Source organism: Bacillus sp. 1780r2a1, assembly GCA_024134725.1.
GTDB classification, from domain to species: Bacteria; Bacillota; Bacilli; order Bacillales; family Bacillaceae_H; genus Priestia; species Priestia aryabhattai_A.
This window is the reverse complement of record CP099863.1, coordinates 850,515-908,185: the sequence shown is the minus strand read 5'-3', so window position 1 is coordinate 908,185 and position 57,671 is coordinate 850,515. Positions and strand designations below refer to the sequence as shown.

Sequence of the window (57,671 nt, the reverse complement as noted above, 5' to 3'; positions counted from 1 at the left end):
TAAAGTTGTTGCGTTTTCAGAGAAATTCCTTGGCAGTTCTAGGACGAGGTAATATTTTTCATCCTTTAAGCCTTCTAGCGCTTCTTCTTTATTCGTAAAACGCCAGTCAAACGTATCGTTATCCTTTAAATTTTCAACAAAATCATCACCGACGTGAAGTTCTTTCCCATCTAAAGTAGCGCCTTTGTCTTCATTGACAACCGCTACAGGAATTTGATCTGTTTTTCCATATGGATCCCAATAAGCTGATAAAAAAATCACATTATATAAGAACGGAACAAATAATAAGCCAACAATAATTAAAATATTCATCGGCTTTGAAATAATTGATTTCCATTCTCCCTTCAGCATATTCATCGTTAAATCCCCCAATAGCTTTTCAGTTAAATCGACCGTTTGACCAAAAAACAAATACGGTCATTAAGTTCTGATTAATGTTATCATACTCACAAACAGTAGGTCAATTATAATTTAAAATATTTTTCTTCATATTTAATATAGAAATTGAATTTCTATATACTTTTTGTTATCGACTATCATTTTATTCCCTGTTTAAACATAAAAACGCATCAATCGATGCGTTTTTATGTTTCATTAATTTGTGAGATTTATAAACATATCTTCTGCCTTGGGTTCTTTTTTAATTAAACCGGAATCCTTTAACCACTTCGCCGTTTCTTCCCAAGACTTCGCTGTCTGACTGCCAAACCCTTCAGCTGATTCCATCTTTGGAAGCAAGATATCAAGGCTTTGCTTTTCTACTCCTTCCACTAATGGAAAGTTCGCTTTGTCTTGATTGCTTAATAAAATGTCAAGAGCTTCATCCGGATGTTCATTCATAAACTCATAGCCCTTTGTTGCTGCTTTCCAAAACGCGCGAATAGATTCTTCATCTGTGTCCCATGTACGATCGCTCGTTACTGCTACTAGCTCATAATAATTAGGAACACCATAATCTGTTGGGTTAAAGTAGCGCGTATCATACCCTTTGTCTTTCAAAACAGGAACTTCGTGATTAATATATGCACCGATTACCGCGTCGACTTTTTTCGTTACAACTGAAGATCCTAATTCAAAGCCTACGTCAGCCATTTTAACCTTGTCCGGATTCCCTCCATCTGTTTTAATCATCTTTTTCAGCAGCGCTTCATTTAAAGGAATTCCTGTATATCCCACTGTCTTTCCTTCTAAATCTTTTGGACGCTTAACAGGACTTTCATCCAAAAAGACAACGTGATTTAATGGAGAACGAACAATCGCTCCTACTGACTTTACGGGAACATTTTCGTTAGCCCTTGCCATTACGACATCTGGCTGATAGTAAAATCCTAACGTAATTTTACCTGTCGCTGCTAAGTTTAACGGATCAGTTGGATTGGCTGGATATTGAATGTCTACTTTTACACCTTCCTCTTCAAAATAGCCTTTTTCTTGTGCAACGTATAAAAAGCTATGTACAGCATTTGGATACCAATCCAACATTACCGATATTTCTTTTAATTCTTTCTTATGAGTTGCTGAACTTGTTTCATCTTTACTACAAGCAGTCGTTACTACTAAAAGCAGCAGTGATAAACTAACTAGCCATTTTTTCATTTAGCTTTCCTCCATTTTAGTGATCTACGTTCAATCCATGTAATGCCAATAAAAGAGATGATGCCAATAAGAGATAACACAACGATTGGAGCGAATACACCGGCTCCATCAAACTGTGTCATCATTCGTCGACTGAAATAACCTAAACCTGCTTGTGCACCGAGCCACTCACCGATAGCAGCTCCAATAACGCTTAAGGTTACCGCTACCTTTAAGCCTGAATAAAAATGAGGTAAAGCGGCTGGTACGCTTAGCTTCATAAAAAGGTCTCGCTTGGTCGCTCCCATCGTTTTTAAAAGTTCAACGTGTTCACGTCTCGTTGAGCGAAGACCATCAAACGTGTTCACGGTAATAGGAAAAAATGTAATTAAGACCGTTACCACTACTTTGCTCCAGATGGAATAGCCAAACCAAAGTACAAAAATAGGCGCTAACGCTATGATTGGAATAGTTTGTGAAGCTACTAAAATAGGATAGATAGCCCGCTCGATGGTTTTGTTGTTATTCATCCAAGTTGCAACTAAGACGCCTACAACAATCGAAATAGCTAAACCTATTAAAATAATCAGTAACGTTGAAGGTAAATGTTCAATGAAAAGCACTTCCTTTAGCTCCCATATTCTCACACACACTTCAACTGGAGATGGTAAAATAAAGGGCATTCCCACAATATAAGCGGTAACCTGCCAAATAATTAGTAATACGAACGTTAAAACAATAGGTAAGCTCCACTCTTGTATCCTTTTCATGCATCCACCTTCATCCTGAGCTCTTGCATTAGTTGGTGCTTCAGCTTTACAATCTCTGGTCGATCTATGTCCTGCAGAGCTCTTGGTCTTTCAAGAGGTACCTTCACTTGTTTAAATCCCTTTAAAGGTTGCTTATCAAAGATAAAAATACGGTCTGATAAGAACAACGCTTCCTGCACATCATGCGTGATAAACAAAATGGTTTGATTACGCTTTTGCCACTGCTCAAGGAGCCACTCCTGCATGGATAGACGAGTAATAGCATCCAAAGCACTGAACGGTTCGTCCAGCAAAAGCACGTTCGAGCCACTCAGTACCGTGCGTAGGAATGAAACACGCTGCTTCATTCCTCCTGATAAATCAGATGGAAACCTCTGTTCATATCCTTTTAAACCAAATTCACTGAGCAGTTCTTTTGCTTGTATATACGCTTCGTCTTTTGGTACCCCTTTTAACTCTAAAGGCAAAGCAGCGTTATCTAGAATGGTCCTCCAAGGTAAAAGAAGATCTTCTTGAGGCATGTATCCCACATGCCCAAAGCGATTGTGGTGCTGCTGATTATTAATTAAAATTCGTCCCGCCTGCTCTATCTCTAACCCGGTAATAAGGCGAAATAACGTGCTCTTTCCGGAACCGCTTGCGCCGACAATGCTTACAAATTCTCCTTCTTCAATATCAAAATTAAGAGATTCCAAGATCGCTCCTCTGCTTTCTTCATATGAAAAAGTCACCGTTTCAAACTCCAAAGCCTTTTTATACATGAACAGGCCACATCGCTTTTTCGTAAGCCATATCCCAGAATAAGTATTCAAAGCGCGTCGTATTAATAAAAATTTCTTCTAACTTAGTAAGATCTGCTTCTGATTTTCCTTCTGCTAGTTGATCCATTAAATCAATACACCAAGTCGCCAGTTCACCAAATTCAGCTGAGCTGTACATATCAATCCATTCACTATAAAGTTCATGCTTTGCACCAGGCTTGGTGCGAAGCTCTTTTCCAATCTCCCAATAGCTCCACATGCAAGGCAGGAGTGCCGCAACAAGTTCCGCTAAGGTTCCGTTTTGAGAAACATGAAGCATGTAGTGCGTGTAAGCAAGCGTTGTTGGAGCTGCCTCTGCTGTTTCTAACTCTTCAGGGGTAATTAAAAAACGCTTTGCATATTGTCTATGTAACTCCATCTCTTCATTCATTGTTGAATGTAATAACGCTGCAAATTTCCCCATTGTTTGAACATCTGTTGCTTTTACTGCTCCAAGAGCAAACAGCTTCGCATAGTCAATCAAATACACGTAATCTTGCACCATATAAAAGCGAAACTTATCTTGTTCTAACGTTCCTTCTCCCATTCCTTTTACAAAAGGATGCTCATGCGTTTGCTTCCAAATCGGCTTTACTTTTTCATACAAACGTTCACTAAATTTCATTTTGCATTCTCCTTTTTTGTATGTAGCCATTCATAAATAAATTGAACCATCACTTTCGTGTAATCAAGCAATTGATTAACAGATAGCTTTTCATTAACAGAGTGAGCCTCCGTTAAGTCTCCTGGACCATAAATAGCTGTAGCTATACCTGCATCAGCTAGCCAGCCACCGTCCGTAACCGTTGGCGAAACGTTGATATGCGCTTCTTTCATTGTTACTTCTCTATGAGCACCGACTAACGAGTGAACTGCTGGATGATTTTTATCTACTTCAAATGCAGGGAAAATTTCTCCTCTATCTTCAATCATTGATGTGCCTCCCCACTTAAACGTTGGAGGATTTTCTCTTAGCCACGGATCTGCTTTTGCAACCTGTAACAGATAGTCTTCTACTTCTTTCATTACCTCTTCATATGATTCATTTGGATAATAATGAACGGTCACCCACAGCCTGCATTCGTCTGCGATAAAGGCTGCGTTGCGGCCACCTTCAATAACAGCTGGATTGATTGTATTTGTTCCAACCGGAAAACCGGGATAGCTTTTGACAACAGCCCAGTGGCGCTCAAGCTCCTGCAGTGCACCAATTAATTTCGCCATTTTTTCAATTGCACTGGCTCCTAATAAGCCGCCCCCTGCATGAATCATTTGCCTTCTTGTGGCATCATGATATGTTTGCTTACTTTTCACGGTTATCCACCCCGTAATGACTCCACCTTGACCTTGGATTTGCAGCTCACTTGTATCAACCACAATCGCAAAGTCTGCACTGTATCCTCGCTTGCAGCATTCAAGGGTCCCAGCTTCTCCAACCTCTTCCCCGATAACCGATTGAAAGGTTAAATCCCCCGGAAATTCCATTCCAGCTTCACGTAGAAGCTTAATGGCAAACAGCGCTCCAGCGAGTCCACCTTTCATATCAGCAACGCCTCTCCCCATTATGAATCCTTCTTCAAATTTCGTTTGGAAAGGACTTATATCCCATGCTTCGCCTTCGTTGACTGCCGCAACATCAATATGTCCATTAATAATTAAACTCTGATATTCGCTTTGATTTGTTCCTTTTAACGTTCCTACAACGTTAGGATCATTTGGGTACACGTCCCACATATCAATTTCAAAACCATAGCTTTCCAACAGCTCTGCAATATATATCTGCGCTTCTTTTGTATTACGTGCAGGTGGTGCTGGTGTTTTATACGAGACGAGCTTGGTCAAAAGCTCAATAAGTTCATCTTGTCTAGTATCCACCTGCTCTACCACATCTGTAATGTTCATACTAATCCCCTCCCTCTAAACCACATAAAAAAGCGCTTCTTTTCATAGAAAAGAAGCGCTTGAATATACACATATATCCCTTTTACATCCTGTAAAAGTCCATAGATGTAGCACACAATACCTCTTTCCTACGCTAGTATTACCTAGTTCAGGTTATAAGGGTTAAGACCATGTCTCTCTCAGCTTCAAAAAGCACCCCTAGTGGTTTAATAATGACTATTTATTTGTAAAGCTATCTGATTATTATCTCTATTAGTTGTACCACACTACCTCATATACTTCAATATAATTTACAGAATTCCAATTTGACCTCTACACTAATAAAAGAGCTATGTTTAACCTTTCATAGAAAATTGAGAACCCTGCCGATTATACAAAACTAGGGACAAGCTATTGGAATTAAGATTTCCGGCTTTTGTATGCTTACTTCTTTTGGCAAGTTGGACAGTAATACAACCGCCTCGAAGCAGCAGGAATTTTTTGAATTTCCGTTCCATCTATTCGACACGCTTCTCCCTCTCGGTTAAATACCCAGTGTCGATAAGCAGAGCGTTTTACTCCTTTTTCCTTTAACTTTTCAACTAAAGACAAATCGTTTGTAATCCCCCCCGTTTCATACGACTGCTGCATTAGCAAAATTGTTGCTTCCGCAGCTTTTTTAATCTGCTTTTCTGTACAATCACAAGGTCGCTTATCCGGGTGAATACCTGCTAAAAACAGGATCTCACTGCGCAAATAATTCCCAATGCCCGCTACAAAGCTCTGGTCAAGCAATAGAGACGTCCATTTTCGGCGATAAAATGCTTTGCTTGTAAAACGTTCAATTAAGTCCTCTACGCTCACTTGTTCACTTAAGATGTCTGGTCCGACTCTCGAAACAAACGGATGAGCAGGAACTTCTTCATCAAGCAGCACTTCGATATCCGATGCGCTATACAAAAGAGCTGATTTTTGCTCGTTGTGAATGGCTAAGCGGAGCTGCCGATTTGTTTTTGGATACTGATACGCCTTTCTGATATACCATTTACCGTAGAGCTGATTATGTGAATAAATCGTATATCCATTATCAAAGCGAATAAGCATTGCTTTCCCTTTTGTATCAACTCTCTTAACCGATGCTCCCGTAAGCATGCTTTCGTATTTTTTTAATGCTTCAAACGCAAACCATACTTCTCCTACAGGCCTAGAAGTAATCGCTCTTTGTACTTCATCTGCTGCTCTTCGAATTTCTGGCCCTTCCGGCATATTAACATCTCCTTTACTCTCTTACTTTTTCTATTTTTATTAGGTTTTAAAGAAAATTCAAGAATGAGTAGGCTTGAAAGCACATTTAAAATAGACAGTTATTTTTCCTTTCCCTACACTAATGGAATATCTACATCTAAACGGTCAAAACTAACAACAACACATATATTTATAAAGGAGTATACTATGAGTACATTTTTACCATTATCCGCTTCTGAAATGGCTGCGATTTGGCAACAGTACATGAATGATAAAGCTGTCTCATGCACGTTACTACACTTTCTGCGCCATGTGGATGATCAAGAAATTGAGCAGTCATTAAAAGCTACTCAGCATATTATTGAACGAAATCTAGACGTTTTAAGCGCATTGTTTTTAAAAGAAAACATGCCAATTCCGCTTGGATTTAATGAAGAAGATTTACATGTTGACGCTCCTAGACTCTTTTCGGATTCGTTTTATTTACTATATTTAAAGCATGTTTCCAATTTGCTGTTATTATCCGCTACATATGGAGTAGACATTGCAAAACGTGAAGACATTCGGACTTTTTTCAGAAAACTGCTGCTATTAGCCGAGCAGTTAAACCAACAGGTAACCGACTTACTTTTAGCCAAAAAAGTATATATTCAGCTCCCGCCAATCCCTATTGCAGACTCTTCTGATATGGCTGGAAAAGAAATGTTTTTGGGTCACTTTTTTGATGAAAAAAGACCGCTTACTGTCATTGAGATATCACATCTCATTTCAAATATTGAAACGAATCTAATCGCAAAAGATTTGCTACTTGGCTTTGCACAGACAGCAACTTCTGAAGATATTAAAGCATTTTTACTAAAAGGACGTCATATAATGCAGGCTCATATTGAACAGCTGTCTGAGCCACTGATGGTTGAAAACATTCCCATCATCATGGAATGGGATTATGGAGTTGAAAAATCTGCTGTACCACCTTTTTCAGAAAAGCTCATGATGTTTCACGTATCAGCAATGGTATCGGAAAGCGTTCGAAACTACGGCATGTCTATGGCCACTAATCCAAGGCTTGATTTATCCGCTAAATATACAAAGTTTACAAATGAAATCTTACAATTTGCTGAAGAAACATCCCGCATTAGTATTGAGCAAGGCTGGCTTGAAGAGCCTCCTCACATCCCATTTCCAAAAATACATTTAGAGCCGTAAAAAAGTGGAGCTAATGCTAGCTCCACTTTCTTAATGACTTACCTGTTCAATTACCTCCTGTAGTGACTTCTCTTTCATGGAAGCAATACGTAAATGATACGTTTCAAAAGTCAAATGTGCAGACAGACGATTCGGTACGATTACACATTGTAAACCTGCTGCGATAGCGGCTTTTGCACCGTTTGCAGAATCTTCAAAAGCAATGGCTTCAGAAGGATGTACGCCTAACTTTTCAACTGTTTGCTTATAAAGAGCCGGGTCTGGCTTAACTTTTTCCACGTCATCACGCGTTTGCATCACTTCAAAATGATCAAGGAGATCTAATTCCTTTAAAAACGACGTCACCCACGCACGGTCTGAACTGCTGGCTAAACCAATTTTCAGACCTAATTCTTTCGCTTCTTTTAAATACTCCAGAACACCTTCACGAGCTGCCAGCTGCTTCATTTTTTCTTGATGACGTTTTAACGACTCCTTCGCAATCTCGTCCTTCGTTAATTCACGACCAAACTGCTCATATAAAAAGTCGTAGAGCGCTGTAGTATCTGTTCCTATATAAGACGCAAACTCTTCAATTTTTAAATGTACGCCACGAGGTTCTAACATATCGCAATACACTTCATACCAAACTGATTCTGTATCTACAATTAATCCATCAAAGTCAAATACAATTGCTTTAATCATCTTTCATACCGCCTTTATACCTCAATTCTAGTTAATATCCTATCACGTTCTTCTGAGTAGAGCTACAAGTATACGCTTTACCTAGCACATCCGCATATGGATATGATTCACATCTTCTTATTTCTTTACGCTCAACTTTTTATATTAGACTAAAAGTATAAAAAATGAGAAATCATTTGCTCTTTTTCATCTCTTCAGAAGGAGGAACGAAAATGAAACAAGAAGGAATTCCGGTGACTGAGATACCAAAATTCCAAACGTGTTCAGAAGAATTTTTTCTGATTAATTGATACAAAGAAATGTTTAGCAATCCTTTTACTCTAGACATTCATCGTTCTACAAATAAAAAGCATTGAATATTTGGAAATGGCCCTCACTTTCGCTTAGGTGCTCAGCTGGTACGACTTGAAATGCAAGTGGCGCTAGAAGCTTTTATTCAGAGATTTTCGAGAAACGAAGCCGCTTCAGATTTTATATTAGAAGACAATCTAACCGCTTCGGGAACGGACCAAACGTTCGTCCGCCTACCAATCAAAGTATAAGGCTAACTAAAAAGCCGCGCTCTCACCGGAGCGCGGCTTCTCTTATTTTTTAGCAATAATTAAAACCGATTCTGCTTGAAACGATTGAATACTTGTGCCGTCTGTTTGAATATGAAAGAACGCTTTCAATTCACTTGAAGCACTCAGCATCTTCCCTGTGAGTTCTTGCTTATCGTTTTGAGGTACTTTCATCATTTCACACCAATCATCAAACAGAAATGTTTTTGGAAAGCGCGTCATTAGCTCAATTGTAAAGCCCGCTTCCTCTAACATTTTAAACCACTCTGTTTTTTTATAAGCACGATGATGACTAGGATCTCGCTTCTTTTCCACTTCGTTATAAAAAGCATCATGCGCATCACTTTCTGGCGCCACGTTATCGACAACTATAAACGCTCCATCCTTTTTTAATACCCGAGCCGATTCATTCACAAAGCTTTGCACATCTGTAAAATGATGAGGAGCAATTCGGCATGTTACAAGATTAAACGCTTCGTCTAAGAACGGTAATTTCTCAGCTTCCCCCTGCACAAACGATACGTTCTCATGACCGTTACTTTTAATAAATTCTTCTGCATGAAGAAGCATTTGTGGAGTAAGGTCAAAAGCTACTACCTCATCAAATAAACCGGCAAGCTTATTAGCCACGTGACCTCCACCCGTTGCGATATCCAATGCTTTTTCTCCCGCATAATCAGCCGCTGCTTCTGCTAAGAAAATTAAATCAGCTCCCTTGGAATGGCCTTTGCTTTTCACATAGTTTTTAGCATTACTGCCAAATTGACTCACCACTAGCTCTTTTTCATGATTCATCTCCCACCACTACCTCTCTTTATAATTTAGCTATTACCTTTCTTGAACCTTGGCATGAGTATGAACTCTCTGTTCCCCAACGCGATAGAACCATCTAAAGATGGGTGGTAATAACAGCGAAACAATTAAAATACGAAAGACTTGAACAGCTACCACAAACGGTGCATCTGCTCCTAATACAACAGAAGTAGTCGCCATCTCCGCAACTCCTCCTGGAGCAAAAGCAAGTGCTGTTGTAATAAATGGAATGCCTCCAATCTCAGATACGATATATGCACATATAAACATTGTACCAATTAACACAATTGTGCTAATAAAAGCCACTCCAATCGTTCGTTTCATACCCTGAAACATATCAGCGCGAAAGCGTGAACCGATACTTGTCGCAATGATTACTTGAGCCATAATTAAAACAAGATGTGGCCACCAAGCCGTTAAGTTATAGCCCACAAGCGCTGAGCCTGCCACTTGCGTAATACCTACAGTCAACATCCCTCCAACAAGCCAGGGAGCCGGAAATTTGAAACGCTTGCCAATTAGGTATCCAATAAAAGCTGCAACAACTAATGTAAACGTCCATAATACTGACTCCAAACTAAAAGAAGAAGCTGCCTCAGAGGTTGTTGCTACTATTGCTTTCTCGCCTAACGATGAAACAAGAAGTGGAACCGTAAGCACAACAAGAAACACCCGCATAATCTGAACAACACTTACCGTTGCGGTGTTTGCCCCAACCTCTTCTGCAATCCCTGGCATGGCACTTAATCCACCGGGAGCTGTACTGAACAAGCTTGTTAACAAATCATTTGAGGTGAATTTAAACAGAATAAACCCAGAACCTAATGAAAATAAAATAGAGATTAATAAAATGATAGATACAGGAAGCCAATTGTCTACAAATGTGCTGACAACTGTTAGATTAATTTGTTGCCCTAGCTCAATTGCTAGAATGAGTTGACCAACGTACAGCCAAATCTTTGGCATTCCTTTAGAATTCGAAGGAATCTTCAAAAATTGAGGACGAGTAATTGCTAAAGTTGTTGCGACAATAAGTGTGCCGATCATCCAGCCGATTGACATTCCTAATGAAGATAGTAGCAGTCCGCCTAAAGCACTTAGTGTAATCAATAAAAACGTAGATGAAAAAGATAATGTTGCTTTCATTTCAAATCCTTCTTTCTATTTTTGCTACGATTACTTTGTCAGTCTAAAAACAAAGGGTCTAAACCTTCTTGCCCATACGGATGAGCTTTACGTTTTCTATCTATTTAAACTATAGTATACTTTTAGAGATAATTGAAATATCGGATTTGTATGTAGAAAGATAAAAAAAATTAATACCTAAATAAAGGAGGAAGAAATGGACGATCGAGATTGGCTCATTTTACAGCTTTTATACCAAGAAAAAAATATCACAAAAGCTGCAAAGCTACTTTATATTTCACAACCAGCCCTGACGAACCGCTTGCAGCAGATGGAAAAAGAATTCGGTGTCCAAATTGTTAATCGTGGGCGCAGAGGTATCCATTTTACACCTCAAGGAGAATATTTAGCAAAATCTGCTGATAAAATGATTGCGCATCTCCAACACATAAAAGACCACGTTTTAAATATGGGCGATAAGCTAACGGGTACACTAAGGCTTGGCGTCTCGAATTTCTTTACGGATTACAAATTACCAGGACTTTTGCGCTTATTTAAAGACAAATATCCTGATGTCGAATTTAAAGTTACCACCGGATGGAGCAGTGACGTTGTAAACCTCTTACACCATCAAGATGTTCATATTGCTTTTGTAAAAGGTGATTATAACTGGCGCAATGAAAAGAGACTTCTCTTTGAAGAAACCATTTGCATTGCTTCTAAAAAACCTATTGAGATAGATGATCTCCCACACTTACCTCGAATCGATTATCATCAAGACCGTTTTTTGAAGACCGCTGTTGACCATTGGTGGAGCGAAAATTTCAATCAACCTCCAAGCGTCAGTATTCACGTAGACAAAGCGGATACGTGTAAAAAGATGGTTGAAAATGGGCTTGGATACGCGATGCTCCCTCACATGCTAGTTGAAGATGTTGAAGGACTTCACGTCATTCCGATGCAAAACGAAGATGGAACCGCTCTACTTCGAAAGACGTGGATGTACTTTCATGAAGAGTCACTTGAAATTAAAATTGTTAAGGCCTTTATTGAATTTATTGAAGAGATTAATCTGCACGATATTCATTAAACGGATAAGAAAGCTATATGGAATCATATAGCTTTTTTACTTGCCGTTCATTAATTCTTCATATAGCTTACTTTGTCTTTCCAAAAATACAGACGCACCGCTGCTATTCTTATAAAAAGGGTAAAAATCATTTTCTTTTAAAAGCTGTTTCCACGCCTTCGTATTGACCATTTTGTATATGGTTTGATTCCAGTAATCAATTTCTTCTTGCGTCATATTCGGTGGACCCATCAATCCTCTCCAGTGGCTAAAAACAACGTCAACCCCTTCTTCTTTCCAAGTTGGAACATTGTTAAATTCCGCTAAGCGCTGTGGAGCTGAAACGCCTAAAATCCGAACGTCTCCTCGCTTGTACGCACTTTTTGCTTCTGATAGCGACATAGGAGCTACTTGAACTTCATTTTCTTGGAGCGCATCTAGTACGCCATGGCTGCTTCCATATACATAAAAAGCTAAGCGAGAAGTTTCAACGTTTGCTTTCTGCGCTGCTTGTACAAACGACAAATGATCGTCATTTCCTAATCGAGGAGATAATCCAATCTTTAATAAATGATGGTTTTCTCTTAAAGCATCCATCAAACTCTTCATCGTCGTAATGGAGGAAGAGCTTGGAACAACGATGACTTCCCATTCGGTTGCCAAAATCGCCAGAGGTGTAAAGTCTTTATACGTTAACTGACTTTGTCCTAGTAAATGATTCGTAATTAATAAGCTAGAGTTACCTGAAATGACATTGCCTTTTTCATGTTTCTGTACATACCGCCATGCTTCTTCTCCTTGACTTTGTGTTTTATTCACAACAGAAACAGGTATATCCATTACTTCTTGCTGTAACACATGCTGCATAGTCCTAGCGGTTAAGTCTGCTCCACCTCCAACCGCTCCTGGAGCTACTAATTCTACGTGATCAAATTGAACGTTTTGATCACGGTTGCTGCAGCTCATTAACATAAGAATTACGCTTATTAAACTAACCCACTTCTTCATGTATTCACCCTGACCTATGTTAAATGATACTTTCGCTCCGGCCGACCAACAATCCCATAATCATACTGAACATGACACTCTTGCACCGATACTAAATATTCTAAATAGCGACGGGCCGTTGTTCGAGAGACGCCCATCGTTTTGCCCATTTCTTCAATTGTAATACCTTCTGTGAGGTCTTTTAAGATAGCTTTCACTCGTTTTAACGTAATTCCGTCAATTCCAGATGGTAAGACTTTTTCCACTGTCTGCTGCTTATCATAACCAAAATACGAGTTAACAAATGACTGGTCCACTTCATCTCGAGCTTGCAATAACCTTCTTTTTTTCTGGTACCCTTCGATTGCTTCAATGAATGACTCCATTTTTACAGGCTTAATTAAGTAATTGACCACACCGTTGCGCAAGCATCGCTCTAGAATATCCTTTTCAGTGGCAGCCGTCACCACAATAACATCTACTTTTGGAAACCGTTCACGAATGCGTGGTAATAAATCCGTTCCCATTTCATCAGGCATATAAATATCTAAAATAAGCAAATCGATATTTTCTTGCTCAAGCATTTCTATGGCGTCTTTAGCATTTAAAGCCTTTCCTACTACTTTCACATTCTCTATTTCTTGTAAAAATCGTTCTTGAACCTGAGCGATTCGAAAATCATCCTCTGCAATGGCTACTTTTAACATGATGTCTCTCTCCTTTGTTTGATTTTCTCTCATTCCAATTGCGTTTACTTTCGCTTCGGTAGATAAACGGAGAATGTGGTACCTTCTTCTTCAGGATGAATGTCAATCCAACCCTGAAGCTCATTAATCATTTCTTTTACATTTGAAAGTCCATATCCTCGGTTTTGTCCTTTCGTTGAAAACCCTTTTGAAAACAATTTATCAATTATATCTTCTGAAATTCCACTTCCATTATCACTTACTTCAATAATGATATCTTGACCAATATCTGTAATAAAAAATGAGACTTGCTTATCCTCTTGCGCACTGACTGCATCAAAAGCATTATCAATTAGGTTTCCAATAATGATGATTAAGTGTGAGACATCAATATGCGAAGGTAACTCTTTTAATAAGCTATCTTCCGCAATAGTAAACTCTACTTTCTTTTCAGACGCTTTTCCCATCTTGCCTAATAGCACAGCTTGTACTTTAGCATCCAAGATTTGATGAAATAAAATCCGATTTTGCGTTTGGTGCGCATTGGATTCTTTTTGAATAAATTCAAAGGCTTCATCATACTCCCCCAGCTGAAGCAGTCCAGACAGCACATAAAGCTTGTTTGTAAATTCATGTGTTTGTGCTCGTAAGTCCTCAGAGTATCTTCGTACTTCTCCTAGCGTATGAATTAAATGATTCAGCTCTGTTTTATCGCGGAAACTTGCTACTACACCAACGATTTTGTCATTTTCAATAATGGGCAGTAAATTTAAAATGAAAAGCTTATTATGAAAGCGAATTTCTTGATCATTTTGCGCTTGCCCATCTACCAACACTCGCATCATGTTTGTATAAGGAAATACTTCAATAATAGACTTTGGTATATAGTTATCCTGTAAGCCAAGCATATGCCTCGCTGATGTATTCATCATCGTAATTCGACCTTTCGCATCAATGGCGATAATGCCTTCTTTTATTGACCGCAAAATCGCACTACGCTCTCGATACAGAGAAGCAATTTCGTTTGGCTCTAATCCAAGAGTATCTTTCTTAATGCTTTTGGCGAGCAAGACTCCCCCAACAATTCCAAGAAGAAGCACAAGAAAAGCGTAAAATATAATTTGTTGGATGCGTTTAATTAAATGAGCATGAACGTCTCGCTCTAAAAACTCTACGGTAACGACACCAATAATTTCGCGGTAGTTTCCTTCTTCGCTAATCACCGGAGCTTTCCCCATAATAGATAGACCGGAAGTTCCCATGCCTTCTAGCGTATAGTACCCTCCAAACATAAGCGCACGGTAGTTCGAACTTGCATTAGATTGGCGGTCTGTTATTTTCTCATCGTCAGGTGAATAAATGGCTTTTTTTCGGTTTTCAACGATAACCGCTTCGGCACCAATTTGTTCACGCACTTGCTCTGCTAAAGGCTGAATGACCTTTGAAGGATTCTTATCATTGAAAGCTTGTTTGACCTCTGGCATAAAGGAAATTGATTTGGCAGCCTGCAAAGCTAGTTGTTCCGCTTGCTTTTTTGATTCGACTGCTTGCATATAAGAAAATATACTAGCAAGTAACGTAACCACAAGCAGGACCAAACCCACGGTCAGACCAACTGTTTTTGTTTCTAACGAAATGGAAATTGTTTTTTTCATTCTAGTTTGACATCCTTCTTCTATTTGCACTCCTCTTTTATTCTACCAAAGTTTTTATCTTACGTTTTGATTTGTCTGACTTTTATAAATATGAAATCCCTACTTCAGATAAGGAAGGACCACTACTAATAAAAATTACAATCACGGCTTTTTTATTAAGTTGACTTTTAATGAGAACTTTTCATTCTTTTGGTAGTTTAAAAGAGTCCCTTTACTTTGAAGCTTCAAGATAAGAACTCTATTGCCTTCTTAATTATTTCAAAGCATTCTTATTGAAGTAGACTATCTTTTGTAGCTTGAGTTCATCTATTCATTATATAGAAAAGAACTTACCCGCTTGAAAGCGAATAAGTTCTCATGTTATAAGGTGATGACTCCTGTAATAATAGCAACAAGCAGCATGACCATTGATGTACCAATTGTCCACTTTAACGTGTAGCGTTGGAATTCTCCAAGGTCAACTTTTGCCATACCTACTAATAGATATGTAGAAGCAACAAGTGGACTGAGTAAGTGAACGGGCTGACCAATTAATGACGCACGAGCAATTTCAGCTGCATCAATTCCATATGTTGCTGCTGCCTGTGCGATAATTGGTAGAATCCCATAATAGTAAGCATCATTTGACATAAAGAATGTAAACGGCATGCTTGTAATAGCTGTGATGACTGACATGTAAGGTCCCAATGCATCTGGAATAAGCGACACTAAGCTATTGCCCATCGCATCAACCATTTTTGTACCAGATAAAATTCCTGTAAAGATCCCTGCTGCGAAAACCAGTGATACAACGGCTAGTACGTTACCGGCATGAGCAGTAATTCGCTCTTTTTGTGTTTCTAAGTTTGGATAGTTAATCATAATCGCAATAGCAAACGCTATCATAAATAAGATTTGTAAAGGCATGATTCCACTAATTAACCCAACCATTAATAAAATTGTTAAACCAAGGTTCACATAGAGTAATTTTGGTCGCTTATTGCTTGGCTGTTCCACTGCTGCTGCTTGCTCTGCAAACGCAACTTGTACAGGTGAAATATCCTTCAAATCTATTACCCCTAAGCGTTGACGTTCTTTTTTACCAAACAAGTAAGCAGTGAAAATAACCCAAATTGCTCCTCCAACCATTGCTGGAATTAACGGTGTAAATACTTGAGAAGCATCTAGGTTTAATGCACTCATCGCACGAGCAGTTGGGCCACCCCAAGGCGTTAAGTTCATAACCCCGCTTCCCATAATGGCAATACAGGCTAACATCATCGTACTCATGTTTAGCTTTTTATAAAGTGGTAGCATTGCAGAGAGCGTAATCATATATGTAGTTGTTCCGTCACCGTCTAACGAAATAGTTAGAACAAGGATGGCTGTACCAACCGTAATTTTCAGTGGATCCCCTTTAACAATCTTTAAAATCTTACCTACGACTGGATCAAATAAACCTGCATCAATCATAATACCAAAGTACAAAATAGCAAACATGAGCATTACGCCCGTTGGTGCTAATTCCTTCACACCGGCTAACGCCATTTCACCTATATCTGTTGTAAATCCACCAATGATTGCAAATATAACGGGAATAACCATCAGTGCAATTAATGGTGTTAAGCGATTTGTCATAATTAAAAACATGAAGGTACATACCATTGCAAAACCAAGTATTGCTAACATATAAATCCCCCTACCCCTTTGTTTTGTATACGCTTTCATTAAAGGTGACAAAGCCATGGTTTTATCTGTATTTACATGATGTTAAACATTGAACTGCCAGTTACACTAGCTTCTGTTTTTACAGCACCTTAATTTTCTGTTTTTTCTTAAAATAATCATAATTTAAGATTCGGTTCGCTGTAAATAATTCGTCATATAAATACTTTTAAAACTTTTTATATAATTAAATCCTTTTTGTTCATGACTTTTAAAACATAGATAGGAGTAGGTTTGTTATTCAACACGAAGAGTAAACGGAGAGCGTAGTGGAGAATGCACTTGTTGATATTGCTGAATTGCTTCTTGAAGATAAGGAATGTTATATAGCTGCTTGGATTCCATTCCTTCTATCTGTAAAAAATGTTCAATTGCATATGTGTTTGCAAACAGTTCTTGCTGCTTGTTTCCCTCTCTTAATACAACTTGATTTTGAGTTCGATCTACGTGATGGCCTAGTTCATGAAGAACAATGAAAGCAAACTGATGAGCTTTTTTGTTTTTCATGGTGTCAATAAAGACAATTGGACATTCCTTTACTGTGTATTTTTTATAGTTAATTTCAAAGTGTAGCGCCTGCTTCTTTGCGGAGGTTTGCTTTGGAAATTGTCCATAATAAACGCCCAGAACGTCTCTCCCTTGTACCTTAACACTGCCAAGGCAATAAACGCCCTTTACACCGTTCCAGGCTTCAGGAGGAGTAACTTTTTCAATTTCTTTGAGAATTGCTCGTTGCTTTTTACTCAGCAATCCGTAAAAAAGTACACCATGAACAGCTACAGGTTCATCTTTTTTCCAAAACATCTTGTCGCCTCCTCTACAATCGATTAATTCTTTGTTACCTTAACTATATGATATTTATAGCCATAGTTAAAATATCGTTTTTTTATCGTTAGCTATTATATTTAGTTATGTCAGATTTGATTTGTTTTTAGAGGGGGAAAGCACGTGTTCTCTGCCTAGCGTGATTTCCATTTCAGGTTGCTTCCTTTCCGCAGGGCGAGCGCTGAGCCTCCTCGTAAACTGCGGGGTCTCACCTGGCCCGCTAATCCTGCTGGAGTGGCGCACCTTTCATTTCAATCACGGGGCTTTTGAATAGGGAAAAACTTAATAAGGTTACTCTTCTATTCTAAAAACACCCTTTACCTAGCGTGATTTCCATTCCAGATTGCTTCCTTTCCGCAGGGCGAGCGCTGAGCCTCCTCGTAAACTGCGGGGTCTCACCTGGCCCGCTAATCCTGCTGGAGTGGCGCACCTTTCATTTCAATCACGAGGCTTTTGAATAGGGAAAAACTTGATAAGGTTACTCTTCTATTCTAAAAACACCCTTTACCTAGCGTGATTTCCATTTCAGGTTGCTTCCTTTCCGCAGGGCGAGCGCTGAGCCTCCTCGTAAACTGCGGGGCCTCATCTGGCCCGCTAATCCTGTTGGAGTGGCGCACCTTTCATTTCAATCACGAGGCTTTTGGATAGGGAAAAACTTAATAAGGTTACTCTTCTATTCTAAAAACACCCTTTACTTGGTATGATTTACAAAGAGCACGCTGTAAAATATCATATTACCCTTTGGCTTTACTTCTATATATGTTCTACTTTCTGATTTCCCGTCATAAACTAAAAAAGACACCTTCGCCTAGCAAAGATGTCTTTTCGTGTTACCTTGTGAGCTTTGTAATTGATTCAATGTCTTCAGGAGTTGTTCGGCAACAGCCACCAATAAGCTGTGCTCCCGCTTGGCGCCAGTCGGATGCAAAGCACTGATAGGACTGCTGTGCTTCTGATCCACTCCACGTTTTGCTTGTTGGATCATACTGTTCACCAGAGTTAGGATATACCAGAATCGGTGTCTTCGTGTTTGCTTTCATGTTGTGAACTAGGCTTTTTACGTACTGAGGAGGCGTGCAGTTAATGCCTATCGCTATCACTTGTTCATGCGAGTCGAGCCACTCTGCACATGCTGCAGCCGCTGTTCCATTGCTGATGTGTTCTTCATCTTTGGCACTGAAGCTAATCCACGCATAAGCATCGGGAAACTCTTTAAGCACCCGCACGATTGCTTTTGCTTCCTGTAAACTTGGAATTGTCTCACAGGCTAATAAATCCACACCAGCTTCAAGTAATGCTTTTATGCGAGGACGATGGAAATTCATGAGCTCTTCTTCTGTTAAGCTATAGTTTCCCGTATACTCAGATCCATCTGCCAAGTATGCTCCGTATGGTCCTACAGAGCCTGCTACTAATGGTTTTGGTCGAGCGGCAGTTTGATTGTTTTGCCAAAATTCATCTCTTGCCTCAATCGCTAACTGGGCAGAGAGCTTCATTAAACGAACCGCGTCTGCTTTATTAATACCGCGCTTTGCAAAACCTTCAATTGTTGTTTGATAGCTAGCCGTTATCGCACAGTCAGCTCCTGCTACAAAATAATCTTTATGTACTTGTTTAATGGCTTCTGGTTGTTCAACTAACACTTTCGCTGACCATAAGCTGTCATTTAAATCACAGCCGTATCGTTCTAATTCTGTGGCTAATGCGCCGTCGAGCACAACAAGAGGGTGTGTATGTAAAATATGTTGAATTGGGTTCATAGGATGTAGAGTTTAAACTCTTTTAAAGCCACCTTTCAGATTATTTCAAATATGTTGAACAGTCTAATAGAGGCGAAGGTGTTTGTCAAGGAAACCTTTAGGTAACAAACTCTTAACATGAGATTAACAGTTTTTTCACTTGAATTTCATAAAGAAAAGGTAAGATTAACAGTGTGAAAAGCCTTTTTAAAAATAACTGTGCAAAATTTCACAAAGTGTTCAATTTTCAAGTGAAAACGCTTTCTATTTTTGTGTATACTAAGAGTAGATAAAAAAACGCTTACATTTTACTTCGGTTTTCATAAATAAAACATACCATGAGAGGAGATTATCTAATGATTTTAAAAGCTTTACGAAAAAACGGTTCTGTGACAGTTAATTATTATCGTGATGGTTTATTAGAGACTTTCAAAGGAAAAGTAAAACAGTTAAACCTAGTCGAGCAAACATTATCTTTACAGGATGAAAATCACAACACGTTATCTTTACGCTTGTCAGGAATTAAAGAAATCTATGAATCATAGCTAAAGAGGCCGGTCTAGCAAAGAACCGGTCTTTTTTTTTGCGACTATTTTTGTTGTAGTAAATAGCGATTAACAGGCCTGCCCACTCGTCCATACTCAACGTAAAGCTCAACTTCTTTTTCTTGATCTAAATACTCCAAATAGCGACGAGCTGTAACTCTTGCGATACCCATTCCTTCTGCAACTTCTTCTGCTGAAATCGGATCTGTTTGACTATGTAAATATGACCTTATTCCAGCTAATGTAATTGTGTTCAGTCCTTTGGGTAACATTGTGCTTTTCTCAGAGGCTGTTTTAAATAACAGGGTATCCACTTCATCTTGCGTAATGGTTTGGCTTTTTCCTAGTTTGTTTTGGCGCTGTCGATAATTTTCTAATGCTTGCTTCATACGCTCAAACTTAAATGGCTTCATAATGTAATCCACCGCGCCGTATTGTAATACACGCTTTATCGTTTCACTATCACTGGCCGCTGTGACCGCAATTACATCAGACTGATAACCTTTTGAGCGAATTTTTTGGAGGGTAGTAATTCCATCTTGGTGAGGCATATACATATCAATTATGATTAAATCAGGAAGATCTTTTTCAATCATTCGTAACCCTTCTACGCCATTTGATGCCACACTTGTTACTACAAATCCTTCTACCTGCTCGATGAATTGCTTATTTACTTCTTGTACCATTAAATCATCTTCAATCACAAGTACCTTCCATTGGCTTTTCGTCATGCTTCCATCCCCTTTTCGCTTATAACCTACACTACGAATGTAATGGTAAACGCTGTTCCATGCCCATGCTCTGTTTCAACCGAAATATCTCCATTGCCTTTTTGAACGATTTGATAAATTAAATAAAGTCCGATACCTCGGTTTTCTTTTGCTTTTGTTGAAAAACCCTCTTCAAAAATATGTTTCACCTCTTCTTCTGTCATGCCGCACCCGTTATCCTCTACCAAAATTGATAATACGTCTTCTGTTTGTTCAATACTTACATAAACTTCTTTATCATCCTGGAATGAGTCAACGTAAGAATCGAAAGCGTTTTCAATCAAATTTCCGATAACAACAACAAAGTCATGGTGATCTAAATGTTTAGGAAATGTTTCTAAATAGCTGTGCTTATCAATGGTTAACGTAATTCCCAGCTCTTTCCCTCTGCTTACTTTGCTAATTAACAGTCCTGATACGCTTTCATTTTTAATGTTCTTGTGCAAAAAGTTCGTCAGTTCTCCTTGCTTTTCTGAAACTTCGAAAACATACTCTAACGCTTTCTCGTTATTTCCTAGCTGGATTAATCCCGCAATAGTATGCAGCTTGTTCATGTACTCGTGACTCTGTACGCGAAGCGCGCTTACAAATGCTTTTACTCCGGTTAACTCTTCAGCAAGTTTTTTTACTTCTGTTCGGTCTTGGAAAACCGCAACCGCTCCCACCGTTTCTCCTTTTACCTTTATGGGAACACGATTACTTAGAATGGTTAAATTACGCACTTGAAGCTCTTTATTATATACCGGTTGATTTAGCTGTAGGATTTCTGGTAAGCGCGTATCTGGAATCACATCATAGATTGATTGTCCAATCACTTCATCATGAATATTCATGATTGCTTTTGCCTTATCGTTAAAAATAGTAATATATTCATCTTTATCTATGGCAATTACAGCTTCATGCATAGCATTAAACGTTTCAGTTCGCTCAACAAACAGCCGTGCAATCTCATCTGGCTCTAGCTCAAACATTTGCTTTTTTATGTGAGAAGCTAATACCCAAGCTCCCCATCCTCCAAACAGTAAAATTAAAGAGCTGATGATAGAGATTTCCTTCTTTACACTACGAATAACTTCAGAAAAGGTTGGTAATAGATAGCCACTAATCACGACACCAACCTGTTCGTGATGATGATTAATAATGGGAACGAGCGAGCGTATGACAGTCCCTCTCTCCCCTTTGGCTTTATCAGTATACGTATGTTCAGCAAATGCTTGTCCTTCATCTTCTCCGTGCGATTTCGTACCAATCATAGCGTTGACCGGATGAGAGAGCCTTGTCTTTTTCATATCAAGCACGACTATGTAATCTGCTCCGTGAATAATTCGAATGGGATCTACTATTGTGTTAATTTTCTGCCTTTTTTGTTCATCTCCCGTTATCTTTTCACTAACCTCCGTCATTTCAGCGACGGTTCTTGATGTCACGAGCGCTCGCTGCCTCAAGTCTTCTTCCTTTAATTCAATAAATTCTTTGATGACGACAATACCAGCTAAAAACAGCGCAAAGACGATAATAAAGAAGATTAAGGCAGTCATCTTCGTTTGCATTGAAAATCGATTCATAAAGCCCAAAATCCCTCTTCTTTCTCAACTATGTCATCTTTATTTATTTTACCATGCTCTAAATCTGCGTGGTAAAATAAATCATAAGATTATAATTCTTCTCATTGAGATGCAAGGAGCTGAGAGTAAAAGCTTATGCGAGTATTTATTATCACAGCTTTATTTGTTAGCGCTTTCTTTATTTACATTTTACTTTTCCCTCCTTCTTTTTTACATTCAGAACACGTCTATAGAGATGATGAACAACAAGGACTAGATGAGCAAATCGTCATTAATTTTAGTCATGTTGTAGCTGAGAATACCCCAAAAGGGTTAGCAGCGCAAAAATTTGCCAAGATTGTTAATGAAAGATCAAATGGCAAAGTTAAAGTTGAAGTTTTTTCAAATGGTGTGCTCTATTCTGATACAGAAGAAGTAGATGCTTTAAGGCGAAATGACGTTCAAATGATTGCTCCTTCTTTCTCAAAGCTTGCAGATATAAACGAAGATTGGCTACTTTTTGACCTCCCATTTATGTTTAAAGATGAAGGTGAAGTTGAGACAGCTTTAAATGGTCAAATTGGAAAAAGTCTGCAAGCATCTCTCAAAAAAGAGAATTTAAAAGGACTAGCATTCTGGAACAACGGATTTAAACAAATGACGAGTAATCAAAAGAAGCTAGCTGTACCAGATGACTTTAAAGGTCAACGTTTTCGCATTATGCCAAGCGAAGTTATCAAAAAACAGTTTGAACTTCTGGAGGCTAAACCTACCACTGCTACATTTAACCGAGTATACGAGTCACTTGAAAAGCAGGAGTTTGATGGTCAAGAAAATACTATTTCAAATATCTATTCAAAGCGTCTATATACGTTACAGCAGTATATGACCATTAGTAACCACGGCTACTTAGGTTACACTGTAATGATGGACGAAAACTATTGGAACAGCTTACCTTCCGATGTTCAGCTTCTTCTTTCAAATGCAATGGATGAAACAACAGCTTGGATGTGGGAACACTCGAAAGAAATGAATGATCAGCAGCTCGAAAAAATTAAACGGGAGTCTACTATTCAAGTTCACTACCTAACAGAGCAAGAAAAAGCGAGATGGAAACAGCGCTTTACTCCCCTTTACACAGAATTTGAAAAGCGATTAACAAAAGAGATTGTGGAAGAAACATATAAGAAGTGATTAGAGAGACTGAGACATAGGCAGTTCACCCCCTACTATCCCTAACTGATTGAGAGTTTACAACTTTTAATTGGTCAGGGTTTTTGTTGATTTGGAAAACTATTTTAGAAACAGATGGGAACATCTATTGTGTGCCTTTTAAAATTACTCATTTTGTCATGTCTCAAACTCTTTTCTATGAAAATTCTAAGAACTTAATGAACAAAAAGACCATTATCACCAGAAATTCCACCCCCCTTTCATATGCGGTACTATAAGTTTACAAGATTAATGAAAACGTTATCAATACATGAGTCAAGGGGGATGAAAGATGAAGATTAATTTTAAAAACCTAACAGTTCGCGTTATTATTGGTATTATCTTAGGAATCATGGTTGGGTTTATTTTCCCAGAATTCGGTGCACAGCTGAAAGTCTTGGCTGACATCTTTATTAAACTGATTAAAATGGTTATCGCACCCATTATTTTTTTAACAGTTGTAATTGGAATTGGCGGTATGGGTGATTTGAAGAAGGTTGGGCGTATTGGAGGTAAAGCACTTCTATATTTTGAAATCGTCACAACTTTTGCTTTAGCCATCGGCATCATCGTTGTTAATTTCGTAAAACCTGGTGAGGGCTTTAACATAAGCGGAGCACAGGGAGCTGATGTCTCACAATATACGAAGCAAGCAGCTGAAGCTGAGCATGGATTTATGGACTTTATAATGAGCATTATTCCAGACAGCGTCTTTGGAGCAATGGCTAACGGAGAACTTCTTCCAATTTTATTCTTTGCCGTATTATTTGGGCTTGCAACAGCAGCTCTCGGTGACAAAGCAGCTCCCGTTATTACGTTCTTTGAACGCGTAACCGATATTTTCTTTGGAATCGTTAATATGATTATGAAGATTTCTCCAATCGCTGCTTTTGGAGCAATGGCTTATACAATTGGTAACTTTGGAATCGGTTCACTCGTTTCACTTGGTAAATTAATGGGCTCTGTTTATATCACGATGTTTTTATTCATCATTTTTGTTTTAGGTGCAATTGCTAAATTTTATGGGTTTAGCATTCTAAAATTCATTGCGTTTATTAAAGAAGAAATTTTACTAGTGCTTGGTACATCATCATCTGAATCAGCTTTACCAAAAATGATGAATCGCATGGAACAATATGGGTGCTCTAAATCTGTTGTAGGCCTTGTTATCCCTACTGGTTATTCATTCAACCTTGATGGAACGTCTATTTACCTATCAATGGCAGCAATTTTTATTGCGCAGGCGTATGGCGTTGACTTAACAATTTGGCAAGAATTAACATTATTAGGTGTGTTAATGTTAACATCAAAAGGTGCCGCTGGCGTAACGGGTTCTGGTTTCATTACCCTAGCAGCAACATTAGCAGCCTTCCCAATGATTCCTGTTGAAGGCCTTGCATTATTAATTGGTGTGGATCGCTTTATGTCTGAAGCTCGTGCTATTACAAATTTAATTGGAAACGGTGTTGCAACCGTTGTTGTTTCAAAAATGGAAAATGAATTTCATCCGCCAGTTCCAACTCAAAGTCCAGATTCTTCACTACCAGTCGCAAAATAAAAATGAACCTTCCTCAGCTAATTGAGGAAGGTTTTTTTTTGAATGGAAAACATTAAATAATTAAAAATATCAAATAATTTGTTACAATAAAAATAGGTTTAAAAGATAACTAGTTTGGGTAGGGAGGAAAAAGCATGATTCAGACTATTACAGCACATTTAAAACAAGGCTTGCTTTCTTATCGACAAGCGATTTGGATTGCACGCTATCTTATTTTAGGTTTTATTGTATTTGGTACAGTAGAAAAAATTTCAATGTTTCAAAGCCATGAACTTAACGGTTTACAGCTCACGTTTGAACTCACTGCTGCTTTAATTTGTGCATTAGTTCCCTTTGCATACGGCATTGATTCGTCCAAGCAAGAATAAAGGCAACGTTTTCTGATGAAACGTTGCCCTTTTTTTATAATTAAGCTTTTATTTGCATTTTTTCGTGATACAACTTTCCAAGCTCTACATCATCTAAATGCCACACAACAGATTCACATTCTGGAAAGCTAGTAAGCAATGCATCTTCCAATTTTTCACGATCCCTTTCACTTAAAACATAGCGTTTCAATGTAAGCAATGACATTGTATGTTCCCCTCTCACAATTAATGTTAGCGCTTTCAATATTGATGTTTATACATATCTTACACGAATACTACCCTCTATGTACAATAAACAAATAGAATAATGCGAATAAGCAAATGGAATATCGGAAACACTCATAAAGAATAAGAGGGTCGCTTATGGTAGAACATCCTTGTTTAGACCATAGATTTTTGTCAAAAAAAGACGACAATCAATTATATAACAATGTTGATATATACATTCTGTTATAGTACAATTATCTTTACTCAATTCGATTTTATATGACTTTCTTATCTCCCCATATGCGCTGTGAACTACGAACCATTTTTAGAAACATCGCATAGCTTATAGCATGAACAGGTAATTAAAAATTTCTGAGGAGTTGATTTCCCCGTGGAAAAACATTTGAATCATATCCAGAAACAAAATGAAGAAGATACAATGAACTCATTAACGGCTGAAATGGTATTAGACCATGCGCTTCGGATGTTTCAAAAACAACAGCTTCAAAAAGAAATTGATCATGCCTTATTAAATCGCAACAAACAGGAATTTCTTAAACTATCGCAACAGCTACAAGCATACCTATAAGCAATAAAAAAGAAGCGAGGATGTCCTCGCTTCTTTTTATTTAGCAAATACATGATTTCCGATAACTGCTGTTACCTGCTTTGTTTCTAGCCACGAATTTGTTGCAATCTGCGGATTATAGAAAAACAGCGCAGGGTTTTGATGATCTGGATTTGCTAGCGCTTCTTCTACTGCACGTCTTGACTCATCAGAAGCAGGCTGATTAATTGTTCCATTGCCGACTGGAGAAAACTCGTAGCCGCCGTTAGCTAAAGGCTGATTAATCACCTCTGTAATGCTGTTAGGGAATTCTGGTGACGATACGCGGTTCATAACCACGGTTGCTACCGCTACTTTACCTTGGTACGGTTCACCTTTCGCTTCTGCTTCTACTAATCTTGCTAATAAATCTTTTTCTGCTTCCGCAACTCCTACATCTGTAGGCTGTGGTGCTGGTGCTGCTTCAGAAGCTCTTTCTCCTGTTACCACTAGCTGTTGCCCTACATTAATAAGATCACTTTGTAATCCGTTTAAGTCTTTCAAACGATCTACGCTTGTATTATATGTCTGTGAAATACTAAACAATGTCTCACCTTGTACTACCGTATGTACCGTCTCTTTTTCTGGAATTGTTAGGACTTCTCCAACATAAATCATATCGTTCGTACGATTATTTGCTTGTTTTAGTTCATCTACGGATACGCCTTCTTGTTGACTAAGCTTCCACAGCGTATCTCCTGTCGATACTTTATGAGATGCTGCTGATGCAGCCGTTCCTTGTACTGCAAAAAATGAAAGTGATGCAGCTGATGTAATGACCCACTTTGTCAATTTTCCTTTTTTCATAAAAATACCTCCCGAAAAAATAACCTGACATTATCTTAGCATAGAGAAAGCCAATTTCATTGAAAGAATGGGTAACATTTGTTCAGATTGGATTAAGTTTCTTACAAGAGAAATAATAATATTACAAACCATATAATTCCTTTAAAATTCGTAATAAAACTAACATTTTTATGACTGTTACTTGAATTTTATGGATTATTTTCACTTTTACCTTTCACTAACTGAATTTCATTCATTATTTTAGAAAAATAAGTAAACATCTACCAATCTCTAACTACATCTCAGGTCTTACCTATAGTTCATTCCTCGGGCCATTGATTAACTACCACAAAATGGATAAAATTAGTTATGTATCTTATTTCTTTATAAAATTGAAAGCAGGGTGAAGCATGAAAAGATTATTGTTTTTAGTTCTAATATTTATTGGTGCTGCTTTTCTTTTAACTAATCCATTTACCACATCTACATGGACATTGGGATTATCAAAAACCGAAGCAGTTCTAACAAATTCTATTGAAAGTATTAAGCTTGAAACTGCAAATGTGAATACAGTCGTTGAAGAGTACAATGGAAAAGAAGTAAAAGCGGATTTACAAGGCAAGGGAAAAGTAAATGTTCAGCGCAACGGAAAAACAATTACCGTTACGTATAAGAATAAGCCTTTTTCGTTCTTTTCATTTGGAAATAGTAGTAAACTAACAATTTATATTCCAAAAGAATACAGCAATCATTTAGAGTTAAACGTTGGTTCAGGAGATGTAGAATTTAACGAAACCTCTTTATCACTTGATAGTTTTTCGATTAAAGTACAATCTGGCTATACTGTTATTCAAGGAATCGATGCAGATAAATTAGACATCAATGTTTCCTCAGGAGATCTCATAGTCAACAAAGTGCGAACCAAAGAAGGCTCAATTGATGTACAGTCAGGAGATCTTGCGATTAAAAACTACGAAGGAAAATTGAATTCTCACGTATCTTCAGGAGATGCTTCTATTTCTATAAATAGAGTGGTTGACTCGATTAAAGCTCACGTTAGTTCTGGGGATATGACCGTTACGCTGCCACCTAAAGCTGATATTACGCTACAAGCTAAAGCGAGCGTAGGAGATATTCATAACCGGTTTAACTTTAAAACAATCAAAGAACAAGAAGGTAAAATTGAAGCTACAAATGGGAAAGGTACGCATCGAATGGACGTAGATGTCTCAAGCGGAGATTTTAATTTACGATAAAGCAATGCAGTTTTTCATCTCAAAGAAAAAGCATGGCTGTGAGAACATATTCATTGTGTTACAGACACTCGCTTTTTTAATTTGTTTTCGTAATCAACAAAATATCCGAACAATTGCAGGTAGCAATCGTTCGGATATCTAGTTTACTGAAATACTTTAGCTAGCGACCACAACAGTTTAACCTCTTCTTCAAATATGTTAGTTCAGTAACCTCTACTATGTGAAAATTGAAGTTTGAAGTTAACATAGCTTCACAATTAAATATTCACAATATAAACAGCAACGGCAATCGCAGAACCTACTAGCAGCGCTACATAAATAAATGATAAGTTCCGAATTCGTTTCTTTCCAGTCTTTTTATACTGTTTGTCATCGTTATTTGCAATCCATATCGTTCCGACTAGCGAAATAATTCCCACAAACATAATAAGAAAAATTGAAATAGTCATCCTCTCTCCCCCTGTTCATATCCCCTTTTCTTCTATTATATTATAAATTCTTCTAAAAAAAGAAAATCACTCTGGTTTTGAGTGATTTTCTTCTTTATTCATACCTTAATGCTTCAATTGGATCGAGCTTGGCTGCTTTGTTTGCTGGAAGCATTCCAAAGATCACGCCGATTGTCATAGAGAACAATAGTCCAATGACAATAATTTGCCATGAAATTAACGGTGGCCATCCTGCAAACATAGAAACGATAGAAGCACCGCCTGCTCCAAGTAAAATACCAACGACACCACCAATTAACGTTAACGTCATTGATTCAATCAAGAACTGTGTTAAGATCTGCCTTTTGGTTGCACCTAGAGCTTTACGAATACCAATTTCTCTTGTTCGTTCTGTAACCGATACAAGCATGATATTCATAACGCCAATGCCACCAACTAATAATGAGATTCCCGCAATTGAACCAATAATGGTTGTCATAATGGTTGTGACTTGACCAATACCATCTGCAATAGCTTCCATGTTCATAACCGTGTAGGAATCTTCTGTTCCATACGTTTCATTTAATAGATTTGCTGCGCTCTCTCCAACGGCTTGTAGTTCATCCGGATTAGAAGCTTGAAGGCTTACAGACGTATAGTCTACTTTTCCAAAGCTTGATTTATACGTGTTGCTTGGCATATACACTTCCATCATGCCAAAGGACCCTAATATACCGGTTGGCTTTTCTAAGATTCCTACAACTTCAATTGGCTGATTTTTCACCCAAATGATTTCACCAATACCACTGCTATCTTTAAACATTTCCTTATTTAACTCATCACTGATAAGGGCAACTCGGTTACCGGACAAGAAATCACCATCGGTTAGGCTTTGTCCCTGTGCAACTTTTACGTCATTTACGTCCAAATACGACTGGTTAATAGCATATACCGTTGTATCTAGCGTATCTTCTTTATAACGGACCGACATCATTTCCTGCAGAGATGCCACAACGTTTTCAACACCTGGTAACTTGCCTAGATTATCAATATCTTGTGACGTAAAAAACGCCTGCTCCCAAATGTTTGGATTTGTTTGGATTTCTTCCTCTGAAGGTTCATACATTAGCTCAACCGTATTGCTATCGCCTGTAATTTGCGATTTAAGCATCTGTTCTCCACCTTGCCCAATTGCCACTACAATAATAACTGCCGCAACTCCGATAATAATACCGAGCATCGTCAAGATGGAGCGTAATTTATGAGCAACAACCGACGCCAAAGCCATGCGAATATTTTCCATCATGCTCATAGTTCAAGACTCTCCTTACCGTTGTACGCAACGATATTTCCATCACGAACTAATATTGTTCTTGAAGCATATTCAGCCACTTCTGGCTCATGAGTAATCACCACTACGGTTGTTCCTTCTTTGTTTAAAGCAGCAAATTCCTCCATAATCGATACGCTTGTTTTCGTATCAAGCGCTCCGGTCGGCTCATCCGCTAAAATGAGGCTAGGCTTATTAACAATAGCACGAGCAATGGCAACACGCTGCTTTTGCCCACCGGATAACTCATTTGGTAAATGGTTGATTCTTTCACCTAACCCTACCTTTAACAGCGCAGCTTCAGCACGCTCTCGTCGCTCTTTTCGAGATATGCCCGTATAGACCATCGGCAGCTCTACATTTTCCACAGCTTTTAACCGTGGCAACAGCTGGAATTGCTGAAACACAAATCCAAGCTGTTCATTTCGAACCTTAGCTAGCTGATCATCGCTGTACGTTGAAATCTCAAGTTCATTCAAAAAGTAAGCACCTGAAGTTGGTCGGTCTAAACAACCAATAATGTTCATTAAGGTTGATTTACCAGAACCTGAGGGGCCCATAATAGCAACAAATTCACCGTCTCTAATCTCTAAATCGATTCCTTTTAAGATAGGCACTTCTTCTTTACCAAGATAATAGCTTTTAGAGATATTTTCTAGTTTAATCATCTTACTGTCACTTCCACACCATCTGCGAGTTCATTAGATGGATTTGAGATGATTTGATCTTTACTTGTAACGCCTTTAACAATTTCAATTGATTTGTTTGTTGTTTGGCCAACCTTCACTTCTCGTTTAACTGCTTTTCCACCTTTTACGATATACACGTATTTCTCATCACCTTCATTAACAATCGCTTTTGATGGAACAGCTTTTGCTTTTTTACTTTCAGTTTCAATTTCTAATAAAAGCTTAAAGCCTGGGCGAATACTTTTAATCTCTTCATCCGTTACTTTCACTTGTACTGGATATTGATTCGCTCCGTCTCCACCACTTGCTGCATCGGACTGCTGTGGCAAAAAATCAATTTGCTGGACAGACCCTTCCCACTCTTTGTCCGGCACTACGTCAGATGTAATTTTCACTGGCTGACCTACTTCAATGTTAAGAGCATCATATTCTGATAAAACGCCCGTTGCCAAATATTGATCCGTATTACCAATATGTATAAGCGGCTTTTGAACTTCAGTTGTATTATGAGCAGCTTCTTTATCTACAGACAGCACTGTGCCAGCTAATTCACTCTTTTCAATAAGGTTATTTTCTTTCTTTGTTAACGACTTGCGCTCTAGCTTATTTCGTTCAGCTTCAATTTTTGCTGTTTCAAGGTCTAAATTAAGCTGCGTTCGCTCATCTTCGATTTGTACTTTCGCTTCTTCTTTTGGAAGTTCTTTTTCAAGTTGTTTTTGCTTATCTTTTAATTTAGCAATCTGCTTATTTAGTGAGCTAACTTGTAGATCATTTGATTTTTCGCCAAGTTTATTTTGTTCTTTTTCAAGCTCTAAATCATCATTTGTATACGTGACAAGCGGTGTACCAACCTGCACCCTTGTACCTTCTGTGACTTTAATATCTTCGATCTCACCATTTTCTGGCTGATAATACACATACTGCTCATCGGCAAGCTTAAGGGTACCTGGGATCATTACCGTACTGCGCAACGTCATATCTTTTAATGACGTCACGCTAACTTGTACGTCTTCACTTTTCTGTGCTTTAAACACATTTACGCCAATTAGTACTACGATTAAGAGAGAAACAACTGTGATGATGATACCTTTTTTCATTATGCCATAACACTTCCTATAATTTGTGAAATAACAGACAGTACAAAGAAGACACTAGCAATAATAATTGCCGCTTTTTTAGATAAACCGCCTACTTTTTGTAAACCCATTGCTGTTAAAATTAGCGACCAAATTGAGAAAATTTCAATGCTTGCCAATACGCCACCAACAGCTCCTTCAGCTCCAACTAAACCGTTTAAAGACGTTATGTTTGTTCCTGTTCCAGCTACAACTGCAATGACTGTATTTAGTAATAATCCAAGCATTGTAATGAACGTAATGAATGCTGTTAAACTAAACATATGCTTATACTTTGCTGTTCCTTTTCCGATTTTCACAATAAGTAAAAGAATTCCTGCACCAATTAACATCGCAATAGGCGTGACAATTAACGCTCCAATTCCAGCTCCAATCATACTAAACAATTTCATAGAATCATCTGGCTCAAGCCCAAGTTCTTGTAAAGAAGCCAAGTTTTCTGGCGTAATGGTACTAAGTGCGAATGCCGCGGCACTTAGTAAGATAACGAGAATGAGTGAAGCCACAATCGCCGGACGCTGCTTCATTTTGTCAAACTCAGCGCCTGGGCTAAAAATAAACTTAAATACGGACGGCTTTGGACCCTGCTCCTGCTCGGTCGTCGCAATTTCTGGATTCATATAATAGCTCCTTTTTTGAATAAATTTTTATTTGTTTACCTTCACAAGCACTATTGGTAAGTTATAAACAAATAAGTAACATTTTAACATAAAAATGTTATAAAGTTTACTAATTTACTATATTTTTACTTTTATAGTTTTATACTCAACAAAAAAGATGCTGTTTATCAAGATAAACAGCACCTTTTCTTCCTTATTATATAGTTTTTGCCTTTCTTCCCACATCGCTTCCAAACTCAACGCCAATTTCTCCTAACCATTTTCGGTATGCAATGCTCACGCGATCAGGGTTAAGGTGCAGCTCTGCTTGTAAGTCTAACGGAAGCTCTTCCGGCTTTTGACTTTCAACAATGTCTGTATCTTGTTCGATGATAAGCTGCTGAAATTCTTGAAAGTATTCATCAGGCTTATCGAGCTCATAGTTTCGTGATACAAGTGCAAAGACGGTTGATTTTAGCTGTTCTTGGGGCAATACTGCAAATAGCATGGAGAAGATTTCGTTGGTTTGATAATTTACTTTTTTCAACCTCGCAACTGTCGGACGAAGAATTTCAAACGTATAGTAAATCGTTGACCAGTTTCCTGTACCATCCGCATCGGCATATACTTCAATCTCATCTGAGATATAATGGTTATCACGCCAGTGCACCTTGTAATCGGGGATTTCCGTATAGTCTGGGTGTCCTAAGCTTCCCTCATGAACAAACGCAAGGTGGCTCACGTCCAAAAAATTTTCGACCACACGAGGTGCAGCTGCGTTCATCGTGTGAGAATATGCATGGACAGTCTTAAAAGATGAGTGGTCATATTCCTCATAATAAGGAAAAGGCTCAGCAGCATCCGACCCTTGTTCACTGAGTCGAACCCAAACCATGCCGTATTCTTCTCTGCACTGATACACAATAGCTTTTGCTTTGAGTGGAATCGCTCTATTCGGTGGCTGCTGTGGAATTTTTGTACACTGTCCATCCACATTATATTCCCATCCATGATAAGGACAAACAATACAATTATCTTTTACCTTACCAAGCGATAAAGCAGCACCTCGATGAATGCAAAGATCTTTAAAGGCTTTAATTGTTCCTCTTACCCGAAAAAGCACTACTCTCTCTTCTAATACCTTCACAGCAAGTGGATCTGTACCTATATCTTGACTGTACGCAACTGGCAACCACTCTTTTGCTAATACAGCATCTTTAAACATCTGCTTCCCCTCCAGTTTGTAGACGAAAATGATAATTTAAAGATTAGCATCTCCAGCACCATTCGTCTGTTAGTTGGTAAGGTTAGCTGACAGATAATTTACAATTAGCTCCACGGCTGATTGAGACTTAAGAATTTGGCTAAACTATTGCTGTTTGCGCGCACACTTTTTCGAATTTTTGCTCGCTCAGGTGCTGTTTGATATAAATACTTTTCTTCATCCGTTTCTGGGATTACGCTCGGCACTTCACAAGGCTTGCCATCTTCTCCAAGCGCAACAAACGTAATAAAGGACGTAGCGGCAATTTTTCGCTCTCCTGATTTTAAGTTTTCTTTTATAATTTTCACAAAGATCTCCATTGATGATCGTCCTGTCCAAGAGACATATGATTCAAAGCACACCGAATCCTGTGGAGTAATCGGATGTAAGAAATGCACAGAATCTGTTGATGCCGTTACGCATTCTGCTCGGCTATGACGAGAAGCAGAAATTGAAGCAATCATATCAATATCGCTCATGAGCTTACCACCAAATAATGTTTGATGATTATTTGTATCATTTGGAAACACGCGACTCGTTCTAACTGCTTTTGATTCTCTACAATATTTTGCTTTCATCTTCCATTCCTCCAACTATATACGTAAAAACTTTTATTGAGACCATCATACTAGCACATCTTCATAAAAATAACTTTAAAATTTGCTCAAAACACAAACAAAATTTACAGTAAGCGCTTTATAAAATCAAAAAAGAGAGAAGATTATCTCTTCTCTCTTTCTAGGCTTACATCTTTAGTTAATGTCACCCGCAGCGAATGCTTTTTCAACTGTATCGCTATACTTATCTTTTGGCTTAACTTCCCATTTTCCGTCTTTTTCAACCATTTCAATTTCTAATGGATAATTACTTTCTTTAAGCTCTGCTCCACCTAAAATATCTTTGAATTTTGAAATTGCATAAGCTTCTTGTTTTTTCGTATCATATTCTTTTGTTTCTTGATAATAAGCGCGTTTATAATCAGAAACTGTATTGTATAAGTTATATACGCCGATACTTGAATATTTCACTTCAACAACTGCTTTTCCATTCACATTTTCAACCGTTTTAGCTTCAAACGTCGCTTTTGAATTTAGTTCGTCTTTATATATTTTGTATAAATTAGACGCACCTTCTTCTGTTAAATCATTTGAAAACACTTTATTAATTGACTCACGGAATGCTTTATTAGCAGACTTTTCAACTTCTTCCTTATCCGCTACTACATATTTATCGAAGTCTTCATTTTCTTTCCCTAAGAACAACACGTCAATATAGGCTGCTAATGCTTTTTCAGGTGTTTCTAAGTTTTTTAAGCTTTTTTCATACTTTGCTGTGTCTAATTTTAGCTTTACTTCTTCAATCTTATTTTCATAGTCTTGACTAATTGGCTGAACACCAATTTCATATTCTTTATCTTTTTCTACGTTAAAAAGATACGTCAGCTTTTTCGATTTATCAGACGTAATTTTCCCGGATCGCATTGACGTTTCAATTTCATCGCTGTATACGTCTGTATTAGGTTCTAATTGTTCGTCACCATCATAAAGACTAACATCATTGCTAGACAACGAAATGGCATCTTTGGACGTATTCTTCACTTCTAACTCTACCGCAAGTAAAGCTTCATCTCCGCTTACGCCACCGTCTTGCTCCGATACTAATATGTACTGTGCATCAGCAATTTTTGCTTCAAATGACTTATTTGCACTTGCTCCTTCTTCACTTGACCCGCACGCTGCTAAGCCTAGTGAGAGAGCTCCAACTAAGAGTAAACCTGCTGCTTTTTTCACGTAATCCTCTCCGTTTCTCTTTATGTTTTCATGAACTCCATCATCGACTAATTCATAATTGCTATACCCACAATCATTTATTTCGAATTACTTTTTTACAATTATTTGATAAAGTTCATTACTTAATTCTCCTTTACCATCATAAGGAAATCCTGAAACATCTTCAATCTTCCATAAGTCATTAAATCACCAGAGTATTTTTGTAAGTATTTCGACTCACTTCGTCCCACTAATTCATTCGATTTTTTAATTAGTTAACAATATACTCTTCCCTTTACAAAACCTACCATGATAATATTTACCATGTACATTCCTTTTTTTTTCAGATTCCACTTTTACTTTTTATTATCAAGATAAACCCATATAGTTCAAATGAACCAAACGCCCCTTTTTAGGAATTTAGATTTATTTATATTTCATTTTTTTACAATTAATCCACCATTAGTTTATTTCTTTTACGAAGAGGGAATGTTAAGAAAATACGATGTTTGGAGGAGGAGAGATTGTGTCAGATGTAAAAGTTTTGTTTTTTGATGATGATGGGGTTATTCCCAATCACCCTTCCCTTCCTGTTTTACTCTATGAACATGCACTAATTGATCGTAAGGATAAGATCGAGACTATTTTCCATAATCACAATTGGAAGAATAGCTGGGTTAATGGTATTTATGATTTCCACCACTATCACAGTAACGCCCATGAAGTTCTTGGCATCATCAAGGGCTGTGCTCGCTTGCAGTTAGGTGGTCCAAAAGGTGAAAATATTGTTGTGCATGCCGGTGATGTTATTGTGTTACCAGCCGGTACAGGTCACAAGCGTCTTCAATCAACTGCTGATTTCCAAGTAGTTGGCGCTTATCCGGGCGGAATCAGCTATAATTTAAAAACTGGAAATTCAGCTGAATATGCAGAGGCTGTTGAGCAAATAGAAGACGTGCCTCTTCCTAAAACAGATCCCGTCTACGGAGAGGATGGGCCTTTACTTTCTCTATGGTCTAAAGAGTAAAAGGACATTCTTATTAGATGCCTTCCCTTTATTAGAAAATGCCCTGGTTATTACTAAGAATCGATATGAAAACGAGCTCTTACTAAACGTTTAGTAGGAGCTCGTTTTCATTTATTCCTATTATCCAGTCTTTTATTATATAAGATTACAATGAACGGTTTAGAATATCACGTACACTTTCATCGTTCATTTCTTTGTAGGTACCGACCCCTGGTTTGATGAACGTCTTTTCTACCATGGCATCAAAGTCCTTGTCATCAATCTTATAATCAGCCAGCCTGCTTGGTGCTCCTAATGAATTCCAAAACTCTCGCAGCGCTTTTGCACCTTCTTTCGCTACTTCCATATCGTCTTTCCCTTCAGCAGAAATACCAAATACATTGACAGCTAACTTCTTGACACGCGAAGGATCCTCTTCAAGAACATGCTCTAGCCAGTTAGGAAATAGAATAGCAAGTCCTCCTCCATGCGGAATATCATAGATAGCTGAAATTGCATGCTCGATACGATGAGTTGCCCAATCTCCTCCGTCTGTTCCACTTGCCAGTAGTCCATTAAAAGCCGTCGTACTAAGATACATCATCGTTTCCCTATGCTGAAAGGAATGCAAGTCTTCAATTAATTTTGGACCTGTTGCAACCGCTGTGCGCAATAACGATTCGATAAATCCATCAATCATCGGTGTATTCTCCGTACGATGAAAATAATACTCAAGAGCATGTGACATGCTATCAACGATTCCATAAACGGTTTGGTCAAGAGGAACAGAGAAAGTATACGTTGGGTCTAAGATTGAAAATACAGGAAACACATGAGGGGAACTCCAGCCTAACTTATCTTTTGTCTCCCAATTAGTAATAACTGATACATTATTCATTTCAGATCCAGTTGCCGCTAATGTCAGCACTGTACCAAACGGCAAGGCGGCTTCAATAGGAGCAATACCTTTAATAAGATCCCAAGCATCTCCATCATGCTTAGCACCTGCTGAAATAGCTTTTGTACAGTCGATTACACTACCTCCCCCTACAGCTAAAATAAAGTCAATGTTTTCGTTTTTACAAATCTCTACTCCCTTACGAACGGTGCTTAAACGGGGATTGGGCTCAACACCCGCTAACTCAAATACAGTAGCTTTCAGCTGTTTAAGTTGATTCATCACATCATTATAAACGCCATTGCGCTTTATGCTGCCACCGCCATATACGAGCAGTATATTTATGTGTTTATTCAAACTATTTGATAGTTGCTTTATTTGCCCTTGTCCAAAGTATAGTTTTGTAGGATTATATTGCAAAAATGTCTTCAAAATGAGCACCTCTTAGAATGGTTTTGAAGATAGTATAGCACGTCATTTACATTAATAAATACGATACTTTTCTATGCTATTCATCATTTTTTTTGATGTTATCTTTTAAAGACGTAATAAGCTGGCTTAAAGGCGGAGTTAACCACTTTTTATTTTGATAAACAATCTGAGTATAAATGCGAATCTCTTCATGGTCGAATGGAATCTGAGTGACTTTGCCGGATTCAATCTCTTTTCTTGCTGCAATTTCAGGTAAAATTGCTATTCCTAAATCATCAGCTACACACTGTTTAATAGCTTCAAGGCTGCTGAACGAAATAACCGACTTAACTTGAATAGTTTCGTTCATTAAAAGCTGTTCCAATAATACTCGATAAGGACATCCTTCCTCAGTTAAGATCAGCGTCTCACCTTCAAGCTCTTGCAAGTTCATTTCCTTAAGCTGCTGAAGTCGGTGATTCTTTGGAGCAATCATCACTAGCGTTTCTTCACGAATTGGAATTGTGGTCAATTCCGGGTGATCAATATACCGGTCGAGCACAACAGCCAGATCAAACGCACCCTCAAGCACTCCTTCTTTTAACTTTGGACAGAGCCCTGATTCCAATAAAATTTTCAAGTCAGGATGCCGAGTTTTCAGCTCTTTAATATATGGCGTTATAAAGTATGCTGCCAGTGATTCAACTGTACCTATTCGTAAAGTACCTCGCAAATTATGCTCGTTTGAAATTCGCTCTTCTGCTTCATCCATGAGGAGTAAAATCTGATTTACGTAATAATAGAGCTCTTCACCTGACTGAGTAAGACGCATTTTTCGCCCAACTCTCTCAAACAATTTAACCTGAAAATGATCTTCAAGCTTTTTAATTTGGGTCGTCACACTAGACTGTGCATATCCCAATTGTTCACCTGTTTTTGTATAGCTCCCCCACTTTACAACCTCTTTAAATGTATAGAAATAATTTAAGTCCATTAACATCACCTATCATATTTGACAATAATTCTTATCAGTCATTATAGATAACTCCAATAGGTATATCAATGATATGCCTCCTGCTAAATGAGTATTTATAGAAAATTCATCATGAATCAACTTAAGAAATTATGTTAATTTAACAAGAATATTTTCAAAAAACAGAGACCGGTAAATAAGTACATAAAAAAAGGCTTTAACCATTAGAACTCAATGATTATAGCCTTTTATGTTCATTATGCTTTTTCTATGCGAGCACTCCATGCTGTTAATAGTACTGCCCCAATAACCATTACTCCACCAATCCACGGTGTATGAATGATGCCAATCGAATCTACAATAATCCCACCAACAAATGCGCCAATAGCAATTCCGATGTTAAAAGCAGCAATATTAAGCGCTGATGCAACATTAACAGCTGACGGAACATATTTTTCAGCTAAGTTTACTACTAAAATTTGCAGACCTGGAACATTCATGAAAGCAAACAGTCCCATTAAGAAAATTGTAATTAGACCAACTGCCTTAAACGGTGCCGTAAAGCTTAGTACAATTAAGACAATAGCTTGGAAAATAAACATCCAAAACAATGCTTTAAGCGGTGATTTATTTGCTGCTTTTCCACCTACAGTATTACCAATTGCCACCGCAACACCATAGACTAGTAAGATAATACTTACCCATTTGGCACTAAAGCCTGTTACGTTTTCTAAAAGAGGTGTTAAATAAGTAAACGCAACGAACGTACCTCCGTACCCTAATGCGGTAATAGCAAATGCTAATAAAAGCGGACCATTCTTTAAAATTTTCACTTGTTCTTTAAACGACGCAGGCGGTGCTTCTTTTAAGTTATTTGGAATTAAAATGGCGCTTGCAATGATTCCAATTACTCCAAGTAAAGCCACTGCCCCAAAGGTTGCTCTCCAACCAAATGTTTGACCGATAAACGTACCAAGCGGAACACCTGTTACGGTTGCAACGGTTAACCCTGTAAACATAAACGCAATTGCGCTTGCTCTTTTATGCTGTGGCACAAGATCAGCTGCAATAGTTGAACCAATTGAAAAGAATATCCCGTGTGAAAATGCCGTAATGAAACGAGCAATAAGCAATAGTGAGAAGCTTGTAGACATTGCTGCTGCTGCGTTTCCAACAATAAATACAACCATGAGTGCCATCAACAATGTTTTTCGGTTCACTTTACTTGTTAAAGCTGTTAAGACGGGGGCACCAATGGATACACCAATTGCATAACCAGAAATTAATAATCCCGCTAGCGTAATTGAAATAGATAAATCATTCGATATACTAGATAATAAACCAACTGGAACAAACTCAGTTGTCCCGATACCAAATGCACTAATAGCCAGTGCTAATAATGCAAAGGTTCCACCTTTCTCATTTATTTTTGTATGTGAAAGTGAATTCATCTTTTTTCCTCCTTCATGATTTGATAACTCTTTATATTGATCTCAGTACAGGCGCCTTTCTAGTTCCTGAGTCAAACTTTTAACTAACTAGCACCGACCGGCTAGCTCTGTTAGTCATTATGCAAGATACAAATCCATAAAAAAAGTACGCACTTTCAAGTACGATAGGCACCAAAAAGTACCTAATGGACTATTTTAGGCGTAAAGCGGTACAATAACAGTAACTTAATTCAAATCCATGCAAGGTTGACACTTGCATGTGGCATGAGAAAATAAATAAAAGTGTTAGATAAGGGGGCTTTTATCAATGAAAATGTACAATATTCCAGTGGAAGCTTCTCTCGAAGTAATTGGTGGTAAGTGGAAAGTAGTGATTTTATGTCACTTGATAAAAGGAAAGAAAAGAACCGGAGAGTTAAAGCGCTTGATGCCAGGAATCACTCAAAAAATGTTAACCCAGCAGCTTCGTGAGCTTGAAGAGGATGGCATTATTTTACGTGAAGTCTATAACCAAGTTCCTCCGAAAGTTGAGTATTCTTTAACGGAATACGGCTGGTCTCTTAAAGGAATTTTAGATGCTCTTTGTGCATGGGGCGAGCATCATATTGAAAAAACATATCCAAATAAAGAAGATGTGCTTGTACAGGTTGACTAACTTGTCAGCACATCGTGAAAGTGAAGTGGCTATAAATGAGCGGACAAAATCGAAGTGATATTTCTCCTGGAACGAAGGTATCGATCGTTCTGAAAGCAGATCAACGAACTGGAAAATTAACGGAGGGAATTGTGAAAGATTTGTTAACCAAGTCTTCTTTTCACCCTCACGGCATCAAAGTTCGACTAACAGATGGACAGGTAGGGCGTGTAAAAGAGATCCATTCTGTCTAAAATCTGTCGAAACATCAGCTGATTTGTAAATAAAAGTAAGAATTTGTATCTATTTTTATTCATCTTCTTGTAATCAAATCTCAATGTACGATTCATACAGTGTCAATATTCCAATTTTATACTGAAACGTGAAAACAGTTTGAGTTGGGAGATGAAGAGATGAATAAGAAAGTATTAGCAGGCGTTGGGATTTCATTTGCTTTATTACTAAGCCCTTTACAGCAAGCATCAGCTGCAAAACATGACGTAGACAACGTAGCGCATCGTGGTGCATCTGGATATGCTCCAGAAAATACGATTGCTGCATTTGATAAAGCGTTTGAAATGAAATCAGATTATATTGAGATTGATGTACAGCAAAGTAAAGATGGGGAGCTTGTAGTCATTCACGATTTAACCGTAGACCGTACGACAAACGGTACAGGCTCCGTTAAAGATTTAACGTTAGAAGAACTGCAATCGTTAGATGCTGGAAGCTGGAAAGGAACTGAATTTGCTGGAGAGCCCATTCCAACATTTGAAGAAATTTTGGATCGATACCGCGGAAAAATTGGGATTCTAATTGAACTAAAGTCGCCCGAACTTTATCCAGGTATTGAAGCAAAAATTGCTGATGAGTTAAAAGAAAGCAATATGGACAAGCCAAATAATGAGAAGATTATTGTTCAGTCATTTAATTTCGACTCGATGAAAAAGATGGACCAGCTGCTTCCAAGCGTTCCAATTGGCGTCTTAACAGGATCTAAAGCAGACATAACAGTGGAAAAGCTCCAGCAGTTTGCAACATATGCTGATTATTTTAATCCCCATTATGGGCTCGTTACAAGCGAGTTAGTGACAAATGTACATAATAATGGAATGAAGATTTCCTCTTGGACCGTGCGCAATCAGCAAACCGCTGATTTTCTTTTATCGATGAACGTAGACGCCATTATTACTGATTTCCCTGATTATGTTCAAAAATAACCAAAAGCGAAGTGGAATTTTTTCTCCACTTCGCTTTTGGTTATTAGTCTAAAAACTTTGTTTTATTTCCAGAAGAGATGAACTGCGTGCGACGATTATTTGTACTGATTATATAAACTGCTACAAAGAAGACACCTACAACAATAATTGATCCGATATTAAGTAACCCTTTTTCAGCATACCAAACGATTGCATACCCAACTGCTCCTGATAATAGTGCATAGTACATAAACGGCAGCAATGTTTTTCGAATAACGGCTCCTTCTTTTCCAACCAACCCTACAACGGCCGAAGCTGCCACCACATTATGAACACAAATCATATTTCCAGCCGCTCCGCCCACCGCTTGCAAAGCAACAATCCAAGTTGGATTTACGCCAATTTGTGTACCAACATCGTATTGAAACAATGAAAACATCATATTGCTTACGGTGTTGCTGCCAGCAATGAATGCACCTAACCCTCCAATAAAAGTGGAAAGCAACGGCCAATACTCGCCTGCTAAAGCAGCTGCACCATTCGCTAATTCAATTGGCATTTTATCGAATCCCGCTGCTCCTCCTCCTGAATTAATAAAAACCTGCACCATTGGCACCGTAAAAATTAACGCTGTAGACGCAGCAACAGTTGTTTTAGCAGACTGCTTCCATGCTGCTTTGTACGCGCTTTTATTCATATGATGAAGAAAATAAGTGATTAAAGATACAAAGATAAAAATTGTTCCGGGAAGATACAGTGGCTGAAAACTTGCACTTACTTCAGAACCAAATATATTCGGAAACGAAACGGTCCACGACTGTAGCCACCCCAAAATAGGAAGCGCTTTCAATCTTGATAATACTAAGAATGCCCCAACTAATACGTAAGGGAGCCACGCACGCAACATGCTCATTTGTCCACTATGATACGCAACATCCTTTATTTCTAAACTACCTACCCACTCCGAATTCCACTTACTTTTTTCTTCAAAGTCCCATGCTTCTTCTTTATCCGGCATTAAAAATCCTCTTTTAGCAGCAAAAACAACAACAGCAAGTCCGACTAACCCGCCAATCATGGATGGAAACTCAGGACCTAGTAGATTTGCAACCAGTACATATGGAATGGTCATCGCAAACGCTGCAAAGAGCGCAAACTTCCAAACACGGATTCCTTCCGTAAACGATTTATTCTTCCCAAAGAACTTTGTCATGAGTGCCACAACAAACAGTGGAATAAATGTCCCCGCAATCATGTGTAAAATTGCTACCTGTCCACCGATTTCAGTTACTAGTGCTAGAAAATTATCCGTAATGCTTGCATCTGCTGATAATCCTGTTTGAACGCCGACTAGCATTGGTGTTCCTACTGCACCGAATGAAACCGGCGTACTTTGAATAACCATCCCTGCAATAACCGCTGCCATGGCAGGAAAGCCTAGGCCTACTAAAAGCGGTACCGCAACGGCAGCTGGAGTACCAAATCCAGAAGCGCCTTCAATAAATGAACCAAATAACCAGGCAATAATAATCACTTGAATGCGACGATCCGGCGATATATCTGTAAAGCCTTGACGGATCGTTTTAATACCACCGCTTTCCTGTAAAGTATTCAGTAATAAAATTGCACCAAAAATAATATATAAAAGCGTCCCTGCGACGACCAAACCATTTATAGAAGCTGCAGCAATTGTTACACCAGGTACCTTCCATACAAACAAGGCTAACCCTACAGCCACCACGTAAGAAATTGGCATCGCTTTGCTAGCAGGCCACCTCAGGCCTACTAAAAAAATACCAACGGCTAAAATCGGTAAAAGTGATAGAAGCGCTAACATTCCAGTACTCATGCTTTTCTTCCCCCTTTTCAACAAGTGTTAAAAACAGTTTATTTTATGTGAGAGAACATTCTTTTCAGTCAAGCTATTACCTTTTTTCATAAATAAAAACCTGCTCGAAATCCGATTACGTCGCAATTCGAACAGGTCATTTTTTGTTATGATTGAAATACTAAGCAGCCTGAACCTGTTTTATTCGTGTAGACACGCAAGTTTATCGCAGATACCAAGCTGTTTCAAATCATTCTTTCTTGTTAATTCACGCTGACTTTTACTTTGCTAAAAGCATTGTTCAGTGAACCAATTTCATCGATATGACAATCAATAGTGCTTCCTGCGCCCACTAATTCGGCCCCTACCGGACTACCCGTTAAAATAACGTCTCCTGGTTTGAGCGTCATCACATTAGAGAGATAAGCAACCATTTTTTCAACTGAGACGATGATAAGATCCATCCCGCTATTTTGCTTTTCTACTCCATCCAGCGTCGCTTTCACACGGATATTTGTAAGATCAAGCTCCGTTTCAATATAAGGACCAAGCGGCGTGAATGTATCAAACGATTTTCCTACCGTCCAATGGCCGTCCGGATGAATAAATTGCGGTGCCGTTACGTCATTTCCAATCGTATAGCCAAAGATATGCTCACGAACATTCGAAGCTGAAAGATTTTTTGCTTCTTTTCCGATAACAACCGCAAGCTCAGATTCAAATTTCACTTCTTCAATTCCTTCCGGAATGATAATATCTTCACCTGGCCCAATAACAGATGAAGTTGGTTTAAAGAAAAATACCGGAATGTCAGGAAGCTTTTCAGGCAGCTCGCTCACAGCCTTCACGTAATTAGCCCCAATACCAATAATCTGATTTGGCTGTATTGGTGCTAACAGTTTTACATCTTCTCGTATAAACGTGCGCCCCGTGTATTCCCATTCCGTAAATACATTACCTGTTATTTCACGAATGCTTTCTTTTTCTACTACTCCTTGGCGTATCGCACCTTCTAATTCAAAACGCGCAAATTTCATACGTAACCTCGCTCCTTGCTTCGCTTATTTTTGTTGGATTGCTTGCTTTGCTTTTGCTTCAATACGGCGCGCATGCAAGATTGGCTCAGTGTATCCGTTTGGTTGGTCATATCCTTTAAAAACAAGGTCGCACGCTGCTTGGAATGCAACTGACTTTTCATAATGAGGTGCCATTGGTTTATAGTTAGCGTCACCCACATTCTGGCTATCTACGACTTTCGCCATTCGTTGTAGCGTCGCAAGAACTTGCTCTTTTGTACAAATTCCGTGATGTAACCAGTTTGCTACGTGCTGACTTGAAATACGAAGCGTTGCTCTGTCTTCCATTAAGCCTACATCGTTAATATCGGGAACCTTTGAGCATCCAATTCCTTGATCTATCCAGCGTACTACATAGCCCAGTATACCTTGTGCGTTGTTATCTAATTCTTGCTGTATCTCTTCTTTTGTCCAGTTAGCTTCTTCAGCAAGCGGCACCTGTAAAATATCATCTCGCAAATTAGTAGAATCGTTCATCAGTTGGTTTTGAACGTCTACAACCGAGACTTCATGATAGTGAAGAGCATGTAGCGTAGCTGCGGTTGGTGATGGAACCCATGCCGTATTTGCTCCCGCTTTTAAGTGACCCACTTTTTGTTTCAACATCTCAGCCATTAGATCTGGCATTGCCCACATGCCTTTTCCAATTTGCGCTTTTCCTTGAAATCCGCTTGCTAATCCTGTTAGTACATTTGATTTTTCATAGCCTGCTAGCCAAGCGGATGATTTCATATCATTTTTTCGAATCATGACGCCTGCTTCCATAGACGTATGCATTTCATCTCCGGTGCGGTCTAAGAATCCTGTGTTAATAAACGCAACGCGATTTTTGACTTTTTCAATACACGCTTTTAAGTTCAGTGACGTTCTGCGCTCTTCATCCATCACTCCAATTTTAAGGGTATAGCGAGGCAGTTCGATTAAATCTTCTACGCGATTAAACAGCTTATTAGCAAATGCTACTTCTTCAGAGCCATGCATTTTCGGCTTTACAATATACACAGAGCCCTGTTGGGAATTTTGATACTTACCGTTTCCAAGCAGCGTATGCTTTGCTATTAAACTTGTAATCACGCTATCTAGGATACCTTCTTGAATTTCATCACCATTGGCGTCTAAAATGGCGCTGTTGCTCATCAAATGACCTACGTTGCGTACAAACATCAAAGAGCGTCCAGAAAGCGTCACGGTATTTCCGCTTGTCGTTTCATACTGGCGATCGCTATTTAGCGTACGAGTCACTGTTTTTGTACCTTTTTTAAACGTCGCTGTTAAATCACCTTTCATTAAGCCTAACCAGTTTCGATACACTTCCACTTTGTCTTCAGCATCTACTGCAGCTACCGAATCTTCACAGTCCATAATGGTTGTAACAGCTGATTCAAGCAGCACATCTTTTACACCTGCATCATCGCTTTTCCCAATCGCATCTTGACGATCAATTTGAATTTCAAAATGGAGACCATTATTTTTAAACAGCAGCGCACTTGGGTTTGAACCTTCACCTTGATAACCAATCCACTTGCTCGGCTCTTTAAGCTCCGTTATTGTTCCGTCCTCCAACGTAGCTTCCACCTTATTCGTCACAACGTACTGCACAACGTTCTCATGCTTTCCTTCTTTTAATGGAATTGTATGATTTAAAAAGGATTTTGCAAATGCAATGACCTTTTCACCTCGAATTGGATTATACTGACCTTGAACTCCTGCTCCATTCTCTGAGCTGATTGCATCCGTTCCGTAAAGCGCATCATATAGGCTGCCCCAGCGAGCATTCGCCGCGTTAATTGCGTAGCGAGCATTGTTAACTGGTACAACAAGCTGAGGCCCAGCTTGAAGCGCAATTTCATCGTCTACGTTAGCTGTTGAAATTTGAAAATCAGCTACGTCTGCTTCTAAATAGCCAATGCTCGTAAGAAATGCTTTGTACGCATTAAAGTCAAAGGAATCACGATTTTCACGATGCCATCGATTTAATTTGGCTTGCAGTTCATCACGTTTAGCAAGCAGTGCTTTATTTTCTGGCGTCAGCTCATCAACAAGTTGTTCAAATCCTTTCCAAAATGCCTCCTCTTGTAATCCAGTCTCGGGCAGAGCTTCTTCATTAATAAATTTGTACAAAACAGGTGCTACTTGAAGTTTTCCAATTTGTTTATAAGCTACCATTTTACTTCCTCCTCTTAATAATTACGGACGTCCAGCTGTTTGCTTATCCTTTAAATCACGCTTAATTTCAGCGCAACGACTTGGAGTTGGAAACAGCTTACCCGCATTTAGTAAATTTTCTGGGTTAAACACTTCACGAATGTTTGTCTGAGCCAAAATTTCCTCATCCGTAAAGACAAATTTCATTTCTTCTTTCTTTTCGATACCCACACCGTGTTCTCCTGTAATGGTTCCGCCAACATCTGCACAAATCTGTAAACACTCACTGCCTGCTTTTAACGCTCTGTCCGTTTCTCCCGGTTTTGCCATATCGAATAGAATGAGCGGATGTAGATTACCATCACCAGCGTGAAAGATATTCGCAATTCTTAACTCATATTGCTTGCTAACTTCGTTAATTCGCTCCAGCACTTCTGGCAGTTTGCTTCTCGGGATAACGCCGTCTTGTACTAGATAATCGGGTGAGATTGCTCCCATCGCTCCAAAACCCGTTTTCCGGTTTGCCCACCAGCTTGCTCGCTCTTGTTCATCTTTTGCTACTTTTACTTCTCTGACGTGATGCCGTCGACAAACGGCAAGAATTTCATCAATTTGTTCCCCAATGCCAGCTAAGATTCCATCCACTTCAATAAGCAATACCGCTTCAATGTCTTTTGGGTGGCCCACTGGGAATGCCGCTGCCTCGACACCTTCAATCGCAATCTTATCCATCATTTCAAGAGCAGCTGGAACGATACCCGCTGAAATGATGTCAGACACCGCTTGGCTTCCATCTGAAACATGGTCAAAATAAGCTAGCACCGTCTGCTTGGCTTCAGGGTTTTTTAAGATCCGAACTGTAATCTTCGTTACGATTCCAAGCGTTCCTTCGGAGCCAGTTAACAGTCCCAAAAGATCATAGCCTGGCGTATCCTGAATACCTTCTCCCCCAATAGTAATGATTTCACCATTTGGCAATACTACTTCAAGTGCTAAAATATGATTTGTTGTGACGCCATACTTTAAACAATGAGCGCCGCCTGCGTTTTCCGCAACGTTGCCTCCAATTGTACAACAGTATTGACTTGATGGATCAGGAGCGTAATAATAGCCTTTATCTGCAATTGAGTTTGTGAGCTTTAAATTAATGAATCCAGGCTCAACAACTGCCTGTCGGTTTTCAAGATCCACGCTCACCAAGCGCTTCATTCGAACAAGGCTAATAACTACTTCATTGTTGAGAGGAATTGCTCCACCGCTTAGACCTGTACCAGCTCCCCTAGCTAAAAACGGTAGATTATGCTTTGAGCAGTAGCGCACAACTTTTGCCACTTCTTCAGCATTCTCAGGGAAAACCACTGCTCTTGGCAGCTTGCGATGAACGGTAAACCCATCGCAGTCGTAAGCGAGCAGATCCGCTTCTTCATATAAGATGGATCCTCTCCCTTCTACAAGAGCAGCCAGCGCTAGGATATGCACATCATTTGAACGAATTTTTTTCTTCTTCATGAGCGATACCCCTTTTCTTCATCTTCTTTTTCATACGCCCACTGCAGCAGCTGAACCGTATGGACAATCTTTTGGCTGCGACCGTATTTTTTTACACCCATTGCCATTTGAAGCATACAGCCGGGATTTCCCATAGAGATTAGCTCAGCATCTTCGGGCACGCTTTCCATTTTGCTTTTTAAAATTTCACCTGCCATTTCTGGATTGGTCATATTATAAATCCCAGCGCTGCCACAGCACCGATCGGCATTTGGCATATGCACCATTTCCACTCCCGGTATGTTAAGAAGTAAATCGCGCGGCTCTTTTCTCACGCCTTGACCGTGCGCAAGATGGCAAGCATCATGATAAGTAATCGTTGTGTGTAAAGACGCGTTCGGTTTTTCATAACCCGTATCGTATAGGTATTTTGAAATGTCCTGAACTTTGCTGGAAAATGCTTTGGCTCTGTCGTACCATTCCGTTTCTTCCTCTCGAAACAGCTCGGGATATTCTTGCAGCATACAGCCGCATCCCGCTGCATTTACAATGATGGTTTCGTCATTTTCAAATGCTTCAATGTTTTGTTTTGCAAGCTTCCTTCCCATATCTCGGTCACCAGCATGCACATGCAAAGCACCGCAGCACGTTTGGTTTTTCGGAATCGTCACGTTGTTTCCGTTGCGCGTTAACACTTGAATGGTCGCATCATTAATATCGCTGAACATCACGTCCATGACGCATCCAGTTAAGAAGGCTACGTTTGCTTTTGCTTCATTATTGGCAGGAATCGTTGTTTGTTTCTTATATTTTTTTTGTACAGGCTGTTTAATATCTGGCATGACTGCTTCCATTTCAGCTAAATGCTTTGGCATTACGTTCATAAGCCCCGTCTTTCGAACAGCTTTTTGCAGCCCGCTTTTTTGATAAAACTTTAGCAGTGAACCGACGGACTCTAGACGTCGCTGGTGTGGAAATAACCCTTTTAAAAAGAACTCGTTTACGGTTCCTTTCACACCGGTAAGCGGCATCGCTTGGCGGATTTGTCCGCGCGCTTCTTCAATCAGCCCCCCAACGTCCACATCAGCTGGACAGGCCGTCGTACAGGCTCTGCAGTCTAAGCAATCAAAAACTGGATCAATCAGCTGTTCGTTTACTTCAAGCTTTCCTTCAGCTACGGACTTAATGAGGTGAACGCGCCCTCTTGGTGAATGCTGCTCTTGACCTGTTATTTCATAGGTTGGGCATGATTCCAAGCACATACCACAGTGCACACAGTCAGCCCATTTCGTTGGATCCGGCTTATCTTTCCATAAATAGTTTGTTAAGCTCTTCTCTGTACAGGCCGGCTCATTTACAACCTCTCCACTCATAAATCAAATCCCTCCCACAAATCGCTTATGATTTAACATTTTGTTCGGGTCTATCTTTGATTTAATTCCTTCGTATAAAAAGAAGTGAGCTGGCTTTTCTCCCCAAACATTAATTTGCTGACGAAGTACAAGCGGTGCGTGCGTAACAACTGCATACCCTTTTAGCTCATGAACTTGCTTACGCATCTCAGCAATCGCTGCTAGAACACCTTTAGAGTCACCACTAATGTCGATTTGACAAAGGCCTTGACCGATTCCTCCGTGTGCCCGAATGCGGACATCATATGAATTTGCAAGCACATCTGCGGTTTCTACTATCTTGAGGGCATCGAGATTTTTTACTCCTATCTTTAAACCCACTGTTAGAGAGTCACCTTGTGTAAAAGTAGCTCCATTAATCCCTGTTCGGTAAAACTGGTGCCAAAAGCGAATTCGCTCTTCTTCGGATTGAATGGAAACAACTGCTTGTGGTGCTCCTAATTTTTGAAGCACTTTTTCCTGGTAACGAACGGAGCTCTCAACGTCCTCCAACGCAATGGCTAAACAGTAAGCGTCTTCTCCAATTAGCTCTCTACTCAAAGAAGGACTCATGAGTTGTAGCGATATAGGCTCTAGCATAGAATCCAAAATCTGAGTTGCGAGAGACCTGATATTCATTAAAGCTCGACTCCGAAACGCAATAACAACAAGTGATTCACACTTTGGAAGCGGCCGAAGCTTTAGCGTAATTTCAGAAATGACTGCAAGCGTCCCCATTGAACCGATGAAAAGCTTATTCATATCGTAGCCGGCTACGTTTTTGACAACTTTTCCGCCAGAACGAATGATTTGCCCATCAGGATATACAAGCCTCATGCCAATGACAATATCTCGACAAGACCCATATCCATGGCGTTTAGGCCCGCTGTCATTTGCTGCTACAACGCCACCAACTGTTGCTATTTCTGGCCAATACGGGTCCAAAGAAAGTTGCTGGCCGTACGTAGCTAAATAATCTTGTAGCTCTTTAAACGGTGTGCCCCCTTTTACGGTAACCGTCATGTCACCCGGTACATGCTCCACAATTCCCTTATAGCGAGAAAGAGATAGCAAGATATTAGCAGACTGCACTAATCCGCCAAAGCCTCGCTTCGTACCTGCACCCATGGTGGATACCGTATATCCATGTTGGTTCGCATACGTTAAAACAGCTGCAATTTCGGCTTCAGAAGTGGGATAAACCGTAACCTCTCCTCCATTTCCAAGCAAGTGTGCTTCTGTTGTTTCCTGCACTTGTTCAGCAGAAAAAAGCGCTTGAAGGTCAGAAAAAAGTCGTTCTGCAATCATCAAACTCCCCCATCGAAATTCAATTTTTATGAAGACTTAGCGCTGGATGCGCGCTAAGCTTGTTTGTAGAATATTTTCAACAAGTTCTAAATGATTCAGCATGTGTATGTAGGCATCTTTTGAATTTGATTGTTTAATGGATTCATAGATGTGATAGTGGTGTGACGCAATCTCTTTTAAAATTGCTTCGTGTGGTTGAATGTACTGATAAAAATCAATCATTGCTTTTTGCATGGTCGTGGAAATAAACTGGATGAATTGAGTTAACATTTTATTGCCGGCTGCATGGACAATCACTTGATGGAAGTGGTAATCAGCCTCCCAATCATTTTCAAATGTTTTTGAGAGAGCTAGCTTTAATTTCTTTAAATCTTCTGGAGATCGATTTTTGGCAGCCATTTCAGCAATGCCTGGCTCCAGCATCTTTCGGACTTGAAATAGTTCTCGAACATCCTCTTCGCTTGGCAACAGCATCGTATACTGAAACATTTTAGATGAATCGAACTGACAAATAAACGTTCCTTCTCCTTGTTTCACATCAACGATCCCTTTACCTTTAAGCGCGGTAATGGCATCGCGAACCGATGAGCGCCCTACACCAAATAATGTGCATAGCTCTCGCACAGAAGGAAGCTTTTCTCCCGGCTTGAACTGACCTGAAGCAATCATAGCTTCAATTTGCTCTTCAATTGACTCTGAGATTTTTTTACGAGCGATTCGTTCTACGTTCACAATAACACCCACCTTTCAGTTATCACATATGTGATATGTTATCGCTTACATTTATTAAAGCACCTTCAGTTTTTGATTTCAATCATTTTTTTGAATTTACAAAAAATAAATTTGGTATACCGATCTGTGACATGAAAAAGGACACTCATTGAAACGAATGTCCTCCTTGATTCTACAATCTTATTCTACTAACTTCCATACGGCTGATGTACCTGGCGTATCACCAAGCGTCCACCATTGCGCTACATATGTGCGGTTTCCATACCTTACTTTCGAACCACCTGGATAGGCTTTTTGGACATTCCATTCCACTACGGCATCACTTACTAACTCCCACGCATCTGATGAATCAGGCTGATTGCCTTTGGTCCAGTATTTCGCTTTATATTCAAGTCCTTTATACTGAACAACCATACCAGCAGTATAAATTTTATTTTCACTCCACTCTTCTGCTGAAGAATTGCTGCTTAATGTTGAAACTTCTAGTGGCGAACTTGAAGCCGAAACGTTTCCCGCTGCATCAATGGCAAAGACCGTGTACGTATAGTTCGTAGCTGACTGCAGGTTTTTATCTACATAGTACGTATTCGAAGTCGTTGCAATTAGCTGTCCATCACGGTAGATTGCATATTCTTTAACGCCTACCTGGTCCTCGGATGGCGACCACATTAACTCAATGGAACTCTCTGACTCTTTCATACTATGAAGACCGCTTGGAGCTGTTGGAGCTTCCGTATCTTCAATCAATTTTTGAGTTGTAACCGCAACCACTCGACTAGCAGAGCTGCTGTTCCCTGAAAAGTCAATAGCTTTTATATAGTATTCATAGCTCGTTTCCGGCATAACGCTGGAATCTTTGTAAACTGTATTGGTGGTTGTCGCAATCTTTTCTCCGTTGCGGTAAACCTCATATTCTTTAATTCCTTGATTATCTGTTGATTTACTCCAGCTTAGCTCAACCGTTCGATCTGTAACGCTTAACGCTTCAACGCTTGCAGGAGCTGACGGTGGCTCTTTGTCAGTTGCTTCATCGTTGATTAAATTCACATCAATGACGTTATAAAAAGCATTAGGTGTATCCGCTACGTCCCATACACCTAAAATAACGTGATAGCCATTCCGATCTGTTGGCACGTTAATTTTATGACTTAAATTTGTATTTGCTGGTGTTCCATTATGATTCACTGTACCAATTAGTTCAAAATCTGACCGTTTTAAAGGTTCATTGGGATTCCAGCTCTTTTTCGTAATGTAATAATGCCACTTTGAAGTTGCATGGGGAGCCGTGTACTTCCACGTAAACGTATTTAACCCACCTTTTAAATCTTGCTTTTTCCAAGCATCTGCCGTTTGACGATCCATTACTTGATCAATTTGTCCCAGTCCTCCTTCTGCTGATGCGATATGCCCATCAGCAGGCCCGCGTTCTGGAAAGCCTTTGAGGCCTTCTACAGACTGAGGACTGTCGATGACTCTTCCATACTTCTCCATCGCAGCTTGCCAGCCAATAACCTGCTTTTCAAGCGATCCAACGTACCCTCTACTTGCCGGCTCCTGTATGTACCCATGAGCAGATGCATCACCAGCTGAAACCCACATGCCAAACGAGAGCACAGCGGCTGTCACGACGCCTTTTCCAATTGTTTTTTTCCACTTCAAAACTCATCACCTCATTTGTAAAGTCCACTTTATGACTAAGTGTCACTCTTAATTATAAGAAAATGAGCTCTACTGATTACTACAATCCGTCATTTTGATTCAATAGGTTTAGAAAAATGCAGAATAGTCTTGTCTTTTTTCCAGTTTTATACTAACAAGGAACTACTAGGATACGTACAAACGTTAAAAAACATATCACTAGACAAACACTTGTTTAAACAAGTATTTTAATAGTAAGCAATTTTTTATTGCTTCATACAGTTTATACTGAGGAGTTTATACATGATGCAAGAAGAATATATCACTTTTTTAAAAAGAAATGGCTATCATATTACTAGCCAACGTCGCGTATTGCTATCCTTTTTCTGTAGTCGCCAAAATGCCGAGCTGTCTGCTCAGCAAGTAATTGATCACTTGAAGAATACAAATAAAAAAATCAGCTTCGATACGGTTTATAAAAACTTATCTTTATTTGTAGAGCTAGGATTCTTAAATTGTAGAGAAGATGAAACAACAAAGACATTTTCATTGAATGTAGTTGATTCTCCCGTCCACTACTGAGAGAAGGTATTACATTTGCTCAATACAAAGAGCAAAAGAGTTCGCCACCATGAACACTTTTGCTCTTTTTTTATTATTCTTGGCTTAAACTTATAGCTTGCTTAAGGTCATCAATAATATCTTCAATTGCTTCTGTTCCAATTGATAAACGAATCAACCCCGGCGTGACTCCGCTTGCTATCTGTTCTTCAGGAGCCAACTGTTGATGTGTCGTACTCGCTGGATGAATAATTAGTGATTTGGAGTCTCCGACGTTCGCTAAATGAGAAAATAGCTGAACAGAATCAATAAGCTTTTGACCTGCTTTAATTCCTCCTTTAATTTCAAACGTCATAATGGCGCCTTGGCCTTGTGGCAAATATTTTTTAGCTAGTACATAAGATGAGTGACTTTCTAAACCCGGGTAACTTACTGATTTAACCGCTTCATGCTGCTCGAGAAATTGAGCTACAGCCAGTGCATTTTGGCTATGACGTTCCATTCGTAAATGTAAGGTTTCAAGCCCTTGTAAAAATAAAAAAGAGTTAAATGGTGATAGGGCTGCTCCTACATCTCTCAGTAATTGAACGCGTGCTTTTATAATATAAGCATTTTCTCCAACTGCGTCCGTGTAAACCACTCCGTGATAGCTTGGGTCTGGTGTCGTTAAACCTTTAAACTTCCCGCTTTTTTTCCAATCAAACTTACCGCTGTCCACAATGACACCACCGATTGAACTACCGTGCCCGCCTATAAACTTCGTGGCGGAGTGAACCACAATATCTGCTCCGTGTTCAATGGGACGAAGTAAGTACGGTGTTGGAAACGTGTTGTCTACGATTAAAGGAATATCATGACGATGAGCCACGTCTGCCACTGCTTCAATATCAAGAATATTCCCTTTAGGGTTACCGATTGTTTCAGCGAAAATAGCTTTTGTTTTATCCGTAATCGCATGTTCAAAATTACGGACATCACTAGCATCCACAAAATGCACCTTAATGCCAAGCTTCCCTAACGTATGGGCGAATAAATTGTACGTTCCTCCATAAATACTGGATGACGACACGATTTCATCGCCAGCTGACGCAATGTTTAAGATTGAAAACGTAATAGCCGACTGGCCAGATGCTACCGCGAGCGCTCCTGTTCCTTTTTCGAGTAGAGCTATTCGCTTTTCGAACACATCCGTAGTAGGATTCATAATGCGGCTATAAATATTCCCTTCACTCTGCAAGCTGAACAAACTAGCCGCATGTTCACTATCATGGAACACATACGAGGACGTTTGATAAATTGGAACTGCTCTTGACAACGTCGTCGGATCAACTTCCTGTCCTCCATGAATAGCTACTGTTTCAGGCTTCAACTCTCTTTTTTTCGTCATAATCATTCCTCCCCTTGTCTTGATTTCAACACAAGAACATTCTTTTACATAAACACAAAACCCTTTTTATTTTCACAAGAAATTAAAATTGCTTCCTACCTGACTCGTTTTCGATTAGCTGATTTGAAAGTTGCTGTAAAGCTGTATCTACTCGTCTTTTAATTTCGTCATCAAGAAAAGTAAGCTCAAGATGCTGATAGCTAATTTGGGAATCAACCAAATAAACCCCACTATTAATTTGTTGACTACCTAATATTGAGAAAAGAGGCTTAAAAGTATATTCCAATGACAATAAATGTGCAAACGAACCACCCGTTGCGACTGGTAATACAATCTTATCAGCTAACCCTTTTTCAGGAATTAAATCTAAGAAGGATTTTAAAATGCCAGTGTAGCTAGCTTTATACACGGGACTAACGACTATTACAGCTTGAGCTTGTTTGATTTGTGACAAACGATACTTTATGTCTACGCTGTTAAAATTAGCATGTAGCAAGTCTTCTGCGGGAAGGTCACGAACATTTATCGTTTCTACCTGGTGTTGTTTGCTTTCAAAATATTTCTTTAAATATGAAGCTATTGCCTCACTCCTAGAGGGCTTAGTGGGACTTCCTGAAATAATCACTATGCTCGACATAAACCATCTCTCCTTTTAATTGGGCTATATATTTAAGAATATGGTGTAACCTCGGGTAGTTTATGATTGAGTGCCCAACGATATAAGGATCATTAGTTGCATAATTAAATTTGAGGTTACCCATGGCCTTGATTCATTCTTAGTATATTTCTTGGCTTCTTCCAATGCCCCCTCAGCTATACCAAGTAGAATATAGATTAAGATTATTTTTGCAATATGCGGTCTGATTGTTGAGATTAGCTGACCTTCCTCTGTTTGAAAAGAACACAGTATCTCTACTTCATTAAATACTACAGTGCCATTATCCGTTTGTTTTTGTCCAAAACAGCTGATTTTCTAATGCTTTCTTGTAATGTTTATTCGTTTGCTCTGAAGAACCAAATAAATGAATAGATGATAAGCATAGAAAGTAGCAGGCAAATAAATATGCAACTGAACCATCTACTTTGGCAAAAGTTCTACAACTTCATGGCTAACCCTTCATCCGTTGTTTAACTTTCCAACACTCTCTTATATTTTGTAACTCTCTATTTCACAATTTCTTATAAACTGATGAAGTTTACCATTTAACCCCCCTGCTCCGAATTGAAAATACTTCTTTTTATCATTACTCTGTTCTTTAATAAATTCTAAAAACGCAAGAATATAAATGCGACGATGATGGACATTTACAATGTCGTACTCGTAAAACCAGCAATCGAGCTCATTATATATACCTTTAGTCACTTTATATTTCCTTTGACACCATAAGGAGAACTCCAAATCTGGCAGATTAAGATATTTGCTGTTGGTTATTCCACTTGTAATCTCATACTCTGTTAATTCCAACGCTTTTTGATTGAAAGACGTCATAATGTATTCTCCTTTCTGTAGAAATAAAGAGGCTCCCATTTAGTTTCAAATGGGAGCCTCTAGCTTTCTAGTCGGCAAGAATTGTATTTAATGTGCTTTAATTTATATTAATACAATAAAACATATTATTCCGATGTGTCAAGTATACTTTTTTTGTGAAAAATAAACAAATTATTTCAGTTAATTGCTTCCCGACCACTTTACATGTTTGTTATATATGGTAAAATTATCTCTAACTTTATATTACTTATCCAGAGAGGTGGAGGGACTGGCCCTATGAAACCCAGCAACCTTCAAACATTTGTTTGAAAAGGTGCTAATTCCTGCAAAGTTAGTTACTTTGCAAGATAAGAAGCATATTGCAGAATATGTAACCTCTCTATTTTATAAATAGAGAGGTTTTTTATATTTATAATACTATATTCAATGTACAGGAGAATGGAGATGCAAACTAAATTAGCCTTAGAAACATATAAACAACCTAAAGAGTTAACTTCATTTGAAATCACCTCTTTTATTTTCAATTTTTACAATTATGTTTGGAATCAAAATAAGCTAAATGAAATCCCTTCTTATTATGACAGTCAAGGAGTTATATATAATAAAAAATTTATAACCAGTGCTCAGATAAAAGCTGAAATTATTAAAACAATGGTTGATATCG

56 protein-coding genes and 2 riboswitches (2 of these 58 cut by a window edge) are annotated in these 57,671 nt (G+C 38.9%); of the genes, 14 read left to right on the top strand and 42 right to left on the bottom strand.

Going from position 1 to position 57,671, the window contains the following annotated elements; all coding sequences use genetic code 11:
• From NIZ91_04675 to nei, 7 genes are all read right to left on the bottom strand, one after another.
• A protein-coding gene (locus NIZ91_04675; GenBank protein USY55955.1) for a YhgE/Pip domain-containing protein crosses the window boundary here: on the bottom strand, positions 1-357 show its beginning. 1,896 nt of this gene lie to the left of the window's left edge; 357 of the gene's 2,253 nt are visible here — the first part of the coding sequence; it begins with the start codon at positions 355-357; its stop codon lies off the left edge, out of view.
• A 237-nt stretch (positions 358-594) separates the two neighbouring features.
• A complete protein-coding gene (locus tag NIZ91_04670; protein ID USY55954.1) occupies positions 595-1,596 on the bottom strand; it encodes an ABC transporter substrate-binding protein in 1,002 nt (333 codons plus the stop codon).
• Positions 1,593-2,345 carry an ABC transporter permease gene (locus tag NIZ91_04665; GenBank protein ID USY55953.1) on the bottom strand — a complete coding sequence of 251 codons (753 nt, stop codon included), beginning with the start codon at positions 2,343-2,345 and terminating at the stop codon, positions 1,593-1,595. Before NIZ91_04665 ends, NIZ91_04670 begins: the two co-directional genes overlap by 4 nt.
• Complete coding sequence (locus NIZ91_04660; protein ID USY55952.1) at positions 2,342-3,106, bottom strand: ABC transporter ATP-binding protein; 765 nt, start codon at positions 3,104-3,106, stop codon at positions 2,342-2,344. Before NIZ91_04660 ends, NIZ91_04665 begins: the two co-directional genes overlap by 4 nt.
• On the bottom strand, positions 3,099-3,770 hold the full coding sequence (gene tenA, locus NIZ91_04655; GenBank protein ID USY55951.1) for a thiaminase II: 672 nt from the start codon (positions 3,768-3,770) through the stop codon (positions 3,099-3,101). The genes NIZ91_04660 and tenA overlap by 8 nt, the downstream gene beginning before the upstream one ends.
• Entirely contained in the window at positions 3,767-5,047 is a 1,281-nt protein-coding gene (locus NIZ91_04650; protein USY55950.1) for an acetylornithine deacetylase, read from the bottom strand. The genes tenA and NIZ91_04650 overlap by 4 nt, the downstream gene beginning before the upstream one ends.
• A gap of 108 nt (positions 5,048-5,155) precedes the next feature.
• Positions 5,156-5,257, bottom strand: a riboswitch (TPP riboswitch).
• Positions 5,258-5,470: 213 nt separating this feature from the next.
• Positions 5,471-6,292, bottom strand: coding sequence for an endonuclease VIII (gene nei, locus NIZ91_04645; protein ID USY55949.1), 822 nt, complete (start codon positions 6,290-6,292; stop codon positions 5,471-5,473).
• 186 nt (positions 6,293-6,478) lie between these two features.
• Between nei and NIZ91_04640 the strand changes: the two genes are divergently transcribed.
• The gene (locus tag NIZ91_04640) at positions 6,479-7,477 is read left to right on the top strand and encodes a DUF3231 family protein (GenBank protein USY55948.1); all 999 of its coding nucleotides are present in this window, start codon (positions 6,479-6,481) and stop codon (positions 7,475-7,477) included.
• 30 nt (positions 7,478-7,507) lie between these two features.
• Here the strand turns inward: NIZ91_04640 and NIZ91_04635 are convergent, their stop codons facing one another.
• The 3 genes from NIZ91_04635 to NIZ91_04625 form a co-directional block, all read right to left on the bottom strand.
• Positions 7,508-8,161, bottom strand: a complete 654-nt coding sequence (locus NIZ91_04635) for an HAD family hydrolase (protein ID USY55947.1) — start codon at positions 8,159-8,161, stop codon at positions 7,508-7,510.
• A gap of 584 nt (positions 8,162-8,745) precedes the next feature.
• Positions 8,746-9,516: a class I SAM-dependent methyltransferase gene (locus tag NIZ91_04630; GenBank protein ID USY55946.1), complete on the bottom strand. Its 771-nt coding sequence runs from the start codon at positions 9,514-9,516 to the stop codon at positions 8,746-8,748.
• Positions 9,517-9,549: 33 nt separating this feature from the next.
• Positions 9,550-10,680, bottom strand: a complete 1,131-nt coding sequence (locus NIZ91_04625; protein ID USY55945.1) for an AbrB family transcriptional regulator — start codon at positions 10,678-10,680, stop codon at positions 9,550-9,552.
• A 196-nt stretch (positions 10,681-10,876) separates the two neighbouring features.
• Here NIZ91_04625 and NIZ91_04620 point away from each other — a divergent pair, with 196 nt between their 5' ends.
• Positions 10,877-11,749, top strand: a complete 873-nt coding sequence (locus tag NIZ91_04620; GenBank protein USY55944.1) for a LysR family transcriptional regulator — start codon at positions 10,877-10,879, stop codon at positions 11,747-11,749.
• Between the two features lie 36 nt (positions 11,750-11,785).
• Here the strand turns inward: NIZ91_04620 and NIZ91_04615 are convergent, their stop codons facing one another.
• From NIZ91_04615 to mmuM, 6 genes are all read right to left on the bottom strand, one after another.
• Entirely contained in the window at positions 11,786-12,736 is a 951-nt protein-coding gene (locus NIZ91_04615; protein USY55943.1) for a tripartite tricarboxylate transporter substrate-binding protein, read from the bottom strand.
• A gap of 14 nt (positions 12,737-12,750) precedes the next feature.
• On the bottom strand, positions 12,751-13,422 hold the full coding sequence (locus tag NIZ91_04610) for a response regulator (GenBank protein USY55942.1): 672 nt from the start codon (positions 13,420-13,422) through the stop codon (positions 12,751-12,753).
• Between the two features lie 44 nt (positions 13,423-13,466).
• Entirely contained in the window at positions 13,467-15,056 is a 1,590-nt protein-coding gene (locus tag NIZ91_04605) for a sensor histidine kinase (protein USY55941.1), read from the bottom strand.
• A gap of 360 nt (positions 15,057-15,416) precedes the next feature.
• Positions 15,417-16,724: a CitMHS family transporter gene (locus tag NIZ91_04600; protein ID USY55940.1), complete on the bottom strand. Its 1,308-nt coding sequence runs from the start codon at positions 16,722-16,724 to the stop codon at positions 15,417-15,419.
• A 273-nt stretch (positions 16,725-16,997) separates the two neighbouring features.
• Complete coding sequence (locus NIZ91_04595; GenBank protein USY55939.1) at positions 16,998-17,564, bottom strand: hypothetical protein; 567 nt, start codon at positions 17,562-17,564, stop codon at positions 16,998-17,000.
• Between the two features lie 851 nt (positions 17,565-18,415).
• On the bottom strand, positions 18,416-19,345 hold the full coding sequence (mmuM, locus tag NIZ91_04590) for a homocysteine S-methyltransferase (GenBank protein USY55938.1): 930 nt from the start codon (positions 19,343-19,345) through the stop codon (positions 18,416-18,418).
• Positions 19,346-19,680: 335 nt separating this feature from the next.
• Here mmuM and NIZ91_04585 point away from each other — a divergent pair, with 335 nt between their 5' ends.
• On the top strand, positions 19,681-19,869 hold the full coding sequence (locus NIZ91_04585) for a YolD-like family protein (GenBank protein USY55937.1): 189 nt from the start codon (positions 19,681-19,683) through the stop codon (positions 19,867-19,869).
• A gap of 44 nt (positions 19,870-19,913) precedes the next feature.
• Here NIZ91_04585 and NIZ91_04580 read toward each other — a convergent pair whose 3' ends face one another.
• Together NIZ91_04580 and NIZ91_04575 are read right to left on the bottom strand one after the other, a co-directional pair.
• The gene (locus NIZ91_04580; GenBank protein USY55936.1) at positions 19,914-20,600 is read right to left on the bottom strand and encodes a response regulator; all 687 of its coding nucleotides are present in this window, start codon (positions 20,598-20,600) and stop codon (positions 19,914-19,916) included.
• Between the two features lie 26 nt (positions 20,601-20,626).
• Positions 20,627-22,204, bottom strand: coding sequence for a sensor histidine kinase (locus NIZ91_04575; GenBank protein ID USY55935.1), 1,578 nt, complete (start codon positions 22,202-22,204; stop codon positions 20,627-20,629).
• A 135-nt stretch (positions 22,205-22,339) separates the two neighbouring features.
• Between NIZ91_04575 and NIZ91_04570 the strand changes: the two genes are divergently transcribed.
• From NIZ91_04570 to NIZ91_04560, 3 genes are all read left to right on the top strand, one after another.
• A complete protein-coding gene (locus tag NIZ91_04570) occupies positions 22,340-23,377 on the top strand; it encodes a DctP family TRAP transporter solute-binding subunit (GenBank protein USY55934.1) in 1,038 nt (345 codons plus the stop codon).
• A 310-nt stretch (positions 23,378-23,687) separates the two neighbouring features.
• Complete coding sequence (locus NIZ91_04565) at positions 23,688-24,953, top strand: dicarboxylate/amino acid:cation symporter (GenBank protein ID USY55933.1); 1,266 nt, start codon at positions 23,688-23,690, stop codon at positions 24,951-24,953.
• 134 nt (positions 24,954-25,087) lie between these two features.
• A complete protein-coding gene (locus NIZ91_04560; protein ID USY55932.1) occupies positions 25,088-25,321 on the top strand; it encodes a hypothetical protein in 234 nt (77 codons plus the stop codon).
• A 40-nt stretch (positions 25,322-25,361) separates the two neighbouring features.
• Here NIZ91_04560 and NIZ91_04555 read toward each other — a convergent pair whose 3' ends face one another.
• Positions 25,362-25,526 carry a hypothetical protein gene (locus tag NIZ91_04555; protein USY55931.1) on the bottom strand — a complete coding sequence of 55 codons (165 nt, stop codon included), beginning with the start codon at positions 25,524-25,526 and terminating at the stop codon, positions 25,362-25,364.
• Positions 25,527-25,919: 393 nt separating this feature from the next.
• Here NIZ91_04555 and NIZ91_04550 point away from each other — a divergent pair, with 393 nt between their 5' ends.
• Positions 25,920-26,117, top strand: coding sequence for an IDEAL domain-containing protein (locus tag NIZ91_04550; protein ID USY55930.1), 198 nt, complete (start codon positions 25,920-25,922; stop codon positions 26,115-26,117).
• A 36-nt stretch (positions 26,118-26,153) separates the two neighbouring features.
• Here the strand turns inward: NIZ91_04550 and NIZ91_04545 are convergent, their stop codons facing one another.
• On the bottom strand, positions 26,154-26,942 hold the full coding sequence (locus NIZ91_04545) for a LysM peptidoglycan-binding domain-containing protein (protein ID USY55929.1): 789 nt from the start codon (positions 26,940-26,942) through the stop codon (positions 26,154-26,156).
• A gap of 389 nt (positions 26,943-27,331) precedes the next feature.
• Between NIZ91_04545 and NIZ91_04540 the strand changes: the two genes are divergently transcribed.
• Positions 27,332-28,177 (top strand): DUF4097 domain-containing protein, encoded by an 846-nt coding sequence (locus NIZ91_04540; GenBank protein USY55928.1) that lies wholly within the window; start codon positions 27,332-27,334, stop codon positions 28,175-28,177.
• Positions 28,178-28,434: 257 nt separating this feature from the next.
• Here the strand turns inward: NIZ91_04540 and NIZ91_04535 are convergent, their stop codons facing one another.
• The 8 genes from NIZ91_04535 to NIZ91_04500 all read right to left on the bottom strand — a co-directional run bounded on the left by NIZ91_04535 (position 28,435) and on the right by NIZ91_04500 (position 35,413).
• Positions 28,435-28,626, bottom strand: coding sequence for a hypothetical protein (locus NIZ91_04535; GenBank protein ID USY55927.1), 192 nt, complete (start codon positions 28,624-28,626; stop codon positions 28,435-28,437).
• 94 nt (positions 28,627-28,720) lie between these two features.
• Complete coding sequence (locus NIZ91_04530) at positions 28,721-29,917, bottom strand: ABC transporter permease (protein USY55926.1); 1,197 nt, start codon at positions 29,915-29,917, stop codon at positions 28,721-28,723.
• The gene (locus tag NIZ91_04525; GenBank protein ID USY55925.1) at positions 29,914-30,603 is read right to left on the bottom strand and encodes an ABC transporter ATP-binding protein; all 690 of its coding nucleotides are present in this window, start codon (positions 30,601-30,603) and stop codon (positions 29,914-29,916) included. Before NIZ91_04525 ends, NIZ91_04530 begins: the two co-directional genes overlap by 4 nt.
• Positions 30,600-31,721 (bottom strand): efflux RND transporter periplasmic adaptor subunit, encoded by a 1,122-nt coding sequence (locus NIZ91_04520; protein USY55924.1) that lies wholly within the window; start codon positions 31,719-31,721, stop codon positions 30,600-30,602. Before NIZ91_04520 ends, NIZ91_04525 begins: the two co-directional genes overlap by 4 nt.
• On the bottom strand, positions 31,721-32,380 hold the full coding sequence (locus tag NIZ91_04515; GenBank protein ID USY55923.1) for a YIP1 family protein: 660 nt from the start codon (positions 32,378-32,380) through the stop codon (positions 31,721-31,723). The genes NIZ91_04520 and NIZ91_04515 overlap by 1 nt, the downstream gene beginning before the upstream one ends.
• Positions 32,381-32,576: 196 nt before the next feature.
• Positions 32,577-33,584, bottom strand: coding sequence for an aromatic ring-hydroxylating dioxygenase subunit alpha (locus NIZ91_04510; protein USY55922.1), 1,008 nt, complete (start codon positions 33,582-33,584; stop codon positions 32,577-32,579).
• A gap of 104 nt (positions 33,585-33,688) precedes the next feature.
• A complete protein-coding gene (locus tag NIZ91_04505; protein ID USY55921.1) occupies positions 33,689-34,201 on the bottom strand; it encodes an acyl-CoA thioesterase in 513 nt (170 codons plus the stop codon).
• A gap of 174 nt (positions 34,202-34,375) precedes the next feature.
• Positions 34,376-35,413, bottom strand: a complete 1,038-nt coding sequence (locus NIZ91_04500) for a DUF4352 domain-containing protein (protein USY55920.1) — start codon at positions 35,411-35,413, stop codon at positions 34,376-34,378.
• A 484-nt stretch (positions 35,414-35,897) separates the two neighbouring features.
• On the opposite strand from NIZ91_04500, the gene NIZ91_04495 reads away from it, so the two are divergent.
• Entirely contained in the window at positions 35,898-36,419 is a 522-nt protein-coding gene (locus NIZ91_04495; GenBank protein ID USY55919.1) for a cupin domain-containing protein, read from the top strand.
• A 145-nt stretch (positions 36,420-36,564) separates the two neighbouring features.
• On the opposite strand, the gene NIZ91_04490 is transcribed toward NIZ91_04495, so the two are convergent.
• From NIZ91_04490 to NIZ91_04480, 3 genes are all read right to left on the bottom strand, one after another.
• The gene (locus NIZ91_04490; GenBank protein ID USY55918.1) at positions 36,565-37,728 is read right to left on the bottom strand and encodes an iron-containing alcohol dehydrogenase; all 1,164 of its coding nucleotides are present in this window, start codon (positions 37,726-37,728) and stop codon (positions 36,565-36,567) included.
• Positions 37,729-37,804: 76 nt separating this feature from the next.
• Positions 37,805-38,701: a LysR family transcriptional regulator gene (locus tag NIZ91_04485; protein ID USY55917.1), complete on the bottom strand. Its 897-nt coding sequence runs from the start codon at positions 38,699-38,701 to the stop codon at positions 37,805-37,807.
• A 236-nt stretch (positions 38,702-38,937) separates the two neighbouring features.
• Positions 38,938-40,131, bottom strand: a complete 1,194-nt coding sequence (locus tag NIZ91_04480; GenBank protein USY55916.1) for an MFS transporter — start codon at positions 40,129-40,131, stop codon at positions 38,938-38,940.
• 307 nt (positions 40,132-40,438) lie between these two features.
• Between NIZ91_04480 and NIZ91_04475 the strand changes: the two genes are divergently transcribed.
• From NIZ91_04475 to NIZ91_04465, 3 genes are all read left to right on the top strand, one after another.
• Positions 40,439-40,786, top strand: a complete 348-nt coding sequence (locus NIZ91_04475) for a helix-turn-helix transcriptional regulator (GenBank protein ID USY55915.1) — start codon at positions 40,439-40,441, stop codon at positions 40,784-40,786.
• A 35-nt stretch (positions 40,787-40,821) separates the two neighbouring features.
• On the top strand, positions 40,822-41,019 hold the full coding sequence (locus NIZ91_04470; GenBank protein USY55914.1) for a YwbE family protein: 198 nt from the start codon (positions 40,822-40,824) through the stop codon (positions 41,017-41,019).
• Positions 41,020-41,178: 159 nt separating this feature from the next.
• Positions 41,179-41,985, top strand: a complete 807-nt coding sequence (locus NIZ91_04465; protein USY55913.1) for a glycerophosphodiester phosphodiesterase — start codon at positions 41,179-41,181, stop codon at positions 41,983-41,985.
• A 43-nt stretch (positions 41,986-42,028) separates the two neighbouring features.
• On the opposite strand, the gene NIZ91_04460 is transcribed toward NIZ91_04465, so the two are convergent.
• The 8 genes from NIZ91_04460 to NIZ91_04425 all read right to left on the bottom strand — a co-directional run bounded on the left by NIZ91_04460 (position 42,029) and on the right by NIZ91_04425 (position 53,591).
• Positions 42,029-43,813, bottom strand: a complete 1,785-nt coding sequence (locus NIZ91_04460) for an L-lactate permease (protein ID USY55912.1) — start codon at positions 43,811-43,813, stop codon at positions 42,029-42,031.
• Positions 43,814-44,055: 242 nt separating this feature from the next.
• A complete protein-coding gene (locus NIZ91_04455) occupies positions 44,056-44,829 on the bottom strand; it encodes a fumarylacetoacetate hydrolase family protein (GenBank protein ID USY55911.1) in 774 nt (257 codons plus the stop codon).
• 24 nt (positions 44,830-44,853) lie between these two features.
• Positions 44,854-47,034 (bottom strand): malate synthase G, encoded by a 2,181-nt coding sequence (locus NIZ91_04450; GenBank protein ID USY55910.1) that lies wholly within the window; start codon positions 47,032-47,034, stop codon positions 44,854-44,856.
• 21 nt (positions 47,035-47,055) lie between these two features.
• Entirely contained in the window at positions 47,056-48,522 is a 1,467-nt protein-coding gene (locus NIZ91_04445) for an FAD-binding protein (GenBank protein ID USY55909.1), read from the bottom strand.
• On the bottom strand, positions 48,519-49,874 hold the full coding sequence (locus NIZ91_04440) for a (Fe-S)-binding protein (GenBank protein ID USY55908.1): 1,356 nt from the start codon (positions 49,872-49,874) through the stop codon (positions 48,519-48,521). The genes NIZ91_04445 and NIZ91_04440 overlap by 4 nt, the downstream gene beginning before the upstream one ends.
• 3 nt (positions 49,875-49,877) lie before the next feature.
• Positions 49,878-51,200, bottom strand: coding sequence for an FAD-binding oxidoreductase (locus NIZ91_04435; protein ID USY55907.1), 1,323 nt, complete (start codon positions 51,198-51,200; stop codon positions 49,878-49,880).
• A 36-nt stretch (positions 51,201-51,236) separates the two neighbouring features.
• Entirely contained in the window at positions 51,237-51,932 is a 696-nt protein-coding gene (locus tag NIZ91_04430; GenBank protein USY55906.1) for a FadR family transcriptional regulator, read from the bottom strand.
• Between the two features lie 180 nt (positions 51,933-52,112).
• Positions 52,113-53,591: a lytic polysaccharide monooxygenase gene (locus tag NIZ91_04425; GenBank protein USY55905.1), complete on the bottom strand. Its 1,479-nt coding sequence runs from the start codon at positions 53,589-53,591 to the stop codon at positions 52,113-52,115.
• Positions 53,592-53,873: 282 nt separating this feature from the next.
• On the opposite strand from NIZ91_04425, the gene NIZ91_04420 reads away from it, so the two are divergent.
• Positions 53,874-54,152 (top strand): transcriptional repressor, encoded by a 279-nt coding sequence (locus NIZ91_04420; protein ID USY55904.1) that lies wholly within the window; start codon positions 53,874-53,876, stop codon positions 54,150-54,152.
• Positions 54,153-54,225: 73 nt separating this feature from the next.
• Here NIZ91_04420 and NIZ91_04415 read toward each other — a convergent pair whose 3' ends face one another.
• The 3 genes from NIZ91_04415 to NIZ91_04405 all read right to left on the bottom strand — a co-directional run bounded on the left by NIZ91_04415 (position 54,226) and on the right by NIZ91_04405 (position 57,007).
• Positions 54,226-55,518, bottom strand: coding sequence for a homocysteine synthase (locus tag NIZ91_04415; protein USY55903.1), 1,293 nt, complete (start codon positions 55,516-55,518; stop codon positions 54,226-54,228).
• 82 nt (positions 55,519-55,600) lie between these two features.
• The gene (ssuE, locus tag NIZ91_04410) at positions 55,601-56,155 is read right to left on the bottom strand and encodes an NADPH-dependent FMN reductase (protein ID USY55902.1); all 555 of its coding nucleotides are present in this window, start codon (positions 56,153-56,155) and stop codon (positions 55,601-55,603) included.
• Between the two features lie 510 nt (positions 56,156-56,665).
• Positions 56,666-57,007, bottom strand: coding sequence for a hypothetical protein (locus NIZ91_04405; GenBank protein USY55901.1), 342 nt, complete (start codon positions 57,005-57,007; stop codon positions 56,666-56,668).
• A 244-nt stretch (positions 57,008-57,251) separates the two neighbouring features.
• Positions 57,252-57,361: riboswitch (SAM riboswitch) on the top strand.
• Between the two features lie 90 nt (positions 57,362-57,451).
• On the opposite strand from NIZ91_04405, the gene NIZ91_04400 reads away from it, so the two are divergent.
• Positions 57,452-57,671, top strand: the 5' portion of a protein-coding gene (locus NIZ91_04400) for a hypothetical protein (protein USY55900.1). The gene runs 185 nt beyond the window's last position; the window shows 220 of its 405 coding nt (coding positions 1-220); the start codon lies at positions 57,452-57,454; its stop codon lies off the right edge, out of view.

Excerpts from the sequence above, each read along its gene's own strand:
- NIZ91_04595 (USY55939.1), bottom strand. The coding sequence starts at position 17,564 with ATGTTTTGGAAAAAAGATGAACCTGTAGCTGTTCATGGTGTACTTTTT.
- NIZ91_04660 (USY55952.1), bottom strand. The coding sequence starts at position 3,106 with ATGTATAAAAAGGCTTTGGAGTTTGAAACGGTGACTTTTTCATATGAA.
- NIZ91_04555 (USY55931.1), bottom strand. The coding sequence starts at position 25,526 with ATGTCATTGCTTACATTGAAACGCTATGTTTTAAGTGAAAGGGATCGT.
- NIZ91_04570 (USY55934.1), top strand. The coding sequence starts at position 22,340 with ATGCGAGTATTTATTATCACAGCTTTATTTGTTAGCGCTTTCTTTATT.
- NIZ91_04515 (USY55923.1), bottom strand. The coding sequence starts at position 32,380 with ATGAATCCAGAAATTGCGACGACCGAGCAGGAGCAGGGTCCAAAGCCG.
- tenA (USY55951.1), bottom strand. The coding sequence starts at position 3,770 with ATGAAATTTAGTGAACGTTTGTATGAAAAAGTAAAGCCGATTTGGAAG.
- NIZ91_04470 (USY55914.1), top strand. The coding sequence starts at position 40,822 with ATGAGCGGACAAAATCGAAGTGATATTTCTCCTGGAACGAAGGTATCG.
- NIZ91_04420 (USY55904.1), top strand. The coding sequence starts at position 53,874 with ATGATGCAAGAAGAATATATCACTTTTTTAAAAAGAAATGGCTATCAT.
- nei (USY55949.1), bottom strand. The coding sequence starts at position 6,292 with ATGCCGGAAGGGCCAGAAATTCGAAGAGCAGCAGATGAAGTACAAAGA.
- NIZ91_04560 (USY55932.1), top strand. The coding sequence starts at position 25,088 with ATGATTCAGACTATTACAGCACATTTAAAACAAGGCTTGCTTTCTTAT.
- NIZ91_04540 (USY55928.1), top strand. The coding sequence starts at position 27,332 with ATGAAAAGATTATTGTTTTTAGTTCTAATATTTATTGGTGCTGCTTTT.
- NIZ91_04650 (USY55950.1), bottom strand. The coding sequence starts at position 5,047 with ATGAACATTACAGATGTGGTAGAGCAGGTGGATACTAGACAAGATGAA.
- NIZ91_04630 (USY55946.1), bottom strand. The coding sequence starts at position 9,516 with ATGAATCATGAAAAAGAGCTAGTGGTGAGTCAATTTGGCAGTAATGCT.
- NIZ91_04600 (USY55940.1), bottom strand. The coding sequence starts at position 16,724 with ATGTTAGCAATACTTGGTTTTGCAATGGTATGTACCTTCATGTTTTTA.
- NIZ91_04450 (USY55910.1), bottom strand. The coding sequence starts at position 47,034 with ATGGTAGCTTATAAACAAATTGGAAAACTTCAAGTAGCACCTGTTTTG.
- NIZ91_04635 (USY55947.1), bottom strand. The coding sequence starts at position 8,161 with ATGATTAAAGCAATTGTATTTGACTTTGATGGATTAATTGTAGATACA.
- mmuM (USY55938.1), bottom strand. The coding sequence starts at position 19,345 with ATGAACCCAATTCAACATATTTTACATACACACCCTCTTGTTGTGCTC.
- NIZ91_04505 (USY55921.1), bottom strand. The coding sequence starts at position 34,201 with ATGAAAGCAAAATATTGTAGAGAATCAAAAGCAGTTAGAACGAGTCGC.
- NIZ91_04495 (USY55919.1), top strand. The coding sequence starts at position 35,898 with ATGTTTGGAGGAGGAGAGATTGTGTCAGATGTAAAAGTTTTGTTTTTT.
- NIZ91_04625 (USY55945.1), bottom strand. The coding sequence starts at position 10,680 with ATGAAAGCAACATTATCTTTTTCATCTACGTTTTTATTGATTACACTA.
- NIZ91_04455 (USY55911.1), bottom strand. The coding sequence starts at position 44,829 with ATGAAATTTGCGCGTTTTGAATTAGAAGGTGCGATACGCCAAGGAGTA.
- NIZ91_04585 (USY55937.1), top strand. The coding sequence starts at position 19,681 with ATGATTTTAAAAGCTTTACGAAAAAACGGTTCTGTGACAGTTAATTAT.
- NIZ91_04475 (USY55915.1), top strand. The coding sequence starts at position 40,439 with ATGAAAATGTACAATATTCCAGTGGAAGCTTCTCTCGAAGTAATTGGT.
- NIZ91_04545 (USY55929.1), bottom strand. The coding sequence starts at position 26,942 with ATGAAAAAAGGAAAATTGACAAAGTGGGTCATTACATCAGCTGCATCA.
- NIZ91_04665 (USY55953.1), bottom strand. The coding sequence starts at position 2,345 with ATGAAAAGGATACAAGAGTGGAGCTTACCTATTGTTTTAACGTTCGTA.
- NIZ91_04535 (USY55927.1), bottom strand. The coding sequence starts at position 28,626 with ATGACTATTTCAATTTTTCTTATTATGTTTGTGGGAATTATTTCGCTA.
- NIZ91_04530 (USY55926.1), bottom strand. The coding sequence starts at position 29,917 with ATGAGCATGATGGAAAATATTCGCATGGCTTTGGCGTCGGTTGTTGCT.
- NIZ91_04465 (USY55913.1), top strand. The coding sequence starts at position 41,179 with ATGAATAAGAAAGTATTAGCAGGCGTTGGGATTTCATTTGCTTTATTA.
- NIZ91_04565 (USY55933.1), top strand. The coding sequence starts at position 23,688 with ATGAAGATTAATTTTAAAAACCTAACAGTTCGCGTTATTATTGGTATT.
- NIZ91_04460 (USY55912.1), bottom strand. The coding sequence starts at position 43,813 with ATGAGTACTGGAATGTTAGCGCTTCTATCACTTTTACCGATTTTAGCC.
- NIZ91_04610 (USY55942.1), bottom strand. The coding sequence starts at position 13,422 with ATGTTAAAAGTAGCCATTGCAGAGGATGATTTTCGAATCGCTCAGGTT.
- NIZ91_04525 (USY55925.1), bottom strand. The coding sequence starts at position 30,603 with ATGATTAAACTAGAAAATATCTCTAAAAGCTATTATCTTGGTAAAGAA.
- NIZ91_04580 (USY55936.1), bottom strand. The coding sequence starts at position 20,600 with ATGACGAAAAGCCAATGGAAGGTACTTGTGATTGAAGATGATTTAATG.
- NIZ91_04670 (USY55954.1), bottom strand. The coding sequence starts at position 1,596 with ATGAAAAAATGGCTAGTTAGTTTATCACTGCTGCTTTTAGTAGTAACG.
- NIZ91_04605 (USY55941.1), bottom strand. The coding sequence starts at position 15,056 with ATGAAAAAAACAATTTCCATTTCGTTAGAAACAAAAACAGTTGGTCTG.
- NIZ91_04440 (USY55908.1), bottom strand. The coding sequence starts at position 49,874 with ATGAGTGGAGAGGTTGTAAATGAGCCGGCCTGTACAGAGAAGAGCTTA.
- NIZ91_04445 (USY55909.1), bottom strand. The coding sequence starts at position 48,522 with ATGAAGAAGAAAAAAATTCGTTCAAATGATGTGCATATCCTAGCGCTG.
- NIZ91_04575 (USY55935.1), bottom strand. The coding sequence starts at position 22,204 with ATGAATCGATTTTCAATGCAAACGAAGATGACTGCCTTAATCTTCTTT.
- NIZ91_04485 (USY55917.1), bottom strand. The coding sequence starts at position 38,701 with ATGGACTTAAATTATTTCTATACATTTAAAGAGGTTGTAAAGTGGGGG.
- NIZ91_04480 (USY55916.1), bottom strand. The coding sequence starts at position 40,131 with ATGAATTCACTTTCACATACAAAAATAAATGAGAAAGGTGGAACCTTT.
- NIZ91_04415 (USY55903.1), bottom strand. The coding sequence starts at position 55,518 with ATGACGAAAAAAAGAGAGTTGAAGCCTGAAACAGTAGCTATTCATGGA.
- NIZ91_04520 (USY55924.1), bottom strand. The coding sequence starts at position 31,721 with ATGAAAAAAGGTATCATCATCACAGTTGTTTCTCTCTTAATCGTAGTA.
- NIZ91_04615 (USY55943.1), bottom strand. The coding sequence starts at position 12,736 with ATGAAGAAGTGGGTTAGTTTAATAAGCGTAATTCTTATGTTAATGAGC.
- NIZ91_04435 (USY55907.1), bottom strand. The coding sequence starts at position 51,200 with ATGATTGCAGAACGACTTTTTTCTGACCTTCAAGCGCTTTTTTCTGCT.
- ssuE (USY55902.1), bottom strand. The coding sequence starts at position 56,155 with ATGTCGAGCATAGTGATTATTTCAGGAAGTCCCACTAAGCCCTCTAGG.
- NIZ91_04640 (USY55948.1), top strand. The coding sequence starts at position 6,479 with ATGAGTACATTTTTACCATTATCCGCTTCTGAAATGGCTGCGATTTGG.
- NIZ91_04405 (USY55901.1), bottom strand. The coding sequence starts at position 57,007 with ATGACGTCTTTCAATCAAAAAGCGTTGGAATTAACAGAGTATGAGATT.
- NIZ91_04510 (USY55922.1), bottom strand. The coding sequence starts at position 33,584 with ATGTTTAAAGATGCTGTATTAGCAAAAGAGTGGTTGCCAGTTGCGTAC.
- NIZ91_04620 (USY55944.1), top strand. The coding sequence starts at position 10,877 with ATGGACGATCGAGATTGGCTCATTTTACAGCTTTTATACCAAGAAAAA.